Source organism: Arthrobacter sp. 4R501, assembly GCF_002929755.1.
In the GTDB taxonomy this organism is placed as follows: domain Bacteria; phylum Actinomycetota; class Actinomycetes; order Actinomycetales; family Micrococcaceae; genus Arthrobacter.
The window spans coordinates 1-57671 of sequence record NZ_PJIW01000023.1; the positions used below are offsets into that span (position 1 = coordinate 1).

46 protein-coding genes and 6 pseudogenes (1 of these 52 running past the window's edge) are annotated in these 57671 nt (G+C 64.5%); 25 read left to right on the top strand and 27 right to left on the bottom strand.

The features are described 5' to 3' along the window. Positions 1-17: 17 nt before the first annotated feature. The gene (locus CXR02_RS19050; protein ID WP_104063415.1) at positions 18-899 is read right to left on the bottom strand and encodes a universal stress protein; all 882 of its coding nucleotides are present in this window, start codon (positions 897-899) and stop codon (positions 18-20) included. 156 nt (positions 900-1055) lie between these two features. Here CXR02_RS19050 and CXR02_RS19055 point away from each other — a divergent pair, with 156 nt between their 5' ends. Further along, positions 1056-1697 (top strand): NADPH-dependent F420 reductase, encoded by a 642-nt coding sequence (locus tag CXR02_RS19055; protein WP_104063416.1) that lies wholly within the window; start codon positions 1056-1058, stop codon positions 1695-1697. Between the two features lie 34 nt (positions 1698-1731). On the opposite strand, the gene CXR02_RS23235 is transcribed toward CXR02_RS19055, so the two are convergent. Both CXR02_RS23235 and CXR02_RS23305 read right to left on the bottom strand, forming a co-directional pair. Then, positions 1732-2103 carry an MBL fold metallo-hydrolase RNA specificity domain-containing protein gene (locus CXR02_RS23235; RefSeq protein ID WP_146072567.1) on the bottom strand — a complete coding sequence of 124 codons (372 nt, stop codon included), beginning with the start codon at positions 2101-2103 and terminating at the stop codon, positions 1732-1734. A gap of 416 nt (positions 2104-2519) precedes the next feature. Beyond that, the gene (locus CXR02_RS23305) at positions 2520-2840 is read right to left on the bottom strand and encodes an MBL fold metallo-hydrolase (protein ID WP_368784604.1); all 321 of its coding nucleotides are present in this window, start codon (positions 2838-2840) and stop codon (positions 2520-2522) included. A gap of 81 nt (positions 2841-2921) precedes the next feature. Between CXR02_RS23305 and CXR02_RS19065 the strand changes: the two genes are divergently transcribed. Next, entirely contained in the window at positions 2922-3605 is a 684-nt protein-coding gene (locus CXR02_RS19065) for a response regulator transcription factor (protein ID WP_104063417.1), read from the top strand. A 3-nt stretch (positions 3606-3608) separates the two neighbouring features. On the opposite strand, the gene CXR02_RS19070 is transcribed toward CXR02_RS19065, so the two are convergent. Next, positions 3609-5438: a GAF domain-containing protein gene (locus CXR02_RS19070; protein WP_308470703.1), complete on the bottom strand. Its 1830-nt coding sequence runs from the start codon at positions 5436-5438 to the stop codon at positions 3609-3611. A gap of 72 nt (positions 5439-5510) precedes the next feature. Between CXR02_RS19070 and CXR02_RS19075 the strand changes: the two genes are divergently transcribed. The 9 genes from CXR02_RS19075 to CXR02_RS19115 all read left to right on the top strand — a co-directional run bounded on the left by CXR02_RS19075 (position 5511) and on the right by CXR02_RS19115 (position 13532). Continuing rightward, a complete protein-coding gene (locus tag CXR02_RS19075; protein WP_104063419.1) occupies positions 5511-5978 on the top strand; it encodes a pyridoxamine 5'-phosphate oxidase family protein in 468 nt (155 codons plus the stop codon). A 7-nt stretch (positions 5979-5985) separates the two neighbouring features. Further along, a complete protein-coding gene (locus tag CXR02_RS19080) occupies positions 5986-6990 on the top strand; it encodes a zinc-dependent alcohol dehydrogenase family protein (protein ID WP_104063420.1) in 1005 nt (334 codons plus the stop codon). A gap of 76 nt (positions 6991-7066) precedes the next feature. After that, on the top strand, positions 7067-7534 hold the full coding sequence (locus tag CXR02_RS19085; protein WP_104063421.1) for a universal stress protein: 468 nt from the start codon (positions 7067-7069) through the stop codon (positions 7532-7534). Further along, a complete protein-coding gene (locus tag CXR02_RS19090; protein WP_104063422.1) occupies positions 7518-8036 on the top strand; it encodes a universal stress protein in 519 nt (172 codons plus the stop codon). The genes CXR02_RS19085 and CXR02_RS19090 overlap by 17 nt, the downstream gene beginning before the upstream one ends. Beyond that, positions 8023-8898, top strand: a complete 876-nt coding sequence (locus CXR02_RS19095; RefSeq protein WP_104063423.1) for a universal stress protein — start codon at positions 8023-8025, stop codon at positions 8896-8898. The genes CXR02_RS19090 and CXR02_RS19095 overlap by 14 nt, the downstream gene beginning before the upstream one ends. 121 nt (positions 8899-9019) lie before the next feature. Then, complete coding sequence (locus tag CXR02_RS19100) at positions 9020-10075, top strand: zinc-dependent alcohol dehydrogenase family protein (protein WP_104063424.1); 1056 nt, start codon at positions 9020-9022, stop codon at positions 10073-10075. Continuing rightward, positions 10072-10530 (top strand): flavodoxin domain-containing protein, encoded by a 459-nt coding sequence (locus CXR02_RS19105; protein ID WP_104063425.1) that lies wholly within the window; start codon positions 10072-10074, stop codon positions 10528-10530. The genes CXR02_RS19100 and CXR02_RS19105 overlap by 4 nt, the downstream gene beginning before the upstream one ends. After that, positions 10527-11057 carry a flavodoxin domain-containing protein gene (locus CXR02_RS19110; RefSeq protein ID WP_104063426.1) on the top strand — a complete coding sequence of 177 codons (531 nt, stop codon included), beginning with the start codon at positions 10527-10529 and terminating at the stop codon, positions 11055-11057. The genes CXR02_RS19105 and CXR02_RS19110 overlap by 4 nt, the downstream gene beginning before the upstream one ends. After that, positions 11058-13532 (top strand): HAD-IC family P-type ATPase, encoded by a 2475-nt coding sequence (locus CXR02_RS19115; RefSeq protein ID WP_258061126.1) that lies wholly within the window; start codon positions 11058-11060, stop codon positions 13530-13532. Here CXR02_RS19115 and CXR02_RS19120 read toward each other — a convergent pair. Beyond that, complete coding sequence (locus CXR02_RS19120) at positions 13529-13993, bottom strand: pyridoxamine 5'-phosphate oxidase family protein (RefSeq protein ID WP_104063427.1); 465 nt, start codon at positions 13991-13993, stop codon at positions 13529-13531. The two genes, CXR02_RS19115 and CXR02_RS19120, sit on opposite strands and share 4 nt — an antisense overlap. Positions 13994-14159: 166 nt before the next feature. On the opposite strand from CXR02_RS19120, the gene CXR02_RS19125 reads away from it, so the two are divergent. Continuing rightward, on the top strand, positions 14160-14582 hold the full coding sequence (locus CXR02_RS19125) for an Hsp20/alpha crystallin family protein (RefSeq protein WP_104063468.1): 423 nt from the start codon (positions 14160-14162) through the stop codon (positions 14580-14582). A 19-nt stretch (positions 14583-14601) separates the two neighbouring features. Here the strand turns inward: CXR02_RS19125 and CXR02_RS19130 are convergent. The 3 genes and pseudogenes from CXR02_RS19130 to CXR02_RS19140 form a co-directional block, all read right to left on the bottom strand. Further along, positions 14602-15178, bottom strand: a pseudogene (locus CXR02_RS19130) (6-phosphofructokinase). Beyond that, positions 15175-17559 (bottom strand): phosphoenolpyruvate synthase, encoded by a 2385-nt coding sequence (ppsA, locus tag CXR02_RS19135; protein ID WP_104063469.1) that lies wholly within the window; start codon positions 17557-17559, stop codon positions 15175-15177. Before ppsA ends, CXR02_RS19130 begins: the two are co-directional and overlap by 4 nt. Positions 17560-17691: 132 nt before the next feature. Then, a pseudogene (locus tag CXR02_RS19140) lies at positions 17692-20292 on the bottom strand (cation-translocating P-type ATPase); the annotation flags it as partial. A gap of 153 nt (positions 20293-20445) precedes the next feature. Here CXR02_RS19140 and CXR02_RS19145 point away from each other — a divergent pair. Beyond that, on the top strand, positions 20446-20898 hold the full coding sequence (locus tag CXR02_RS19145) for a universal stress protein (protein ID WP_104063428.1): 453 nt from the start codon (positions 20446-20448) through the stop codon (positions 20896-20898). A gap of 48 nt (positions 20899-20946) precedes the next feature. Here the strand turns inward: CXR02_RS19145 and CXR02_RS19150 are convergent, their stop codons facing one another. The 7 genes and pseudogenes from CXR02_RS19150 to CXR02_RS23310 form a co-directional block, all read right to left on the bottom strand. Next, a complete protein-coding gene (locus CXR02_RS19150) occupies positions 20947-24093 on the bottom strand; it encodes an HAD-IA family hydrolase (RefSeq protein WP_104063429.1) in 3147 nt (1048 codons plus the stop codon). Continuing rightward, complete coding sequence (locus CXR02_RS19155; RefSeq protein ID WP_258061127.1) at positions 24090-25262, bottom strand: phenylacetate--CoA ligase family protein; 1173 nt, start codon at positions 25260-25262, stop codon at positions 24090-24092. The genes CXR02_RS19150 and CXR02_RS19155 overlap by 4 nt, the downstream gene beginning before the upstream one ends. 291 nt (positions 25263-25553) lie before the next feature. Further along, a complete protein-coding gene (locus tag CXR02_RS19160) occupies positions 25554-25823 on the bottom strand; it encodes an SHOCT domain-containing protein (protein WP_219816451.1) in 270 nt (89 codons plus the stop codon). 106 nt (positions 25824-25929) lie between these two features. Beyond that, positions 25930-26889: a hypothetical protein gene (locus tag CXR02_RS19165; RefSeq protein ID WP_146072568.1), complete on the bottom strand. Its 960-nt coding sequence runs from the start codon at positions 26887-26889 to the stop codon at positions 25930-25932. Positions 26890-27160: 271 nt separating this feature from the next. Next, positions 27161-28838 (bottom strand): annotated as a pseudogene (istA, locus tag CXR02_RS19170) (IS21 family transposase). A 143-nt stretch (positions 28839-28981) separates the two neighbouring features. Next, positions 28982-29155 carry an aldo/keto reductase gene (locus tag CXR02_RS19175; protein ID WP_146072569.1) on the bottom strand — a complete coding sequence of 58 codons (174 nt, stop codon included), beginning with the start codon at positions 29153-29155 and terminating at the stop codon, positions 28982-28984. 43 nt (positions 29156-29198) lie between these two features. Continuing rightward, positions 29199-29474 (bottom strand): annotated as a pseudogene (locus CXR02_RS23310) (DUF3592 domain-containing protein); the annotation flags it as partial. A gap of 130 nt (positions 29475-29604) precedes the next feature. On the opposite strand from CXR02_RS23310, the gene CXR02_RS19180 reads away from it, so the two are divergent. Beyond that, complete coding sequence (locus tag CXR02_RS19180) at positions 29605-30993, top strand: phosphomannomutase/phosphoglucomutase (RefSeq protein ID WP_104063432.1); 1389 nt, start codon at positions 29605-29607, stop codon at positions 30991-30993. Here the strand turns inward: CXR02_RS19180 and CXR02_RS19185 are convergent. From CXR02_RS19185 to CXR02_RS19195, 3 genes and pseudogenes are all read right to left on the bottom strand, one after another. Beyond that, positions 30990-31909, bottom strand: a pseudogene (locus CXR02_RS19185) (2-hydroxyacid dehydrogenase). The gene CXR02_RS19180 and the pseudogene CXR02_RS19185 sit on opposite strands and share 4 nt — an antisense overlap. Continuing rightward, positions 31906-32688: a DeoR/GlpR family DNA-binding transcription regulator gene (locus CXR02_RS19190; RefSeq protein ID WP_104063433.1), complete on the bottom strand. Its 783-nt coding sequence runs from the start codon at positions 32686-32688 to the stop codon at positions 31906-31908. Before CXR02_RS19190 ends, CXR02_RS19185 begins: the two are co-directional and overlap by 4 nt. A 72-nt stretch (positions 32689-32760) precedes the next feature. Continuing rightward, positions 32761-33903, bottom strand: a complete 1143-nt coding sequence (locus CXR02_RS19195) for a Gfo/Idh/MocA family protein (protein WP_104063434.1) — start codon at positions 33901-33903, stop codon at positions 32761-32763. Between the two features lie 136 nt (positions 33904-34039). Between CXR02_RS19195 and CXR02_RS19200 the strand changes: the two genes are divergently transcribed. The 8 genes from CXR02_RS19200 to CXR02_RS19240 all read left to right on the top strand — a co-directional run bounded on the left by CXR02_RS19200 (position 34040) and on the right by CXR02_RS19240 (position 42769). Further along, positions 34040-34954, top strand: a complete 915-nt coding sequence (locus CXR02_RS19200; RefSeq protein ID WP_104063435.1) for a PfkB family carbohydrate kinase — start codon at positions 34040-34042, stop codon at positions 34952-34954. A 16-nt stretch (positions 34955-34970) separates the two neighbouring features. Continuing rightward, complete coding sequence (locus tag CXR02_RS19205; RefSeq protein ID WP_104063436.1) at positions 34971-35855, top strand: aldolase; 885 nt, start codon at positions 34971-34973, stop codon at positions 35853-35855. Between the two features lie 90 nt (positions 35856-35945). Continuing rightward, complete coding sequence (locus tag CXR02_RS19210; protein ID WP_104063437.1) at positions 35946-37232, top strand: ABC transporter substrate-binding protein; 1287 nt, start codon at positions 35946-35948, stop codon at positions 37230-37232. Continuing rightward, a complete protein-coding gene (locus CXR02_RS19215) occupies positions 37229-38191 on the top strand; it encodes a carbohydrate ABC transporter permease (protein WP_104063438.1) in 963 nt (320 codons plus the stop codon). The genes CXR02_RS19210 and CXR02_RS19215 overlap by 4 nt, the downstream gene beginning before the upstream one ends. Positions 38192-38195: 4 nt before the next feature. After that, a complete protein-coding gene (locus CXR02_RS19220) occupies positions 38196-39011 on the top strand; it encodes a carbohydrate ABC transporter permease (protein ID WP_104063439.1) in 816 nt (271 codons plus the stop codon). 40 nt (positions 39012-39051) lie between these two features. Beyond that, the gene (locus CXR02_RS19225; protein ID WP_104063440.1) at positions 39052-40491 is read left to right on the top strand and encodes an NAD-dependent succinate-semialdehyde dehydrogenase; all 1440 of its coding nucleotides are present in this window, start codon (positions 39052-39054) and stop codon (positions 40489-40491) included. Beyond that, positions 40492-41235, top strand: a complete 744-nt coding sequence (locus tag CXR02_RS19230; protein ID WP_104063441.1) for a sulfite exporter TauE/SafE family protein — start codon at positions 40492-40494, stop codon at positions 41233-41235. Between the two features lie 283 nt (positions 41236-41518). Further along, on the top strand, positions 41519-42769 hold the full coding sequence (locus CXR02_RS19240; RefSeq protein WP_104063443.1) for an AGE family epimerase/isomerase: 1251 nt from the start codon (positions 41519-41521) through the stop codon (positions 42767-42769). 244 nt (positions 42770-43013) lie between these two features. Here the strand turns inward: CXR02_RS19240 and CXR02_RS19245 are convergent. The 4 genes and pseudogenes from CXR02_RS19245 to CXR02_RS19260 all read right to left on the bottom strand — a co-directional run bounded on the left by CXR02_RS19245 (position 43014) and on the right by CXR02_RS19260 (position 47763). Beyond that, a pseudogene (locus CXR02_RS19245) lies at positions 43014-44149 on the bottom strand (IS701 family transposase). 85 nt (positions 44150-44234) lie between these two features. After that, the gene (locus tag CXR02_RS19250; protein ID WP_104063444.1) at positions 44235-44933 is read right to left on the bottom strand and encodes a maleylpyruvate isomerase family mycothiol-dependent enzyme; all 699 of its coding nucleotides are present in this window, start codon (positions 44931-44933) and stop codon (positions 44235-44237) included. 180 nt (positions 44934-45113) lie between these two features. After that, the gene (locus CXR02_RS19255) at positions 45114-46589 is read right to left on the bottom strand and encodes an aldehyde dehydrogenase family protein (RefSeq protein WP_104063445.1); all 1476 of its coding nucleotides are present in this window, start codon (positions 46587-46589) and stop codon (positions 45114-45116) included. Positions 46590-46662: 73 nt separating this feature from the next. Next, on the bottom strand, positions 46663-47763 hold the full coding sequence (locus tag CXR02_RS19260; protein WP_104063446.1) for an NAD(P)-dependent alcohol dehydrogenase: 1101 nt from the start codon (positions 47761-47763) through the stop codon (positions 46663-46665). Positions 47764-48354: 591 nt separating this feature from the next. Here CXR02_RS19260 and CXR02_RS19270 point away from each other — a divergent pair. The 3 genes from CXR02_RS19270 to CXR02_RS19280 all read left to right on the top strand — a co-directional run bounded on the left by CXR02_RS19270 (position 48355) and on the right by CXR02_RS19280 (position 51561). Further along, positions 48355-48798: a helix-turn-helix transcriptional regulator gene (locus CXR02_RS19270; RefSeq protein WP_104063448.1), complete on the top strand. Its 444-nt coding sequence runs from the start codon at positions 48355-48357 to the stop codon at positions 48796-48798. Between the two features lie 238 nt (positions 48799-49036). After that, positions 49037-50431 (top strand): aromatic acid/H+ symport family MFS transporter, encoded by a 1395-nt coding sequence (locus CXR02_RS19275; protein ID WP_104063449.1) that lies wholly within the window; start codon positions 49037-49039, stop codon positions 50429-50431. A 218-nt stretch (positions 50432-50649) separates the two neighbouring features. Beyond that, positions 50650-51561, top strand: a complete 912-nt coding sequence (locus CXR02_RS19280; protein ID WP_104063450.1) for a LysR substrate-binding domain-containing protein — start codon at positions 50650-50652, stop codon at positions 51559-51561. 38 nt (positions 51562-51599) lie between these two features. Here the strand turns inward: CXR02_RS19280 and CXR02_RS19285 are convergent, their stop codons facing one another. The 5 genes from CXR02_RS19285 to benA all read right to left on the bottom strand — a co-directional run. After that, entirely contained in the window at positions 51600-54539 is a 2940-nt protein-coding gene (locus tag CXR02_RS19285) for an AAA family ATPase (RefSeq protein WP_258061128.1), read from the bottom strand. Further along, positions 54493-55317, bottom strand: a complete 825-nt coding sequence (gene benD, locus CXR02_RS19290) for a benzoate diol dehydrogenase BenD (RefSeq protein WP_104063451.1) — start codon at positions 55315-55317, stop codon at positions 54493-54495. The genes CXR02_RS19285 and benD overlap by 47 nt, the downstream gene beginning before the upstream one ends. Positions 55318-55319: 2 nt before the next feature. Next, positions 55320-56894: a benzoate 1,2-dioxygenase electron transfer component BenC gene (gene benC, locus CXR02_RS19295; protein WP_104063452.1), complete on the bottom strand. Its 1575-nt coding sequence runs from the start codon at positions 56892-56894 to the stop codon at positions 55320-55322. An 89-nt stretch (positions 56895-56983) separates the two neighbouring features. After that, positions 56984-57520 carry a benzoate 1,2-dioxygenase small subunit gene (benB, locus tag CXR02_RS19300; protein WP_104063453.1) on the bottom strand — a complete coding sequence of 179 codons (537 nt, stop codon included), beginning with the start codon at positions 57518-57520 and terminating at the stop codon, positions 56984-56986. Between the two features lie 38 nt (positions 57521-57558). Further along, on the bottom strand, positions 57559-57671 hold the 3' portion of the coding sequence (gene benA / locus CXR02_RS19305) for a benzoate 1,2-dioxygenase large subunit (protein WP_104063454.1). It continues 1270 nt past the right edge of the window; 113 of the gene's 1383 nt are visible here — the last part of the coding sequence; the start codon falls outside the window, past its right edge; the stop codon is at positions 57559-57561.

Below are 57671 nucleotides of genomic sequence, written 5' to 3' on the forward strand. Positions count from 1 at the left end.
TTGACCGGTGGCTGATATCAGGAGGCGTGTCCAGATGCAGGACGGGTGATGATGGTGGGACAAGGCAACCGCATCAGAACCTTTTCGGCGATGGATCCGATGGGCTTCCGAAGTCCGCCCCGTCCCCAGCAGCCAATCACCAACAGGCTTGCCTGTCTTGCGGCACGAATGAGCACGTCGGCGGGAGAGTCGTCCGATTCCAGCGCCTCGTAAACAGTCAGCGCCGGAAATTTCTCCCGCACGCTGCCGGCGGCTTCGGAGATAAGCGCCTGGGGATCAGGCTCACGGCGGTGATCGGATCCCATCCTGCCTACCGCGTCAGCTGAGGTCAGCGTTTTTGGCACCGCATGCAGCACTGTCAGTTCCTCCCCCGCCCGGTTTGCCTCCTCCGCCGCCATCTTCAGGGCAAGCTCGGAGTCAGCCGACCCGTCGATGCCAACCACCACCCCGATTCGGCCCACCACCCTGGGAGCGGGAATGACAGCGACAGGACTTCGACACATGATTGCCGTCTGAAAGCTGACCGACCCAAATCCCTCCCCCCGCCTGTCTGCTGAACGGTCCGAACCGAGAACCACGATCTCGGCGCCAACGGACAACAGGCTTAGTACGTGTTCCGGCTCGCCGGGCTGCCAGCTGGTAACGATCTGCAGCGTGGGATGCCGCTCGGCCACCCGGTCACGCTCCAGGTCCAGCAGCGCCTCCGCCTCGACCACGGCCTCCCCGTACCGCGCCGGCACCCTGTAGTACGAAGGTTCCGGTACCACCCGCACCAAATGCAGGCGAAGCCCTCGTCCATTCGCTCTGTGCGCAGCCCAGTCCGCAGCCTCTTGGCCCGTCCTGGAGCCATCGGCCCCTACCAGGACTTCGTCCGCTTTCAAGTCCTGCCCCCTTTTCATCACTTCCCCTCACCCAGTGTCTCCCTGAGTCACGGCACGGCTAGTGCCTTAAGCCCCCACCCCGTCTGGTTCCGGGGCTTCGTCCCTGTTGCCCTACCTGGTAACTGTGTTTACTGGATCTACATGCAGAGCACAGCCGCCCGTCTAAGGAAGACCATGACCAACATCACCATTCTCGGCAGCGGGCACATGGCCCGCGCACTCGCCCTGACAATGCTGCGAGGTAACAACCCGGTACAGGTTCTTGGCCGAGACGGCTCCAAGACCCGGGACTTGGTCGAAAGCCTAGGACCCGGCGCGACGGGAGGCCTGACCGGGGCGCCCATCACAGGAGCGATAGTCTTCCTGGCCATCCCGCACAAGGAGGTGCACAACGCCATCGTGGAAACCGGTGATCTTCTTGACGGACGTGTCGTGGTGGATATCAGCAACACGGTGGACGTCACAAACTTCGATCGGCTGACCACGGAGCCTGGCACGTCCGCAGCCGAAGAAACAGCCCGCCTGTTGAATGGACGCGCAGATGTGGTGAAAGCGTTCAACACCACGTTCCCTGCCACCTTAGAGGCTGGAAAGGTCGCGGGACAACATCTGGACGTGTTCATCGCGGGCGACTCGGAGCACGCTAAAGAGAAAGTCAGCGCGGTGGCAGCGGCCGCAGGACTGAGGCCCATCGACGTTGGACCGCTTCGGCGTTCGCGCGAACTTGAAGCCTTCATGCTGGTTGTCACGGGCCTGCAGGTCAGCCCTGAGCATGGGCACTTCAACTGGGACACCGCGCTCAGGATATTTCCTTAGGGATCGGAGCCTGACGATCCCTCCAGGGGGCCTGTCAGCCGGCATGTTTCAGCGATACGGCTTCAAGCTGCTCAGGAACCCGGACATTCCAGCCCAATTCACGTCTGGCGCGAACCCGCAAAGCGTCAGACTCTTCCGGCTCACCGTGGGTGATATACGTCATGCGGGGGAGCTTGTGTGCTGCGCGAATCCACTCGACGATTTCATTGGAATCCGCATGCGCCGAAAGGCTGTCCATCATAATGACTTCGGCCTTGGTGGGAACGTCCTGGCCGAAGATCCGTAACTGCCTCGCCCCGCTCGACTCGGGGGCACCACCCGTACCCGCGGCCCGGTATCCGTTGAGCGCCACCACGTTTCTTGGGTCGGGTCCGTAGGACTGCGGATGGTGCAGGATCCCGCCCATGTGAGCATGCCGCTCGCCGAAGTGATCACCGTGGGGCCTCCGCGCAGGTTCAGCAGTTTGGAACCATCCACGCTCCGGGTCGCGGTGGCCACCCGATACATCTCTGTGTACTCGCGTTCCTGCAAGCCGGTGTTCGTCGGAGTACCTTTGGTATTCCCGGCGCGTCGATAGCCATCGGGCCGTTGAGATAAATGGGGATGTCCGGGATCGTGCATCAGTGGAGGATGGGCCCTGCAGGCACAAAAGTGGCCTAAATGCCCCCAACAAGATCGAGGGGTGCGTCAAAATCGTGCGGCTCGGAGCTGTTCAAGGACCGCACGGCATCCGCGGCTGTGTAACCCGGGACGGCGGGGTGATGGGATGAATATTCGTGCAGGTCCGCGTAGCGTGCTTCCTCCTCCTGGAGGTGTCCGCTGTCAGGCAGGAGGAGCGTGCACAGTTCCGTAGTGGCCCGCAGTAGCGTGGACTCGCCCCCGGAAGCCGTTCCTGACCAGTGCTGGCACGTAGCCTGTGTGGTCCAGGTGGGCGTGGGTCAGCAGAGCTGCGTCAATGGATGCCGGGGGTACGGGAAAGGTGCCCAGTTGCGGACACGGATGCGTTTGGATCCCTGGAACAACCCACAGTCGATATGAATCCGCTGTCCACCCGAATCCACGAGGTCCCGGGACCTCGTCACGGTGTCGGTAGCCCCCAGGAAGCGGGCGCCAGCGGTTCGGGTCATTGGACCCTTGTGGCATCTTGGCTGTTCCTAAAGAATGAGTCAGACGCAGGCAGGGCACCCTCGTTGCCCGTGGAACTGCGGTACGGAAGGGATAGGAATGAACGCCACTACAGCATCAGAGCACGGGGTTGCCTCGCCCAACACCGGCATTAGGGTCTTCATCCTTGATGATCATGAACTGGTCCGCCGGGGACTCCAGGACCTTCTGGAGAGCGAGGGATTCGTCGTCGTCGGCATGTCCGGCTCCGCCGCCGAAGCGGCACGCCGCATTCCGGCACTGCACCCGGACGTGGCAATTCTTGACGCCCGGTTGCCGGACGGGACGGGCATTGAGGTCTGCCGCGATGTGCATTCAGTGGACGAAACGATCAATTGCCTGATCCTTACAAGCTACGACGACGAGCAGGCCCTCCGGGGCGCGGTCCTAGCCGGGGCCTCAGGGTACGTTCTCAAGGAAATAGGTGGTTCGGACCTGATCGGTGCCCTGCGTCGCGCTGCCAGGGGTGAGTCTCTGTTTGATGCCGACCTGAAAGCCATGATCATTCAGGGACTGGCAGAACCTAAGCGCGTGGACCCAAGGGTCGCGTCGTTGACCCGGCAGGAGCGCAGGGTGCTGGAACTGGTCGGTGAAGGCCTGACGAACCGCCAGATCGGCGAACGCATGCTGCTGGCGGAAAAGACGGTGAAGAATTACGTCTCGTCCCTGCTTGCGAAGCTGGGTTTCGAGCGGCGGACTCAGGCCGCGGTCCACATGGCGCACCATTCCTCCCCTGACCAGTAGCCGTCAAAAAACCGGAGCCCTCCAGGTCAATGCCGTTCCCGTCTCGGGGGAGCCGGACACCTCGAAAGTACCGCCCAGCGTCCGGGCCCTGTGTTCCATGTTCGACAGTCCGTTGCCATGCGAAGGCGACAGTCCGTTGCCGTTGCCATGCGAAGGCACCGTCAATCCTGTGCCGTTGTCCTGGATTACGACGCAGACGAATCCGTCCTCCACGGAAACCGAAACGCGGATCGTGTCTGCTCCCGAGTGGCGAACAGCGTTGCTCAGCCCTTCGGTGATGACAGCCAAAATGTTCAGGGCAGTTTCCTCGTCCCGGATCGCGTCGATTGCCCCCGTCAGCGTCAGGAGCGGAACGAAAGGCAGCGACTGCGTGCCGGTGCGAACGGCTTGAAGGACACGGCTACTGAGAAGTTCCTTCCCGGTCTCGGAGTCGCTCAGTGAGTAGATGGTGTTCCGAAGCTCCCGGATGGTCTCGTCCAGTTCCGCAGTCACAGTCCGGATCGTCCTGGCGGCCGAGTCACTGGTCATGTAACGCCGGAGGCTTTGGATGCTGAGCCCCGCCGCGAACAGGCGCTGAATGACGAGGTCGTGGAGGTCGCGGGCGATCCGGTCCCTGTCGCTGAAAACGGCGATCTGTTCCCGCATACGGTGCGCCCGGGCCAGTTCAAGGGCAAGAGCCACATGCGAACCGAACACGGTGCCCATTTCCATGTCCGTATGGCTGAACGTCCCGGCAACATGTTCACGCTGGAGAACCAAGAGCCCGTAGTGGGTACCGCGGGCGCTGAGGTCTATGACCAACAGCCTGCCCTCAACCAGCCTCTCCGCGCCACCGAGAGCGGACGAAGCGTCTTCAATCACAGCTGCCTTGCCCGTAGCCAGGACGGAGTCTATTCCGACAGAGTCAAACGACAGAAGCCGTCCAACCCACTGCGGAGCGAGGTTTCCCGCGCCTCCCGCGATGCGGTACAAGTTGGAAGTCTCCTCCTGGACCAGGACGAGGGCAAGGTCGGAACTGGACTCCCGGAGTGCCCTGGCCGCGATCAGGTCCAGTCCCCCGTCCTGGTCCTCCGGCGATTCCCCGTCGCCCATCATCTTGCTGGTCACATCCATGCACGCCTGCAGCCATGCGGTTCTTCGCCGGGCATCGTCATAGAGCCTGGCGTTTTCAATGGCGACGCCGGCGGCTGCAGCAAGTGCCTCGGCCAGCTCCTCGTCTTCGTCCGTGAAATCGTCGCCGCCCCTCTTTTGGGTCAGGTAAAGGTTGCCGAAAACAACGTCCCTCACACGGACAGGCACGCCGAGGAAAGATTTCATCGGCGGATGATTCCTGGGAAACCCGTAGGCATCCGGATGCTGGCTAAGATCGTGCAGCCGCAGCGGCTTCGGATCGCGGATCAACAGACCCAGAACGCCATGTCCCGTAGGGAGGGGGCCGATCTTACGCGCGACTTCCTCGTCTATTCCCACAGTGATGAAATGACTCAGGGCACGGTCGCTTCCAATCACACCCAAGGCTCCATATTCAGCCTGGAGGAGGTGGCAAGCTGAGCTGACCACCCTATGCAGCACAGCCTCCAGACTCAGGTCCTCAGCCAGGGCAACAACGGCACTCAGAAGCCCCTGCATCCGCTCTTGGGCACTTACCAGCTCCCCGGCATGGTCAACAAAGTCGCTAAGAAGTTCGTCGGTCCGCGAGCCGGCAACAGGTAGCCGGGAACCCGTCCCGGTCGGTTGAGTGGGCTGGTTCAATGAAACCGCTTTGTTCGATGGAGACATCCATGTGGCCCGGTCTGCCGGTGCACAAAGACTACTCCCCCATGGAAGGATCATCCATGCTCGTGGGATTGAGAAGGGGTCTTTGTGCCCTATTTAGGGGGCCAACTGCTCCGTATGATCTTGGCCATGACCACAGATGCATCGATACCGGAGACCGCCGTGCTGCCAGCTGAGGAGTGCTGGCGGTTGCTTCGAGGCGATTCGGTAGGCCGCCTTGCCGTGTGGGTGAGCGACCACCCCGAGATCTTTCCCATCAACTACAAGGTCCACCATGAATCGCTGGTCTTCCGGACGGGTGCGGGCACCAAGCTTGCATCCGCCCTGGGCCAGCAGGTGGCCCTTGAAGCAGACGGTGCCGACACCGACGGCGGCGTGGCCTGGAGCGTACTCGTGAAAGGTCCGGCTACAGCACTTGAAAGGACCCCCGAAGTCCTGGACTCCATCGGACACTTACTGTTCCCTTGGGAAACGGGCCGCAAAGACCATTTCCTCCGTATTGTCCCGGAGAGTGTCAGTGGACGGCGGTTCACGATTTCCGCGCCGCTGACCTGGGGCGGACCCCTGGATGAGGCCACCCGCGCCGGACTGGAATAGCCGGTTCATGCGGGCATGGTGGGTTGAGAATCCCGGTCCGATCGCGACAGGCCCTTTGCGGATGGGCGATCGCCCCGATCCGTCACCGGGGCCGGGCGAGGTCTTGCTCTCGGTACTTGCATGTGGCGTATGCCGCACAGATCTCCACCTTGCTGAAGGAGACCTGCGGCCCCACGGGTTCCGGCGGATCCCCGGACATGAAGTGGTTGGCGAGGTGACGGGGTCAGGAGCTGGCAGCTCCAGGTTCCGCCTCGGCGACCGTGTGGGCGCAGCCTGGCTGGCCCGTACCTGCGGCTCCTGCCGTTTCTGCCATCGCGGGTCCGAAAACCTCTGCCTGGCCCCGACATTCAACGGCTGGGACACCGACGGCGGCTACGCGGAGCTGATGACCGTCCACGAGGACTACGCGTACCGGATACCCGAGGTATTTACCAACGAGCATGCGGCGCCCTTGCTGTGCGCAGGAATCATCGGCTACCGGGCGCTCCGTTCATCCGGCCTCCCGCAGGGAGGCAAACTCGGCATTTATGGCTTTGGCGGGTCTGCCCACCTCACAGCGCAAATGGCAATCTACGAAGGTGCCAGCGTCTATGTCATGACACGGTCGGTGGCGGCACAGAGGCTCGCCCTGGAGCTGGGGGCACAGTTCGCCGGGGCCGCTGACGCCCAGCCGCCGGAGCTGTTGGACGCCGCCATCCTCTTCGCTCCTGCGGGCGGACTGGTGCCGGTTGCGCTTCGGTCCCTGGACCGCGGCGCAACCCTCGCCGTCGCCGGCATCCACTTAAGCGACATCCCCGTTTTGGACTATCAAAAGGACCTTTTTCAGGAGCGCCGCTTGCGCAGTGTCACGGCCAACACCAGAGCCGACGGCCGGGAATTCCTGGCGCTGGCCGAAAAGATTCCCCTTCGCCCGTCGACTGTCTCCTACCCGTGGGCGAAGGCCGACGAGGCGTTGCTGGACCTGTCACGGGACCGTTTCACGGGCGCCGCAGTGCTGCTGGGACCGGCCTGAGGCGCCGTCGGAAGGTGTGTGCTTTCAGTGACCTTCGGCCCTAGGCTACTGCCAGAACCTGGAGGAAGGTACTGCCATGAGTGATAACGATCGCATCCTTGTCGGAATCGACGGTTCCGAATATTCCACCGCGGCGCTGCGTCTCGCCGGGCGCTTGGCGTCCGCGCTGAACGCACCATTGCACGTCGTGACCTGTCTGGGCTTCTCAGATTTCTACCTGCCCGCGCACCTGCCGCCTGGAGAGATCGATAGCACTGCTGAACTCGAGGCCGTTGCCAAACGCCTCATGGCACAGGCCATTGACAGGGCCTACGGCGCGGAGCGCCCAGAACATCTCACCACAGCCGTGAAATCGGGATCGCCGGCGAAAGTGCTGGTGGACGAAAGCCGGAACGCCCAACTGCTCGTGGTGGGGCGGCGTGGCCACGGCGGGCTCCTTGGCCAACTGCTGGGCTCCGTCAGCGCAGCGTGTACAGCCCATGCACACTGCCCTGTGCTGGTGGTCAGCCAGGATGCCGAAGAAGACCATGGACGAAACCGCTGACCTGCCAGCAGCAGTAGTAGTGGGAGTGGACGGAAGCGCCCCGTCCATACTGGCTCTCCGCTGGGCAGGCGCGTTGGCCCCACTGCTCAAGGCCCACATCCGAGCCGTAACCTGCTGGCAGTTCCAGATCGCAGTCGGCACCTTCACCCCGCTTCTTTGGAGCCCCGAGGAGGAAGCAAAGAAAATCTGTGCCGCTGCTGTGGACGAAGCATTCGGCGGTGCCCCTCCAGCCGGACTGGAAATGGTCACCTCCCAGGGCCAGACAGCAAAGGTGCTGGTTCATGAAAGCCAGACTGCGCAAATCGTTGTGGTGGGCAGCCGTGGCCATGGCGGATTTGAAGGGCTACTGCTGGGGGCAGTGAGCGCAACGGTGGCTCAGCATGCAAAGTGCCCCGTCCTGGTCGCGCACGGCACAGACCTGCCGGCAGGGCTTTTGGTTGCTCCCGGGCAGTCTTCCGTGGCAGGGGGCGGCCAAGCCGGGTCCAGTCATGCCGGCGCCTGACCGGATAGTTGTTGGGTACGACGGGTCGGCTGAGGCAGCCCTGGCTGTGCGGTGGGCGGCCCGGCACGCAGCCCTCCTGGAGCGGGAGTTGGAGGTGATTCATTGCTCGCTATGGCCGCTGCTTACCCACGATCTCGGACCCGTACAAGGCATAGCCGGAAGCGGCCTGCAACATCAGGCCCAGGCCATCCTGGATGAAGGGAAAGCCGCGGCCGCGGCCGTGGCGCCCCGGGTAAGGATCCGCGGCAGCCTCCTGTACGGACTTCCCGCAGCCCATCTCCGCCGGATCGCGGAGGATGCGCGGATGCTGGTTCTTGGCAGCCGAGGGATCGGAGGCTTTATGGGGCTCCTCGTCGGATCAGTAAGCCTTGAACTCGCGGCGACCGCTTCCTGTCCCGTTGCGGTCATCCGGTTCGATAACAACAAAGAAGGGCGCATCGTGGTGGGAATTGACTCATCCGGGTCGGAAAGCGCCCTGGCCCTTGCCTGTGCACTTGCCCGGGCTACGGGAGCGGACCTGACGATCATCCACGTCATCCGGCCCAACGACGGCGCTGCAACTAAGACCGGAAATACCCAAGGAGCGGCCCGTCGTCTCCTCATGACAGCTCTTGACAGCGCTCGGACCCAGGCTCCGGATGTGACCGCCAGCCATTACGTTGCACAGGATCCTTCCGTCCCGCGGGCGCTCCTCAATGCCGCCCGCGGTGCCGCCCTCATCGTCGTCGGCAGCAAGGGCCAGGGGATCCTCCGAGGAACCATCGGATCGAATGCCCATGCAGTCCTTCACCACGCCACCACACCTGTCCTAATCTCGCAGCAACGGGAGACCGGCCGGACGTTGGTCGAGCAGACGACCTGAGCCGCCGCCATGCACTTTACGGGACCTTGGTCCCTTACGGCCGAGGCAACGAGACGCCATCGTTGAGGTGGAGTAGCATCGCGCGCCGCGCACCCATGATCAGCAACAGGCAGGAACGGTTATGAAAGCTATCGTCTACGGAGGCCCCGGGAAGAAATCCTGGACAGAAGTGCCTGATCCTGTGATCCGGAATCCATCCGACGCCATCGTCAAGGTTGACACCACCACCATCTGCGGCACGGACTTGCACATCCTCAAGGGCGATGTCCCGGCCGTGACCGAAGGAAGAATTCTGGGCCACGAGGGAGTGGGCACCATCACCGAGGTCGGTTCGTCAGTGACCAGCCTAAAACCGGGCGACCGCGTCATCATCTCCTGCATCAAGTCCTGCGGTCACTGCGCCAACTGCAAGAGCGGCCTCTATTCACACTGCATGGGTGACGAGGGTGCCCCGGGCATAGGCTGGGTCTTCGGCCATCTGATCGACGGCACCCAAGCCGAATACGTGCGCGTCCCCTACGCCGAAAACTCCCTGCACCTGCTGCCGGCCGGGGTTAGCGACGAGCAGGCCGTCATGCTCTCTGACATCCTCCCCACGGGCTTCGAAATCGGAGTGCAGTACGGGCGGGTCAAGCCCGGCGACGCGGTGGCCGTGGTCGGCGCAGGTCCGGTCGGGCTGGCAGCAATCGCCACCGCCGGACTCTACGGAGCGGCGACGATCATCGCCATCGACCTTGATGCCAACCGCCTGGAGAAGTCCCGGGAGTTCGGCGCCACCAACATCGTCCTGTCAGGCGACGCCGGCTGGAAGGAACAGGTGCTGGCCCTGACCGACGGCCAGGGCGTGGACGTGGCGATCGAGGCAGTGGGCATTCCCGCGACGTTCAGCATGTGCACGGAGATCGTCCGGCCGGGCGGGAACGTGGCCAATGTTGGTGTGCACGGCAAGTCAGTGGAACTCCATGTGGAGAACCTCTGGATCCAGAACATCAACATCAGCATGGGACTCGTGAACGCCAACACCACCCCGATGCTGCTGAAGCTTGTCGCACAAAACAAGCTGCCGGCAGAAAAGTTCGCGACACACCGCTTCCGTTTTGACCAGTTCATGGACGCCTACGACACCTTCGCCCGGGCCGCGGAGACGCACGCCCTGAAAGTCGTGATCACCGCATGAAAGGCTACGTTGTTTACGACTCCGCCTACGGGAACACCAAGGCAGTTGCGGAAGCCGTCGTAGAAGGCCTCAAACCTCTCGGCGCTGCAGCGGTTTCCGTGACGGACTTCAACCCACAGAATCTCGAAGAAGACGATCTTCTTGTGGTTGGCTCCCCCATCAACGGCTGGCGTCCGACACCGAAAATTACGGAACTGCTGGCCCAACTGGGCGGTGACAAGCTCAAGGGCATCAACGCCGCAGCATTCGACACGCGCGTCCGCTTCTTTATCCACGGCGACGCGGCCAAGAAGATCACCAAACTGCTCAGGGAGGGTGGCGCCAACATCATTTCTGATCCCACCCCGTTCTACGTCCAGGGCACAGAAGGGCCCCTCCGGAGCGGGGAACTTGAAAAAGCAGCCAGTTGGGCGAAGAAGCTCGCCACGGCACTGGAGCGGAAGGCAACACCATGAAGGCAGCCATCGTGTACGAATCCCTGTACGGCAACACACACGCCATCGCCGATGCCATAGCCCAAGGGCTGGAAGGGGTGGCCGAACCGCACGTGATGTCCGTCGAGGAGGCCGGCAAGACCCAGCCCACGGCCACGGACCTCCTGGTGGTGGGCGGTCCGACGCACATCCACGGCATGAGCAGGAAGCCGATGTGGGAACTGGCAGTCAAAGACGCCCTTGAACACCCGGAGAAGGGATTGGTTCCGGACGCCGCGGCGGGAGGGCCGGGCTTGCGGTCCTGGTTCGATGCCTTGGACAAGACGACAGGGAAAGCGGCCGCTTTCGACACGCGGCTGGAGGGCAATGAACTGCTGACCGGTCACGCGTCCAAGGGAATCGCGAAACGGCTCAGGCAACATGGCTTTGAGCTCGTCGCCAAGCCTGCGAGCTTCCTCGTCGATAACACCAACCAGCTTTTGCCAGGTGAACTGGACCGGGCGCGCGAATGGGGAAAGACGCTCGGCGCGGCCCTGGCGTCACCCTGAGTGAGCCGCGTGGGCTCGGCAGCGGCACCCTATCCGCCCGGGGCTGATGCTCCCGCAGGATCCGGTCTCTCCGCGGGGGATGTAACAGAACGAGCGCTGGCGGGGCTGGCCAACGGTGTCCCGGACAACTCGAGCAGAACCCTCCGGCAGATTGTCCGGGCCAACGTGCTGACCCTGTTCAACGGGATCGTCGGCGGCTGCTTCCTGCTGTTGCTGCTGCTCGGGCAGTGGCAGGACGCGCTCTTTGGCTTCGCCGCACTGAGCAACGCAGTCATCGGCGTGGTCCAGGAGTTCAGGGCCAAGAGGCTGCTTGACCGGCTGGCTGTCATGGATGCCCCCGCCGCCCGGGTGCTCCGCGATGGCCGGGTCCAGGAAATTGCCGTCGCGGACGTGGTCCTGGGTGACATCGCCGTTCTGCAGGCGGGCGACCAGGTGGTGGCGGACGCCGTCATCGTCGACGACACTGGCCTGGAAGTTGACGAGTCCCTCCTCACGGGTGAGTCAGAAGCCGTGGACAAGGACCCGGGCTCGACAGTGCTCTCCGGGTCCACCATCACGGCCGGCCAGGGCAGGGCGCGGGTGGTTGCCGTGGGGGCCGATTCATACGCGAGCCGGCTTACGGCGGAAGCTAAACGTTTCTCCCTGGTCAATTCCGAGATCCGCAACGGGATCGACCGCGTCCTGCACTGGATCAGCTGGGCCCTCCTGCCCGTCGTGGCGATCGTCACCAACGGCCAGATGCAGGCAGCGGGCGGCTGGGAGGCGGCTTTCCGCACCGGGGCGTGGGTGGAAGCGGTCGTTGGCGCCGTGGCCGGGGCCATCGCCATGATCCCCCTGGGCCTGGTACTGATGACCAGCGTTGCCTTCGCCGTCGGGGGTGTGCGGCTGGCCCGCCAGAACGTGCTGGTACAGGAGCTCGCGGCCGTGGAGGGGCTTGCCCGTGTAGACGTGCTGTGCATCGACAAGACCGGAACGCTCACCGAGGGTACGGTGGTTTTCGACGGCGTCCACCCGGCCGGGCAGACCCCTGCCCGAGGCTGGAGGGAGGCATTGGGCTGGTTCGGCGCAGACCCACATGCCAACGCCACAGCCCGCTGCCTGGCGGGCAGCTTCGCCTTTGACGGCAACCGGGCCCCGGCCGCCGTCGTGCCTTTCTCCTCCGCCAGGAAGTGGAGCGCTGCGGGTTTTCAGCCGCCTCACCCTGCCGCGGGAACGTGGGTGTTTGGTGCACCCGAGATGGTGCTGCAGGAGAACAGCGGAGCCACCAGTGACGTCCTGGCAAAGTCCCGCCGTCTCGCCTCGGCGGGTTTGCGCACGCTGGTATTGGCTTACTCGCAGGACGTTGTGCCCACAGGGGATCCAGACGACGTGCAGCTGCCAGCGGGGCTTACAGCAACCATGCTCGTGACGTTCCGGGAAAAGGTCCGCCCGGATGCGGCCCAGACCCTGTCCTATTTCCGCCGGCAGGGCGTTGCCGTGAAGATCCTCTCCGGCGATGACCACCGGACGGTCACGTCGGTGGCCCGTGAGGTGGGGGTCGACGTCGGCGAGGGCTACGACGCACGGCACCTGCCCTCAGACCCTCACCTGATGGAGGAAACGCTGGATCACTTTTCCGTGTTCGGCCGCGTCACGCCCGAACAGAAGAAGGACATGGTTTTGGCGCTGCAGAGAATGGGCCACACCGTCGCCATGACGGGCGATGGCGTCAATGACGCGCTGGCGTTGAAGGAAGCGGATATCGGCATCGCCATGGACACGGCGGCGCCGGCCACTAAAGCGGTGGCCCGCATCGTGCTGTTGGACGGGCGCTTCGACCGGCTTCCGGCCGTCCTCGCGGAGGGCCGGCAGGTCATCGCCAATATTGAGCGGGTCTCGGTGCTGTTCCTGAGCAAAACGATGTACGCCGTGGCCCTGTCCGTGGCGTTCGGAGCGCTGATGTGGAGTTTTCCGTTCCTGCCCCGGCAGCTCTCAGCCACCGACGGGCTCACGATCGGCATCCCTGCGTTCTTTTTGGCCCTGATGAGTAACCCCCGCCGCTACCGGCCCGGATTCTTGAAACGGTCACTGACCATGGCGGTCCCAGCCGGAATCATCGTCACGACGGCGCTCCTGGTTGTGCAGGTGTATTCCGCGGCGGCGGGCGGCTTCAGCGCTGAAGCGAACCGCACAGCCTCGGTAATGACGCTGTCCCTGGTTGCCCTGAGTGTGCTGGCGGCTGTCAGCCGTCCCGTCAGCACCCTGCGCCTGGCCATCATCGCTGCTATGTGCCTCGGTCTGGTCCTGCTGATGACCGTTCCCTTCCTGCAGGATTTCTTTATGCTCGAATGGCCTCCGACGGAGCTCTCAGCTGTCGCCATTGGCTCCGCCGCCGTCGGTATCCTTGGGGTCCTGGCGCTGAGCAGATACCACACACGGCGGTACCGCGTCGATGGACCGGAGAAGGTGACGCGGCCCTCAGCTGCGCGGCCCTAGAGCCAGTCCGCTGCAAAGTCCTGCGGCGGCCACCAGCGCGTGCGCGGCGAAACCGCAAACCTTCGCCCGGAGACCTCCGCGGGGACAATCTGGATGAGATGCTCTTTGAGCCCGGGCTGCCAGGGTTCGCGGTCAGGACCGGCGTCGTGGAGGGTCGCCAAATCTCCGTCAAACGGCCCCGGCATTCCCTTGACCACAACGCTCCAGACTTCAGTGGCGTAGGCGTTCATCCCGTCCGCCTCAAAGGCCACGGCGGCGCCGGTGAGGAGGGCACGGAGTTTCGTGCCCGGCGCCGTGCGGAAAACCACCGCTTCTCCGATAATCATGAAGTTCAAGGGAAAGATCTCGGGGACCGCACCGTTGAGCAGGGCCAGCCGCCCAATATAGGAGGATTTCAGGTACTTCCAGCAGTCAGCCGGGGCGAGGACTTCCGTGTGGGATTCCGAAGGGGAGCTGCTCATGCACCTGATCCTAGCCCTCCCGTCCCAGCTCTCCTCGAAGCGCACCATCAGCGCAGCCTTGCCGGGCAATCAGGACCAAAGCCTCTGGGTCCTCCCGGCCCTTTGCCCGACTCTTAAGGAGTCGGGCGCATCATGCCCCGACAGTCATCTGAGCAAGGAGGCAGACATGGCTGATCTGATGAAATGGTTTGATACCCGGCGCTCCCCCGTCGAGATGATTGAAAGACTTTTCGAAGGTGACACCGCGGCGTCGGGGATCCGCGTCGAAGAATCGGTTGACGGCAATACCCTGGTGGTCCGGGCCGAACTGCCTGGGATCGATCCGGACAAGGACGTCAGCGTGACGATCGTTGACGGCGCCCTTGAGATCAAGGCCGAGCGCAGGGAGAAGTCCGAGCAGAAAGACGCGGACAGCTACCGTTCGGAGTTCCGTTATGGTTCATTCGTCCGGAGGCTCGCTTTGCCCGATGGCGTTCAACAGGAGGACATCACTGCTTCCTACAAGGACGGGGTACTCGAGGTGCGGACACCGGTGCCGACGGCCGCACCGCAGCCCCCTTCGAGGAAGATCGAGATAACGCGCGGCTAACTGCAGGGCCGGCCACCGATCAGCCGAAGAGGACCGCTGCTTCCCGGTAACGGTCCTCTGGAACGGTTTTGAGCCGGCCCAGCGCAGCGTCAAATCCGACGTTAACGATGTTGGTACCGCGCAGGGAGACCATGGTCCCCCAACGACCGGCGGCCGCTGAATCCACCGCTGCCATCCCCAGTCGGGTAGCCAGCACCCGGTCAAAGGCAATGCGGGCGCCACCCCGCTGGAACTCCCACAGCGTTGATTCCTTGGTTTGACAGTTCCTGCGCCGCCGCCAGGGTTCCCTCTCCGCCGATGGCGACCAGTCCATCGATGCCAAGTCGGCGTCGGCTTTCGCGCACCGGTTCCACTCCGCCTGCCATGAGCGGATTGGTCCGTGACGTGCCAAGGACTGTGCCACCGAGATGGGCAATTCCCCGTACGGCATGCCTGGGCAAAGGCAGCACATCCCCTTCCAGTACCCCTCTCCACCCGTCCCGGAACCCAACGAAGTCATACCCGTGGGAAATGAAGCCGCTCAGCACGGCTCCGCGGATCACGGCATTTAGTCCGGGGCAGTCCCCGCCGCTGGTCAGGATGCCAAGCCTGGTCATCTTTGCTGGTTCTCGGCCGCGGCGATCACCGGAACCGTCTTGAGGTAGGTGTCGGGGTTCAGCGAAATGGAGTCGATGCCCTCCTTCACCAGGAACTCCGCGAAGTCCGGGTGGTTGCTCGGGCCCTGGCCGCAGATACCGATTTTGATCCCGGCTGCATGCGCCTTGCCGATGACCTGGGCGATCATCGACCTCACTGCTTCGTCCCTCTCGTCAAAAAGACCCACCAGCTGTTCGGAGTCGCGGTCAACCCCCAGGACAAGCTGTGTTAGGTCATTGGAACCGATGGAGAAGCCGTCGAAGCGCCGGGCGAATTCCGACGCGAGGATGACGTTCGAGGGGATCTCGCACATCATGTAGATCTGTAGTCCCTCCTCACCACGTACCAGGCCGTTTTCTGCCATGGCGTTGATCACCAGGTCTGCCTCGTGGAGGGTGCGGCAGAACGGAACCATGACAATGACGTTGGAGAATCCGATTTCCTCGCGCACCCTTTTTAGTGCCCGGCATTCCAGGGCGAATCCTTCCCGGTAGCGTTGGTCGTAGTAGCGTGAAGCCCCGCGGAAGCCCAACATGGGATTTTCTTCGGCGACTTCGAAGGAGCCACCTCCGATCAGGTGTGCGTATTCGTTGCTTTTGAAGTCGCTGAGCCTGACGATCACCGGGTGCGGGTGATAAGGCGCCGCGATCTTAGCGATGCCCGTGGCGAGGACGTCAACGAAGTACTCCCGCAGGTCGCTGTAGCCGTGTGTGAGCTCCCTGATGCGTGCAGCCTCGCCGAAGTCTGTGACCCGTTCAGGATGTACCAGCGCCATGGGATGGATCCGGATGAGGTTGCTGATGATGAATTCCATCCGGGCCAGGCCCACGCCTGCTGCGGGCAGGCGCCACCACTGGAAGGCGGCTGAAGGGCTCGCGATGTTGACCATGACAGCTGTCCGGGTCTCCGGCAGCGTGCCGAGGTCAACCTCTTCGACGTCGAAAGCGAGGGTGCCGTCGTAGACCTCCCCGTCTTCACCGCCCGCGCAGGACAGCGTGATGGGCATTCCCTCCTCAAGGACGGACGTGCCGTTTCCTGTCCCCACCACCGCGGGCACGCCTAGTTCCCTGCTCACGATGGCTGCATGGCTCGTGGGGCCGCCGTGGTCGGTGACGATGCCAGCGGCGCGCTGCATGATGGGAACCCAGTCGGGGTCGGTCATTTGGGTTACCAGGATGGCGCCGTCCCGGAATTTGTCGATGTCCCGGGCGTCCCGGACCACACAGGCGGAGCCGTGTGTGATCGATTCACCGATCGCGGCACCGGAAGCAAGCCGGGGGCCTGATTCGCGGAGGTGGTAGATGCGGAAAACGGACCCGCTGCGCCGCGCCTGAACCGTCTCCGGCCTAGCCTGGACCATAAAGAGTTCGCCGGTGGACCCGTCTTTGGCCCACTCCATGTCCATAGGACAGCCGTAGTGGTCCTCCACCGCCACAGCCCAGCGCGCGAGGACCAGAATCTCGGAATCCCTGAGAACAAAGGAGCGCCGCTCCAGTCCTGTTGTGTCGACTGTCCTGGTGCGCGCGTGCCCGCCCCGGCTGTAAATCATCTTCCGTTCTTTCGAACCGATCGTTTTCTCGATGATGGGTATAAATTGTGCGCTGGACAGCAGCGGCTTGAAAACCTGGTACTTGTCGGGGTTGATCGTACCTTGGACCACCGTTTCCCCCAGCCCCCACGCGGCGCTGATCAGGACGCTGCGCGGGAAACCCGACTCTGTGTCGATGGAAAACATGACTCCGGATGCCCCAAGGTCTGAACGCACCATCCTCTGCACGCCGATGGACAGCGCCACGTCCAGATGGTCGAACCCCTTGATTTCCCGGTAGCTGATGGCCCGGTCGGTGAACAGGGAGGCATAGCACCGCCTGCAGGCATCCATCAGCTCGCGCTCGCCGGCGACGTTAAGGAAGGTCTCCTGTTGGCCAGCGAAGCTCGCGTCCGGAAGGTCCTCTGCCGTGGCGCTGCTGCGCACGGCGACCGAAGCCCGGTCCTGCCCTCTCCGCTGTGACAGGGCCCGGTAGTGTTCCCTGATGTCGGCGGCGATGTCAGGCGGAAACTGTCCTTCAAGGATGAGCTCCCGGATGGTTTCGCCGGCTTCCCGCAGGCTGGTCCGGCCCGCCCGGTAGTCATCGATTGAAGCACGGATCCCGGGTTCGATGGCGTTCGCTGCGATGAACGCCCGGTAGGCGGAGGCTGTGGTGGCGAAGCCCTCCGGTACCCGGACGCCCGAACTCAGCAGGGAGCGGCTCAGCTCGCCCAGCGATGCGTTCTTACCTCCCACACTGGGCACATCGCCCATTCCTACGTCTTCCAGCCACACCACGTGAACGTCAGTCATCGTTGTTCTTGCCTTCATGGCTCGATCCTCCCGGGTGAGTAACGGCAGCAGCAGAGGCTTTGGTCCTGCGGACTCCGGCACGGGAGGGGTGCCGACCGGCTTAATTCCCCGCCGTCGTAGCTTCTTGTAACCCCAGTCCGTTGCCAGCACCGCCGGAACAGCCAAAGCGGCAACGCCGAATCCCAGGAGCGGCGGCGGGAGGTGTCCAAGTACGGCGGAAACAGGAACCACGTACAGGCACACCGTCAAAGCGGCGATTTCCGCCAGTACGGCCCACAGCAGCAGGCGATTGGTGAGCCAGCCCTGCTTCCAGGGCGGCAGGGTGGCGCTGCGGCAGGCGAAGGCATTGGCCAGCTGGCCAAGCACGACGGCGGTGAAGGCGGCGCCGGACGCCGCCATCACCAGATCGGAGCTTTGCGGGTCTCTGCGTACCCACCCGCCGCCGAACAGCACCACGGAAAAAGCAGTCATTTCCATGAGGGCTTCCACAGGGCCCAGCACGCAGAAGACCCGGAACATCAGTCGCCGGTCCATCAGGTGCCGTCTTTCGGGTGGCCGTTTCAGCACGCCCTTTCCTGGCGGCTCACCGCCAAGGGCGAGCGCGGGAAGCAGATCCGTGCCGATATCGAGGGCGAGGATCTGAAGGACGCCGAGGGCGAGGGGAAACTGGCCGCCGGACAAAGCCCAGATGACGAACGGTGTCAGTTCGGCAACGTTGTCCGTCAGGTGGTAGGTCAGGAACCGGTGAATATTGGAGTACGTGGCCCGGCCCTGTTCGATGGCCGCGACGATCGTAGCGAAGTGGTCGTCCAGGAGCACCAGATCGGCAGCTTCACGGGCAACGTCGGTTCCGCTGCGTCCCATCGCCACCCCGATGTCGGCTTCCTGCAGCGCGGGACCGTCGTTGACGCCATCACCTGTCATGGCGACCACGTGGCCGCGGCTTTGCAGCGCCTTGGCCACACGCAGCTTCTGTTCCGGGGAGACTCGGCTCACCACAATGCCGTCCCGGTCGAGCAAAGCGCCCAAGATCTGTTCGTCCTCAGGAAACTGCGATCCTTCTAGAACCAGTTCAGGTGATCCCATCAGGCCGATTTCCCGGGCTATGGCAGCCGCGGTGGCGGGATGGTCGCCCGTGATCATCCCGACCTTGATTCCTGCTTCGCGCGCTGTCCGGATCACCTCGGCCACATCCGGCCTGGGCGGATCGTGGAGGGCTATCAGCCCCAGCAAGGTAAGGTTCACTTCGGTCTCCTCGGGAGGGCGGGCCAGCCAGTCCTGCACTGGACCTGGCAGTTCCCGGACAGCGACTGCTATGACCCGCAGCCCCCGCGAAGCCATCGCTTCAACTTCTTCGGCCGAGGCACCTGCTGATCCTCCGCAGAGCGGCAGAACCGATTCCGGCGCCCCTTTCACGAAGAGGGTCGCGCCCATAATGGCCGACTCCCGGCGACGGCGTGGATCAAAAGCGAACCGTCGCGCAGGTTTCGCATCTTCCGGAGCGGACCCGGTCAGGCGGCGCGCCAGGACATCGATGGCAGCTTCCATCGGATCCCCTTCGGTCCTCCACTCAGTTCCGTGGAGGACAGCCCTGCCCTGCGAGGCTGCCCGGGCCGCGAGCGCAGTTCTAGTGGCCGCGGTGACCGCGGTTCCCTCGATGTCGGCATGCGGCTGGTAACCCTCCCCCGTCACCTTCACACGGCCGTCGGCGGTAAAGACTTCGACGGCATTCATCCGGTTCTGCGTCAGGGTTCCTGTCTTGTCGGTGCAGATGAAAGTGGTGGACCCCAGGGTTTCCACGGCCTCCAGGTTGCGTACCAACGCGTTCCGGGCCGCCATCCGTTGGGCCCCCATCGCCAGCGAAAGCGTGACGGTGGGCAGGAGCCCCTCAGGGACCAGGGCAACGGCAACGCCGATGGCGAAGAGGAAAGCGTCGCGCCAGGGGATACCCACCAGCAAAGACACTAGGAAGAAGAACCCTGCGACGGCCAATGCCACGGCTGCTATGAGCCGGACGATGCGGCGCAGTTCACGGGCCAGCGGGGTGGGCGGCGAGACGGTCCCGCTGGTCAGTGCGGCGATTCCGGCAAGCCTCGTGTCCCCGCCTGTGTGGGACACCACGGCGTCTGCTTCCCCGTTGACCAGGAACGTTCCGCCCCAGGCGCTGTCCCCGCTGGCCTTGGGAACGGCTTCACTTTCGCCTGTCAGCATGGACTCATCCACGGCACAGCCGGAGGCAGCAGCCAGGACGACGTCTGCCGGCACCCTGTCGCCCGCCGTGAGGACGACGGCGTCCCCCGGCACCAGTTCACTGGTGTGGACCCTTAGGAGGTGTCCATCCCGGCGGACGGAAACATCAGCGGGAAGCAGCCCCTGCAGTTTTGCGGCGGCGTGCTGGGCACGTTCCTGCTGGACGTGGGCGAAGATCCCGTTGACGACGATCACCACGATGATGGCGACGCCAAGCTGCGGCAGCCCTCCGACGAACGCGAGGGCGGCGGCGCACCAGAGCATCAGTGCAAAAAAATGCGTCAACTCGCCCAGGAGCTTCCGCCATTGTGGCACTGGCTTCGCGGGCGGGAGAACGTTGGGGCCGGACTCCCTCAGCAACGCTGCGGCCCGGTCAGAACTCAGACCTGTTGCGTCCAGCCCGGACCGCGGCGGATCCCCTCGTTGCGGCATGGATACTCCAAATTCGCGTAAAGCCTGGTTCGTTGACAGGCTTTCCCACATGGGGGGCCCCGTCTAGGGCCAAAGGTCATGGTGCGGATCCGGGACGGTCGTGGGGCCCGTGCCCGGCGTCGTGACCTTGGACCCTGTTCGCCCTCACCCGCCGGGACCATGCTTTGAGGAAGCCCGGCACGCACGGCATTCGAGGAGTGGATCATGGCCAAGGCCACTGAGGAGAAGATCATCGTCGGCGTTGACGGTTCTGACGCATCCATCGAAGCGCTGAGCCTGGGGTTCCGCTTGGCGCAGGCCCTGGGGACCCGTCTGGAAGCGTGGGGATGCTGGGAGTATCCGGTGGGTTATGAAGGGTACCTGACCATGGGAGTGGAAGGGTTCGCACACGAGGCTGAGGAGCATCTGGAGCAGGCACTCGCGAAAGCCTTTGGCCCCGAACGTCCACGCAATGTCAGTGCCAGGCTCGTCCACGGATCGGCACGCACGTCGTTGGTTGAGGGAAGCAGGGGCGCGTCCCTGCTGGTAGTGGGACGCCGCGGGCATGGCGGTTTCGCCGGCCTGCTGCTCGGATCAGTCAGCGCCGCCTGCGTTTCCCACGCGCACTGTCCTGTCCTCGTGGTGCACCCGCCCCGGCTGGAAGAACCCGGCACGTAGGTGAGTCCGGTCCGTTGGTGAGCCCCGCCGTCGTCCCTTGTCTTTTCTTCAGCCTGAAGCAAGCGGAAATTGCCGTGTCTCGCCCGGGCCCAGAAAGACACGTTCGGGGCCGACCTGCAGGCAGATGGCGGGGGCGTCACCGGGAGCTGCAGAGACGGTCAGCTTCCCGTGCTCGAGGCTGATTGCGAGCAAATGGTCCCGGTAGCGGACATGGAAACTGACCGTTCTTATTCCCTTGGGCATCTTCGGAGCGAAAAGGAGCGCGTCACTGGTAATCCTGAGGCCGGCGAAGCTCCGCTGCACCACGTCGATGGTTCCCGCCATGGCACCAAGGTGGATGCCTGCCCGTGTGGTGCCTCCCTGCGTGTCGTCAAGATCGGCACTGAGCGCTTCACGGAAGGTACTCCACGCCCGGTCCGGATCCCTTGCCGCCAGCACTGAGGCGTGGGCCACCCGGCTAAGGGTGGAGCCGTGCGCCGTGCGTGCCAGGTAGTAGTCGACCGTCTTTTCAAGCTGCGTGGCGGACACGTCATAGCCCAGGCCGGCCAGGAAGAGCGTCAGTTCCTTCTCGCCCAGGACGTAGAGCAGCATCAGCACGTCAGCCTGCTTGGCCAGCCTGTACCGGTTTGTGCTGTCTCCCTCGGCCTCGAGGATGAGGTCCAGGCGTTCGATGTTGGTGTAGGCGTTCCGGTAGTGCTCCCAGTCCAGTTCCTGCAGGTCTTCGTAGCCGGCGAACTGGCTGATGATGCCGTCGTGGAACGGCACGAACATCCGTTTGCTGACGTGCAGCCACTCCGCGATTTCCGAGCGGTCCAGCATGAGGCGTGCCTGGAGGTCCTCAAGGTCGTGACCGTGGAGCAGGGACATGATCCCGCAGGCCTGTGCGCAAACCCATGCGGCCATGACGTTTGTGTACGCGTTATCGCTGAGCCCTGCGCCGAGGTCCGGGTAGCCGGTGTGATACTCATCCGGACCCATGATTCCCCGGAGATGGAACCGGTCCGTTTCCTGGTCGTATTCCGCCATGGACGCGACGAGCCGCGCCACTTCGAGAATCAGTTCGGCGCCGTGGCGCAGGAGCCATTCCCTGTCCTGGGTGGCCAGGTAATACTGCCACGCGTTGAACGCGACAGCGAGGCCCGCGTGCCGCTGCAGATGCGAATAATCAGGTACCCACCGGCCGGAACGCCGGTTGAAGAGCCAGTGGGGAGTCTCCTCCCTCCCGTCACTTCCGCTCTGCCAGGGGAAAAGCGCTCCGCGGAGTCCAGCTGCTGCGGCGGCCTCCCTGGCCGCCGGGAGCCTGCGCCACCGGTAGTTGATGACGGAGCGCGCCACGGAGGGCATCCTGGAGGTGAGCAGGGGCAGTACAAAGAGCTCGTCCCAGAAGATGTGGCCACGGTAGCCCTCGCCGTGCAGCCCGCGCGCGGGCACGCCCGCGTCCAGTTCAGCGGTGTGCGGGCTGAGCGTCTGGAGCAGATGGAAAACATGGAGGTTCAGGATCAGCTGCACCTGCGGGCCGCCGTCGATATCGATGGCGAACAGGCCCAGCAGCCTTCGCCAGGCGTCCTCGTGCTCGGAGAGCAATTGCTCAAAGTTGTGGCTGGCGGTCCTGAGGACGTTCCCCGCCGCCAGTGCCGGCGAGGAAACTGCCCGGTCGCGGGAGGTGAACATGGCCGCAGTCCTGGTGACCACCACCGGCTCGGCGTCGGCCAGCCGCAATTCCCAGGTTCTGTAACTGACCCCCTCCTCCTCACCGGGATCGCCGTTGCCGGTCTGTCCGGAGATTTCCGTGCGCAACGCGGTGGCGATCCTGATGTGGCTTTGGCTGGTTTCCACTTCAACTATCGGGATCGGTTCAGCAGGGTGCGGTACTTCCAGCCTGACCAGATGTTGGTGGGCCAGCAGCGCGTCCTCCGGTACGTTCTCGTTGGTGATGCCGCAGTCCACTCCACTGCGGATCACTGCGGACCCGCTCCAGCCCAGAGCCGTCAAAGTTGTTTCCAGCACCATCAGGTGTGGTTGGGCCATGGACACGAGCCTGCGTTGGCCCACTGACATTCGCCGCCCGTCGGGCGCCTCCAGCATCACATCCCTTTCAAGGGTGGCCCTGCGCATGTCGAGCACCCGCCGTTCCCGGTGAATTTTCAGGCCGCCCCGGGACCACCAGTCCGTTCCGTCCAGCCGGAGGTCCAGCACCAGAGCGTTGGGCGCGTTCACCATGTGCTCGTCCTCGACATCCTGGTCCTGCACCCTGCTCACCAGGCGGTTGTAGACACCGGCAAGGTACGTTCCCGGATAGTGGACCTCGCTTTTTGTGCTCTCGGGAGCTGCGCCGCGGACGGCCAGATAGCCGTTTCCGAGCGTCGTCAGCGACTCCCTATGGCCTTCGTGGGCGGGATCGTAGCCTTCATAGATGAGACGCCACGGGTCGGTGAGGACACGGCCGAGATCCAATTGGCTCACATCAGTCAGTACGACGTCGGCACCTGCCGCCTCCAGTTCGACTCTCCGGTCCGCCCGGTCGATGCCCACGACCAGGCCGAAGCCGCCGCGGCGCGCCGCTTCCACACCGGCTATGGCATCTTCGATCACCACCGCGCGGGCTGGTGCGACTCCTAAACGGTGGACGATATCGAGAAACACCGCGGGGTCGGGTTTACCTGGAAGTCCCAGCTCCCCGGCGATGACGCCGTTCATGACGAGGTCGAATGAGCCCGAGAGGCCTGCCGCCGCCAGGACGGCGGATGCATTGCGGCTTGACGTGGCCACAGCCACGGGGATCCGTTCCGAGCGCAGTCTTTCTATGAGCGCAACCGTTCCCGGAAAGGACCTGACGCCGTCGCGTTCCAGCCGCTCTTTGAACAGCTGGTCCTTGTGTTTGGCCAGGCCGTGAACTGACCAGCTTCCAGCCGCGTCCGCACGGTTGCCCGCGGGCAGGGTGACGCCCCGGGACGCCAGGAAGGATGTCACGCCGTCTTCCCGGGGCCTGCCATCCACGTAATTCAGGTAATCACCGCCGGTGAAAGAGTCCTTTCTGGCTTCCGACGGAATCCGCGGATCGCCCAGGACCTCGTCGAAGAGCTGCTTCCACGCCGCCTCATGGACAGACGCTGTGTCCGTCACGACGCCGTCCAGGTCAAAGATGACTGCGTCAAAACGGGACAGTGCCGCGGAAGCGGTGGGTGACGTGGTCATCTCCGGTCCTTGCCTTCCACCAAGGCGCGCACGAACGGTGCCTTGCCCAGCGGTGTCCGTTCCAGCTGTTCAACTACCCCCACCTCAAGCGGAATAGGGGCAGCGCCCGCGGCGGTGAGTGCGCCTTCCACGTCTGCCCGGATGCTCTCAGTGGTGCTCCCCGGAGTGACTCCGGCGAGCAGAATCCGCAACCGGGCAGGTTCCTGGATAACCTGCCATCCGGAGGGGGCGGCCTGATCCAGGACATGATGGAACACATTGGGGTGGATGTTGACCGTGCCCTGCCTGCCGGGCAAGTGCAAGATGTCCTCAAGCCGCCCTTCAATACCTTCCAGCAGGGTGAAGGACCGTCCGCAGGGGCAGCCGCGGCCGCCCAGGCTGATGGAATCGGACATCTCATAACGGATCAGGGGCAGGGTCCGGGAGAACAGGACGCTGACCAGGATCCTGGCTCCGGTGGTTCCGGGCGGCACGGCAGCGCCGGCCTGGTCTACGGCTTCGACGATGAGCAGGTCCTCGTAGACGTGGCGGTTCCGGTACCGGCAGGGGGAAGCGATTCCAGCCGTTTCGGTCGCGGCATAGACATCGAAGGGGGCCGTTCCCCACGCCGCTTCAAGTTCCGCGGCCGCCTGCGGGGTCAGCACCTCAGAGGCGGACATCACCCCTTGGGGGGAGATGCGGAGGCGGCCGGCGAGCTGTTCGGCGGCGAGGGGCAACAGGCCCGAGGCGTAGCCGACGAGCACACGGGGCTGGAAGCCCTTTAACGCCGCCACGGTCTCCTGCATCGTGGCGGTGACGTCGAGGCGGAGCGTGGGGACCAGTGCGGAACGGAGCGACGCGCCGACTACCGCGGACTGGTGGGTGGGCACGAGGGAACTGACCAGAGCCACTTTCAGGGGCCGGCTGAGGCCCGCAGGGATTCCGGCCCAGTCATAGGCCCGGGCATAGGAGGCGAGGACGGTGGCCCACTCAGAGCGGCCCCAAAGGAAGGTTCCGCGCCGCCCGGTGGTTCCGGCTGTCGCTGCCGCCCACCAGCGTCCCTTCGACGGTATCCCGGGGTCTCCCCCATCCTGCGTCAGCGACCGCAGATGATCCTCAAGCAGTGCAAGTCTGAGTCCAGGGACGGTGACGGCGTCGTCAAAGTTCTCCATCAGGTCCGCTTTGGTCACCGGCGGCAGCTGATCCAGAGGTGTATCAAAAAGTCCGGCGTGGTGGCGGCGATAGAACGCCGATCTTTTATATGCAGCGTTCCGCAGTTCCCTAAGGGCCCGCTGCTGGTGATCCCCGATGCGGGCGGTATCCCAGTGGTCCCGCGGCCGCCATGCGGCCCGAAGGAAGAGTACCCGGGACACGAGGCGAAGGTCCATGTCACGGTCACCGGGCAGCTGCCGGCCGGCACGGGCGGCCGCGGGACCGGCGTCCCGGCAGGCCAGGCGATTTGGGGTGGGAAACGCTACGCCTCATCTGTTGGGTCCGCGTCGGAGAACGGAGAGCCTGGAGGTGTATTCAGTCTCGTCGATTTCTCCGCGGGCAAACCTTTCGGCCAGCAGATCCTCGGCATGGCCAGGGCCTGAGCCGGGGGTGGCTTCAGTGTCGCGGCCCCGGTTGCCTGGTCCGAGGGCACGGGCCAGGAGAACGACGGCGGCGATGACAGCGCCCCAGAACAACACAAAACTGATAACCATAAGGAAGTAGCCCCAGCCGCCCATATTCCCGTTCCAAAACATCATTTCGAGTCCTCCGGTGCAGGCCGGGGAGCAATCGCACCGGCTCTGGGTTCACTGTCACCCGGACCGCGTTGCCAAGCCAGAGGCTTTGGTCCCGGTGCCGCTGGCGTCAAGACCAACGCAGGACCCGTAGGCACCGGAGGGTGGCAACGCGGCTCGGTCCGGGCGGTTCAAGGGAGAACCACTGCTTGCCGGGATATGGCGGGTAACGCTTCCATCGGCCGTCCTGACCCCGGGCTATGCGGACCTTCTCCACAGCGTCTGCGAGGCGGGGATCGGGCGGGGAGCCGCTCGCCCTGAAGTACTCAAGTCCGCGGAGAATGTCGACATGCCAGTGTGGGGGGAACGGGAACCGGGTGAATTCACTCCTGGCAATCCGGCCAGTTGTGTGTGAGCGGTACAGGTGATGGAGGAGGAAGAACGCCCGTCCCTTTTCGGATGCTTCCTGCACATCAATCGATCCGCCTGCAAGACCATAGGCAAGAAGCGCCTCGAGAACGGTGATGCTGGTGTGGAAGGAGCCGTGCCGGGAACCCGTCCTGATGGCCCGGCAGTTCCAGCCGCCGTCGGCGAGCTGCTCCTGCAGCAACCAGGTCACCGCGGTGTCTACACGCGGGTCCTCGTATCGGAAATGGGAGGCCAGCGCTACAAGCATGCCTGTGATGCACGTTTCCGGCGTACTGGATCCGAAAGTAAGTCCTCCATTGGTGTACATGGCGCCTTCCCAGAGGCATCGGCAGCCGCGATTGGCCCTTGTGTCCCCGGCCGGAAGGCCCAGCCAGCGAAGGAGGAGGAGGGTGTATGTCGTGGACGTCCACTTGGGCAAGTAGAATCCGTGCGCCCACGTACCGCCATCATCCTGGGCAGCCAGCAGCTGGGCGCCCCACCCCTCCGTTGCCACGCGTGCCCGTTCAGCGGCCACCGCGTCCGGGGGCGCGCCCACGAGGTCCTGAAGCACCTGCCATCTCACGGCCGGATCGCCCTCAAGCAACCACTCGGTAACCTCCTGTGTCGGGGAACTGGGAGGCGCCGTTCCTGCCGGGTCTTGCGGGACTGGGGGCTCAGTCATGGGAGCAACCCTGACCGCGGCTCCTGATGCATCGCTTCTCCCACGTCCTGGGCCGGGAGCTCGTTGGCCAATGGCCTCCGGGCCTCGAAACTCCTGGCCCCTCAACTTTACGTCTCCAGCAGCGTCCGGGTAGGTCTTCCGCGCGGATTCCGTGACTTTCGGCTCTGATCCAGGCCGGGCGCAAGTTTAGGAGATAGGGGAAACACGTCGGTGGGCCGACCCTTAAGCCGGCGCAGGGTCGGTGTGATGGTGGTGGCCGGTGCGGTGGGACTCATGAGATGTTCTCCTTCGACGCTGGTCCTGCGGGGTGTTCGGTGCGTTTGGCCAGTAGCTCGTCATAAGCACTGACCGATGGCAGGGGACGGGCGTCCGGCGGCAGCCCGGCTATGACCGCGGCGGGATCCATAAGCCTGCGCTGAGTGAGGCTGACAACCAGTTGCACATTCACGTCATCGTGAGCACCGGGGTGACGGTCCGAACCGGACCCACCCGCTGTCATGCCAGCAGCGTGTCTGCGGGCTTCGACCGCGACGACGTCGGCACTGACAGCGCCCACCCCGAGCGCCGAGGTGATTCCTGCAATGACATCGGAGGCGTCCATTGAGCGGTGGAGCAGGAGCACGTCGATGAGTTCACGGGTCCCGTCGGCATCACCGTTGACCCTCCTGGAGGAAGCCCAGAAGGCCTCATGGGCGCTGGTGAACGCACCGGCCTCCCGCGCCCGGGCCAAGGCAGTGGAACCTGGCAGTGCGCCGGGTTTGGTCTTGAGGACCTCGAGGTAGTGGTCCAGTTGGACCGACTGCCCGTGTTTGGCCACGATCCGCTGATGTCTGGCGGCCACGGCCCGGCCTTCGAACACCACGACCTCGGGTGCCCGTAAGGACACCCGGAGTCTGCGTCCGATGAACCGTGCTGGGACGGAGTACCTCATCATCCGCACAGTGATCATCGAGGACCGGTCCACCCTGGGTGTCAGCACCAGGCCCGGGTCGAAGACCTCTGCGGGCAGCGGCGCCAGGAAGGGCTGTTCGGCGGCGAAGTCCTGGCCGATCGTGCGGTTCCGGTCATTGATCCGCCGCCGGTCGTCCTAGGCTTCCCAGACCCGGATCCTGTCGTTGAGCTCATCCAGGGATTCAGTGACTGGCATGGGTGAGAGCCGGTTGCGGCGGAACCAGCCCACCTCGCCCTCGACCCCGCCTTTTTCGTGCGCCCCAGCGATGCCGGGCTGGCAGTAGAAAGGGTCGAAGCCGTAGTGCGAGCGGAACAGCACCCATCGGTCATTTTTCCTGCCGCTGCCTGCCCTGACCGAACACCACCGCGGTAACAGCACTGGTGAGGTTGTCATACCTGATGTGCTTGGTCGGGACGCCGCCCAATGCATTGAATGCTTCAACGTGGCCTTCCAGGAAAGCCTCCTGGGCCTGCGTCGGATAGATCCGGTGGATGGCCCTACCCGAGTGAGAGAGCCGGAGGATGAACATGTGGCACTTCGTTTTCACGCCGTTCAGCACGACCCAGACTTCACCGAAGTCCACTTCGGCCTCCGCGCCCGGCGCGTGTTCCTGAGGGACGAACGCTTCAATCCGACGGCCGGCCTCAACATCGATCTGGGCCCGGCGAACCCTCACGTAGTCACGCACGGTCGAATACGACAACTCCTCCGCGCCGTGCTCCTCAATGAGCCGGGCCAGGACCCTTCGGGCGGTATGGCGCTGCTTCCGCGGCGCCTTCGTATCCTCGATGAGCATCGCGTCGATCGCCGCCTTGAACGGCTCCAGCCGCCAGGCCACCCCCTGCCGCGGTTTGCGTTCCGGAGGGGCAGCTGATTCCAGAGCCTGCCTCACCGTTCTTCGATGAACCCCGTGCCGGACCGCCAGCGCCCGGACCGACAGGCCCTCGACCCGGGCGTCCCTTCGAATCTGCGCGAACAACTCCACTCTCGACTCCATCCAGACCAGCCTTCCGCCGCATCCATCCACTGATGAATCCAAGGTTGAAGGCGGGGCCACATATAACCGTCACAAATGCCCGGCGAGTCACGAAGTGGGGCCAGAGATAACCGTCCTACCGGGGCCATCCAAACCTGTCACAGTCACAGCTCGTCGCGGGCGATGCCGCTGTTGCTGATCGCACGGCCCACCGTTTCCTCGTTCTGGTACGCGGCTGCGGTGTTCAGCGAACGGCACCCGGCGGCGAGCGCTTCGCTGACGGCCTGCTCGGTCTGGTCCTCGGGGATCTGGTAGACGCCGACGCCAAGGATCGGCATTTCGACTCGGCGTCTCCGGGGTCCGACTCCCGGTACGCACCGTGACTTCCTCGCCAACCGCCCGGTGCTGCTGGGAGTTCACCGTGGCCCAGGTGGAGTGGACGGATGCGTCGTCCGACTGGAACTGCACCCTCATCTTGCGCTGCGAGGCCTGGGACTCGTCGTTGAACTGCGTGATGACTCCAACGGCACGCTGCCCAGTCGGGACAAGTTCGGCGTCGGCGTTGATCTGGTAATTGCCAACCATGAGGACTGGCCCGAGGAGAATGACCAGCGCCGCCGTGACGCCGGAACGCTCCGGCGTGCCCGTGCCTTCCAGCGACCCGGGGGCCCACGGCTAAGCCGATTCCGTGGGACATGGCCTTCGCCTGCTAATGTGGTGTTGACATTTCAACACTTCATGTTCGCATAGCTACTAATGCGCATGGCCACGACTTCCCGGGAGCAATATGGACCTGTCACCGTCCTTCAAGGCCTACGACGTGAGGGGCCTCGTCGGCGTCTCCATCACCGCGGAAAGCGCCGAAGCGGTGGGCGCCGCGTTTGTGGACGTGCTGGGACTGTCCGGCCAGACCATCGCCTGCGGCGGGGACATGCGCCCCTCCTCCCCCGACTTCAGCAGCGCTTTCGCGGCGGGTGCCGCCCATCGCGGCGCTGACGTGAAATCGCTCGGCCTCATCTCCACCGACGAGCTCTACTTCGTGTGCGGCTCCCTGGACATGGCGGGGGCCATTTTCACTGCGAGCCACAACCCCGCGGAATACAACGGGATCAAGATGGCCAAGGCCGGTGCCGTGCCCGTGTCGTCAGAAACCGGGCTCAATGCCATCCGGGACCTGGCCCAGCAGTATGTCGACCGCGGGATCCCCGCAGCCGCGGCCAAGGGCACCGTGTCCACGCTTGACGTGCTCGCGGGTTACGCCGAAAAGCTCCGCTCGCTGGTGCCCCTGGATACCGTCCGGCCGCTGAAGGTGGTGGTGGATGCCGGCAACGGCATGGCTGGCCTGACCGTTCCCGCGGTCCTTGGGGACCAGTTCCACCCTGCGTTGCCGCTCACTGTTGTGCCGCTGTACTTCGAGCTCGACGGGACGTTCCCCAACCATCCTGCCAACCCCCTTGAGCCGGAGAACCTCCGCGACCTGCAGGCCGCCGTCATCGCCCACGGCGCCGACATTGGCCTGGCCTTCGACGGCGACGCCGACCGCTGCTTCGTGGTCGACGAGAACGGAAGGCCAGTGACGCCGTCGGCCGTTACGGCATTGATTGCCGTCCGGGAGATCCGCCGCGCCCAGGCCGCCGGGGAAGCCGAGCCGGTGATCATCCACAACCTGATCACCTCGCGCGCGGTGCCGGAAATTGTTGCCGCGACGGGCGGACGGCCGGTCCGGACCCGGGTGGGGCATTCCTTTATCAAGGCTCGGATGGCCGAGGAGGGCGCGGTGTTCGGCGGCGAACACTCGGCCCACTACTACTTCCGCGACTTCTACAACGCGGACACCGGCATGCTTGCCGCCATGCACGTCCTGGCCGCCCTCGGCGAGCAGGAGCGGCCCTTGTCCGAACTGGCCCGCGAGTTCGACCCGTACGCGGCCAGCGGCGAAATCAACTCATCCGTGGACGGCGTCGATGGCAAGGTGGCGGACGTGCGGGCCAGCTACGCGAACGGTGCCGTATTCGATGAACTCGACGGGCTCAGCGTCAGCAGCGACGCCGGGGACTGGTGGTTCAACCTGCGGGCCTCCAACACGGAGGAACTGCTGCGGCTGAACGTCGAAGCGGCCGACGCCGCCACCATGGCACAGGTGCGCGACGCCGTCCTGCAGCAGATCCGTGCCTAGCGGCCCAGCACCACGTTCACCGGCTCCGCGCCCGCCAGCAGCAACGAGATCTGCTGTCTGACCAGCCGGACCATCCGCGGGAACATCGCCGAGCTCGCTCCGCCCACGTGCGGGGTGATGAGCACACCGGGAGTGGTCCACAGCGGGTGGCCGGCCGGCAGCGGCTCGGGGTCGGTGACGTCCAGCGCGGCACGCAGCCGTCCGGTCGACGTCTCAGCCAACAGGGCATCCGTGTCCGCCACCGGGCCGCGGGCCACGCTCACCAGCAGCGCCCCGTCCGGCATCGCAGCCAGGAACTTTTGGTCCACCAGCCGGTGTGTGTGCTCACCCAGGGGCACACTCACCACCACGATGTCGTGCAGCGGCAACTTCTCGTACAGCGCGTCGATCCCGTGGATCCGGCCCCGCTCGTCGTCCCGTTCCCTGCTTGCCATCCGCGTCACGCGCGTTTCGAACGGCAGCAGCCTGGCCTCGATGGCCTTGCCCACTCCCCCGTAACCGACCAGCAGCACGCGCCGGTCCGCCAGGCTGGGACGCTGGCGGTTGTCCCAGGTCCCCGTCGCCTGGTTCCGCACGAAGTCGGGCATCCCGCGCTGGCTGGCGATCATTATGCCCAGGGCGAGTTCCGCCGTCGAGGTCTCGTGGACCCCCGCCGCGTTGGCGAAAAAGCAGCCCGCGGGTAAAACGGCCGCTACGCCGTCGTACCCGATCGACTGGCTCTGCACCAACCCCACCTCAACGCGTCCAGCGCGCCCAGCGCCGCGGGCTTGCCCATGTAGGGCGGCACCAGCAGGTCGAACCGGCCCGACGGCGGCGGCCCGGTGAGGTCCCACAGGACAAAGTCGACGCCGGCAATCGGCTCGAGCGCGTCCAGCATCTTCCGGTCGGGCAGGGCCACCCGCAGCGGCGCGCTCACGCGGCCACCACGATCTTGACGTTGGCGGCACGCAGCGCGTCCTCGATCTCCCGGGGCGGCGGCGCGTCCGTGACCAGCACATCCACCGCGTCGAACGCGGCGAGCCGGGCCAGCGCGTACCGCAACATTTTCTGGTGGGTTGCCACCACCACCACCTGTTCAGCTGAGTCCATAAGGGCGATCTTAGTGGCGCGCTCCACGTCCCGTTCGATGTAGAACGCCTCGTCGTGGAGCCCGCTGACGCCGATAAACGCCGTTTTGGCCCGGAGGCCAGCGGCGGCGGTGACCGTCATGGGCCCGTTGAAGGCCTGGCTGTCCAGGAGCAGCTCACCGCCCAAGCAGATGGTCCGCGCGGCCGTCAGCTGCAGGCAGCGCTGGATGGCGGGGGCCGAGTGCGTGATGATGGTGCCCGCAAACGACGCCGGCAATTCCTGGGCGATCTGGTACGTGGTGGTTCCGGCGTCCAGGATGATGGCGTCCCGATCGCTGATCATCGACACACAGGCCCGCGCCACCCGCTGCTTCGCGTCGGAGTCCTCCCGGACCCTGGCCGCGAAGTCCGCGTTCTGCCCGCTGGCGTTGACCGCACTGACGCCGCCGTGCACCACCCGCACCAGACCCTTCTGGGACAGCACGCGGGTGTCCCGCCGGACTGTCATGTCCGAGACCGCGAACGTTTCGGCGAGGTCCATCGTGGAGATGAATCCCCGCCGCTCGAGCTGGTCCAGGATGGTGCGCTGGCGGGGCGTCAGCGGCGCCTCTTCATGTGAGCTGCTCATATCCCCTTCTCCTGCTTCCCTTAGCCGGATGCGCTAACCTGGCAGCGTGTTGCACTTCCAACACAAACCTACTTAACGCCTGGCTCCCGCGCCCGCATTCACCAGTTCCACGGGGCGTCCTTCGATGATGGAGCGCTCGGCCGCGAGGCCCATGCGGACGGACTGCAGGCCGTCGGCGACGGTGACTTCCACCGGGCCCTCGCCCAGGATGGCCTTCCGGTAGCCAAGGTGCTCGTAGTACGTGGAACCGTGGTGGGCGCCCGCCGCGAGCACAGCTTCATCAACCGGAACCTCGTGCAGTTCCGGACCCAGCGGCGACCGGGGGCTGAATTCCACCGTGGCCTCGGCTTCGTCGCCCTCGATCCAGTGGGTGGCCGCTACCGGAATGAGGGTTTCGATCTTGGCGGCATCGCCCACGATGGAGATGCGTTCCTGGAACTTGGAGCCTTCGGCGAACATGGACAGTTCCAGCATGGCCCGGCGGCCGCCCTTGAAGTCCACAATCACGTAGGCGTTGTCGACCATGTCGGAGACCCTGCCGTCGTAGACCTCGTCCAGGTGGTTGACGTCGTGGCCGCCGCTTGCGTAGACGCGGACCGGCTCGTCCTGCAGGATCAGCCGCATCAGGTCAAAGAAGTGGCAGCACTTCTCCACCAGCGTGCCGCCGGTCCGCTCGGCAAAGCGGTTCCAGGCGTCCACCTTGTGCAGGAAGGGGAACCGGTGCTCCACGATGGACAGCATGTAGATGTTGCCCAGTTTGCCGCCGTGGGCTGCCTGGATGATCTCCTGGACCGGCGGCATGTACCGGTATTCCATGGCGACCCAGACCGGGGCAGGATAGCCGGCGGCGAGGGATTCAAGTTCGTCGGCCTGCTCCGCCGAGGTGCACACCGGCTTCTCCACCAGCACGGGCAGGTTGGTGCCGCTGGCGAAGATGTCCTTAAGGATGGCCAGGTGGGTGTCATTGGGGCTGGCGATGACCAGCGCATCCACCAGGCCGGACGCGAGCAGATCCTGGTGGCGGGAGAAGGTCTCTACCTCGTAGCCGATTTCCGCGACGGCTTCCGCCAGCGACGACGCCTGGGGGTCGGAAACCGCAGTGATCAGGCTTCCCGGGATCAGGGCGAGGTTGCGGACATGTTCGCGGGCCATGTGGCCGGCCCCGATAAGTCCGTAACGAATGGTACGGACCGATTCCGCAGTAGGCAATGACATGAGCTGCTCCGTTTCTCTACGTTGAGTATGGGACCGCGGCGTTGCATCCCAAAACAGAACTATACAGAAAGTGTTGTTATTCCAACATAGCGTGTGTATATTTCTTCAGTACAAGCCGACTACAACGAGGTGGAACGTGTCCCAACCGTCAACCGGAACCCTGCTTTTTATTGGCTCCGCCACTCTTGACTCCATTGCACTCGTCCAGGATTACCCTGCCGCTGACAGCCGCACTGTCGCCACAGACTTCGCCACCGCTGGCGGCGGACCCGCGGCAACCGCCGCCGTTGCCGCAGCCCGGGCCGGCGCAAACACAGCGTTCGCCGGAGTCCTGGGAACGGACGAGGAAGGCGACCGCATCATCAGCGGACTGCAGGCCGAAGGCGTGGACACCTCAGCGGTGGTCCGCGACCCCGCCGTCAAAACAGGCGCCAGCGTGATTGTGGTGAGCACGGCCTCCGAAAGCCGGGCCATCGTCACCCGCCCGGTGCCGCCGGTCAGCTTCCCTGCGGAAGGCCGCTTCCGCGAACTGCTGGACTCTGCCGCCTGGGTCCACGTGGACCACCTGGGCTGGAACGCCGTCGCCGGCATGCCCGGGCTAAATCCCAGCGACCTGAACATCAGCGTGGACGCCGGAAACCCCATCTCTTCCTTCAGCCCGCGCGGCGTGGCCCTCTATGTGCCCACCATCGAGCGGCTCCGCGCCGAGTATGGCGGGCAGCTGGCCGTTGAGGAACTGCTCCAGAAAGCCATCGACGACGGCGCCTCCGCAGTCGTCGCGACGGCCGGCGCCGAGGGCGCCTGGGTAAAATCCGGCAGTGGACCTGCGATCCATGTTCCGGCCACGCCGGCCACCATCCTGTCCACGCTCGGCGCCGGCGACGTCTACCACGGCGCCCTCCTTGCCGCTGTTGCCGCCGGCCTCCCGCTGGTGGACGCCGCCGCTTTCGCCGGCCGCACCGCCTCCGCCTCCTGCGAAGGACTGGATGGCCGCTCCAAAATCCCGCACCAGACCATCACTCCTGTCCTAGCCACCAACCACACCGCCTAGCTGAAAGAAGCAGCACATGACCTCCACAGACCTCTCACCACTCCAGCGCCCGTCCGGCGCGTTCGCGATGCTCGCAGTGGACCAGCGCGAGGCGATGCGCAACATGATCGCCGAACACCAGGAAGCCCCCGTCACGGACCAGGACCTCCAGGACTTCAAGCTGCAGGCGGCCAAAATCCTCACCCCCTACGCCTCCGGCGTCCTGATCGACCGGCAGTTCGCCCTGGACCAGGCCATCGAGGACGGCGTGGTGGACCCCGGCTGCGGGCTCATCGCCTCGGCCGACCATTTCGAATCCGCGCACGGCGAACTGGTGGGCGAAGTGACCATCGACCGCCTCGTGGACCCGCACAAATACGCCGCCCTGGGCGTCAAGGCCCTTAAGCTCCTGGTGCTGTACCGTCCGGACGAGCCGGCCGACGGGCGCGTGGCCATGGTCCGTGAATTCGTCGAAATCTGTAAGTCCGCCGGGCTCATCAGCATCATCGAGCCCGTGTCCCGCAAGCCGCTCTCCGGCGACGACTTCGACTGGAACGCCGGCATCCTCGCGGCCGCGCAGGAACTGGGCAGCTTGGGCGCGGACCTCTACAAGGCCGAGGTCCCCTTCAAGGGCCAGGCACCCGAAGCCGATGTCCGCGCCGCCTGCTCCGAACTCACCAACGCCATCGATGGCCCCTGGGTGGTGCTGTCCTCCGGCGTCCCCGAGGATGTTTTCCCCGACGCCGTCGCGTGGGCCTGCCTCGAAGGTGCCAGCGGCTTCCTCTCCGGACGCGCCGTCTGGGCGTCCTGCATCGGCGCTCCCGACGTCGTCGAATCCCTCTCAACGGACGCCGTCCGGCGTCTGCAGCGCCTCTGCGCAGTAGTGGACGACATCGTCTCCTCGCAGCGGGCCAGCGCATGAGCCGTCCCGAAGCGCCAGAGCGCTCCCTGGTGACAGCCACTCCGTAGGTAACAAGCAAGGCACAGCAAAACACTCAACGAGGAGAAAATTGTGAGTCAGATTTCACGCAGGCAGGCCATCGCGATTCTCGGAGCCCTCGGCTTCGGAGCCACTGCAGCAGCATGCGCCGGACCGGGCGGCTCCACGGCGCCCGGCGGTGCCACCGGCCCGGCCGCACCCGCCACCGGCGCCGTCACGGGCAAGGTCTCCTTCGCCCACTGGCGTGGTGAGGACAAGGTGGTGTTCGACGAGCTCATCAAGAAGTTCGCGGCACTGCACGACGGCGTGGAGGTGCTCCAGGACATCTCCACCTCCAACGACTACAACGCCCAGGGCCTGCAGAAGGTCCGCGGTGCAGCCATCGGCGACGCGTTTGCCACGTTCCGCGGCGCCCAGTTCAAGAACTTCACCGAAGCGGGAATCTACACAGATCTCAAGGACAGCAAGGCCGCGGCGAACTATAAGGCAGGCCTGCTCACCGCCGGGCAGTCCGGGGAGAACCAGCTGGGGCTGCCCTACCAAGTGGTGTTCCCCATGCCGATGGCCAACGCGGACCTGTTCGATAAGGCAGGCGCCGAGATCGCGCCGAAGAATTGGGACGCCTTCCTGGCGATGTGCGAAAAGCTGGCGGCCTCCGGGGTCACTCCCATCTCCTGGCCGGGCGGCGACGTCGGAAACGGCGGCCAGCTCTTCAACTGCATGATCGCCAACAACGCCCCGGTGGATGACATGTGCGTCCAGATCGAGCAGGGCAAGCTCAAGTGCACCGACGACTGGTTCCTGAAGATGCTCGGACAGTACAAGGAGCTGATCCCGTTCCTGCAGCCCAACGCCACCGGCACCGCGGTGGAGCCGGCGCAGAACCTCTTCTCGCAGGGTAAGGCCGCCATGCTGGCCACCGGTTCGTACCACATCGCCGCGGTCCGCGGACTGGGCGCCCAGTTCCCCATCGAACTGGTCTTCCCCAACACTTCCGACGGCAGCGGCAAGTTCGAGGGGGCTTACAACGCCACGTTCATCCTGGGCGTCAACTCCGCCAGCAAGAACCAGGCAGCAGCGGCCGCGTGGATCGATTTCCTGTCCGAGCCGGAGAACGCCGGCTACTACGCCAACAAGACAGCCCAGCACGTGTCCGTCAGCAACGTGGAATACACCAACGCCGACCTGAAGCGGCTCAGCCCCTGGCTGGAAAAGAAGACGGCCCTCGCCGCCAGGTTCCAGTTCCAGAACCTCGATGTCCGCAACGCCGTCGAGGCCAGCGCCACCGCCGTCATCGCAGGCACCAGCCCCGAGCAGGCAGCCGAGGCCGCGCAGAAGATCGTTGACGAACGGCTATGAGCACCCCTACCGGGACCGCCGCCCCGCGAAAGGCCGCGGACAGCCGCACCGCGCCCAAGGAACCCAAAGTACGCCGCCGCTCCCCCACCCGGGTGAACCCCGCGCTGTACCTCTTCCCGTTGCCCGCCGTCGCCGTCATCGCGTTCTTCCTGGTGATGCCCACCCTGCAGGCGTTCCAGTACGCCGTCACGGACTGGAACGGCTACTCGGCGGCGTTCAACTACGTGGGGCTGGACAACTTCGTCCGTGCCTTCACCAAGGACTCACTCTTCACCAACGCGCTGACGAACAACCTGAAGTTCGTGCTGATGGTGGTGATCGCGCAAACAGTATTCTCGCTGGTGCTGGCCCTGCTCCTGACGAAGAACTCGCGGGGAAGCATCCTGCTCCGCGCACTGTTCTTCTTCCCCACCATCCTGTCCTCCGTTTCGGTGGCCTTCATCTGGAAGTTCATCTACGACCCCAACTTCGGCTTGGCCAACGCGGTCCTCGGCGGCGTCGGCCTGGAAGCCCTCCAAGGCTCCTACCTCGGCAACAACGCCCAGGCCCTGTACTGGGTGGCCGTGACGCAGGTCTGGTTCCACGCCGGACAGATGATGGTGGTCTACATCGCGGGCCTGCAGGCCATTCCGCGGGAACTCTACGAAGCCGCCGAAATGGATGGCGCCGGCAAATGGCAGCAGTTCAAGTCCATCACCTGGCCGTTCGTGGCCCCGGCAACATCGATCGTTGTCGCTTACAGCACGGTCCAGTCGTTCAAGGCCTTCGACCTGATCCTCGGCATCGCCGGCAACCCGCCCAAGCAATCCCTGGACATCCTCTCCACCCGCATCTACAGCACCTTTGCCAACTCGGAGTTCGGCTACGCCGCTGCCCAGTCGATCATCTTCATGGCGATGATCGCCTTGGTCACGTGGCTGCAGCGCCGGCTGCTCCGCCTCACCCCGAAGGGGGAATGACAGCATGCTCGCGTCAATGACCCGCCGCGGAATCCTTGGGATCTACGCGGTCATCATCATCGTCCCGCTGACCGTGGTGGGGTTCGGCAGCTTCAAGTCCACGCAGGAACTGTTCGCCGGGCCGTTCAGCCTGCCGCAGTCCCTCTCCCCCGGCAACTACGCGGAAGTCATTGGCGGGCAGGACCTGGGTTCGTCGTTCATGAACAGCGTCATTGTCACCGCCATCTCCGTGCCGCTCACGCTGCTGCTGGCCAGCCTGGCCGGCTACGCCGTGTCCCGCCTCAAGGGGTTTATGGCGTGGGCCATCTTCGGCTTCCTGGTCCTGGGCATGGCCATCCCGGCGCAGGCCAATATGGTGCCGCTGTACGTCCTGTTCGGCCGGCTCGGCCTGCTCGACAGCCTGGCAGGCCTGGTGCTGGCCAACGTGGTGTCCACCCTGCCCATCGCCGTGTTCATCCTCGGCGGGTTTATGCGGACCCTGCCCAAGGAGCTATACGAGGCATCCTCCATTGACGGCACCGGCCCGTGGCGGACGTACGTGTCCATCGCGCTGCCGCTCTCGGCCCCGTCCGTTGCGGCCGCGGCGATCTTCCTGTTCGTGATCCACTGGAACGAACTGCTCTACCCGCTGCTGTTCATCCAGTCCCCGGGCAACAGGACCCTGCCGCTGGCGCTGCTGAGCTTCCAGGGCGAGTTCCAGACCAACTACCCACTGCTCTTCGCGGGCGTCATCCTGGCCTCCCTGCCCGTGGTGGTGGCGTACGTCTTCCTGCAGCGGTACTTCGTTGCCGGCATCACCGCCGGAGCAAGCAAGGGATGAGGCACCCGGACCTCCACCAGCCCAACGAAAGGCAACACACGTGAACCTGAAATCAGCCCAACACCTGGTGAACGGAACCTGGCACTCCGCCGGCACCGCCAAAGACGTGACCGACCCCGGAAACGGCAGCACCGTCGGCGAAGTGGCCTGGGGTACGGCGGACGACGCCACTGCGGCCGCAGACGCCGCGGCCGTCGCCTTCGGTTCCTGGTCCCGCACCACGGCCCGCAACCGGGCCGACCTGCTCCGGAACGCCGCGGACCTGCTGGCCGAACGCCGCGACGAACTGGCCCACACCCTGGCCCTGGAAGCCGGAAAACGGCTCCCCGAGGCCCAGGGTGAGGTGGACTTCTCTGTGGAATACTTCCGCTGGTTCGCGGAGGAAGTCCGCCGCTCCACCGGCACCGTCAGCCCACCCGAACTCCACGGCCGGCGCCACCTCAGCCTCCGCAAACCCATCGGCGTGGCACTCAGCCTCACCCCGTGGAACTTTCCCGTATCCATCCAGGCCCGCAAACTCGCCGCAATGCTGGCCGCAGGCTGCACCGTGGTGGGCCGGGTCTCCGAAAAGGCGCCGCTCGCCGCCACCGGCCTGTTCGAGGTCCTGCACGACGCCGGGTTCCCCGCCGGCGTCGTCAACCTGGTCCACGGACCCTCGCGCGAAATCACCGCCGCACTGCTCCAGCACCCCGCCGTGCGGGCCGTCAGCTTCACCGGATCCACCGGCGTGGGCCGCCAGATCATGGCCTCCGCCGCGGAACGCGTGGTCCGCCCGCTGCTTGAACTGGGCGGCAACGCACCGTTCATCGTCTTCGAGGACGCGGACCTGGACGCCGCGGTCGACGGCGCTGTCCTGGGCCGGCTCCGCAACACCGGCCAGTCGTGCGTGGCAGCTAACCGCTTCCTGGTCCAGGACAGCATCGCCGACGAGTTCACCCGGAAGCTGGGCGCGCGCTTCGATGCGATGAGCATCGGGCATGGCGTCCCCGACGGCGGCGCACCGGTCCCGGACCTTGGCCCCATGATCGACGCCGAGCGGGTGTCCGCCGTGCAGGCCCTCGTGGATGACGCCCTGAACCGCGGCGCCCGGCGCGTCACACAGCGGACCGATGTTCCGGCGCACGGCGCGTTCATGGCACCGACCCTCCTGGCCGACGTGCCGGACGACGCGCCGCTGGTGGCTGAGGAAGTATTTGGCCCGGCGGCCGGCGTGGTGACCTTCTCGTCCGAGGAGGACGCCATCCGGAAGGCAAATGCCACCGAAATGGGCCTTGCCGCCTACCTCTGGAGCGGGAACCCCAAGCGCGGGTGGGACATCCCGGAGCAACTCGAAGCCGGCATCGTGGGGGTCAACGATCCCCTCCCCTCCGTGGCCTTCGCCCCCATGGGCGGCGCCAAGCAGTCCGGCCTGGGCCGCGAAGGATCAAGCCTTGGCCGTGAGGAGTTCGAGGAGGTCCAGTACGTGGCCTGGAGGCCGTAAGTGCTGACCACCGGGCTGGTGCTGGGCGCCGTCGTCATGGGAGCCGGGATGCAGCGCATCACCGGCATGGGCTTCGCGCTGGTGGCTGCTCCCTTCCTGGTCCTGCTCCTTGGTCCTGTGGAGGGTGTGGTGCTGGTGAACGTCTGCGGCGCCGTGACGGCAGGGGCCATCATCTTCCGGGTGGTGCGGGACATCGACTGGAAACGGTACGCGGCATTGGCGGCGTCGGCGCTGCTGGGGATCGTCCCGGCGGCCTTCCTGGTCCGGATCATTCCGCCGGCGGTGCTGGAGATCTCCATCGGGGTGCTCCTCGCCGTCGGGCTCACCGTTTTGCTTGGCCTCAAGTCCGCCACGCTGCCTCCACGCCGACGCTACCTTTTCACGGCCGGTGGCCTGAGCGGGTTTATGAACACCGCGGCCGGGGTGGGCGGGCCTGCCGTCAGCATGTACTCCATCGCCACCCGGTGGCAGCACAAAGCCTTCGCTGCCACCATGCAACCGTACTTTTTCACCATCGGGGTGTTCTCCCTGATCTCCAAGGCCCTCACTGCCCCGGCGACGTTCCCCGCGCTGCCATGGGGAATGTGGGTGGCGGTCGCTGTGGCCTGCCTCGCAGGGCTGGTGCTGGGCGACGTCGCTGCCCGGTTCGTCCCGGCCCGGGCAGCCCAGGTCCTGCTGATCGTCCTGGCCTACCTGGGAGCGGCTGCCACCGTCATCCGCGGCGTGCTCGATTTCGTGGGCTAACAGTCGCTGCCGCACCATCCCATCCACCGAACCACTAACGAAAGGGCGGCTATGACAGTCGTTGCCCCACAAGAAAACCTCCTGCGCGTGTCCACCAAAAAGGGCGAGACCGTCTCCCTGACGATTGATACGGGCGTTCCGGTGACCATTCAGCTCGAAGTAGGAGACCAATGCAACTGCGGGGGCGCTGCCCGTGGCGCAGGCGCATACACAGATTCCGACTTCGGCACTCACTAATTAGGCATCATTCTCAGTTACACCCGCACCATGGAGAGGAAATAACATGACGTGGCTGAACAGTGCCGCTCACGCACGATGGCTCGAGGCCGAAACCGATCGGCTGATCAATTTCGCCGCTGGTTCAAAGGTGCCCACAGGATTCGGCTGGCTCGACAACAACGGCGCGGTGTTCGCCGACAAGCCGACCCACCTCTGGATTACTGCGCGCATGATCCATAGTTTCGCCGTCGCTGCCCTGATGGGACGACCAGGTGCTGCGACACTCGTCGATCACGGCATCGCTGCGCTCAACGGGGTCTTCCACGATGATGAGTTCGGCGGTTGGTATGCCGAGGTAGACGGGAACGGACCGGTAAACGACACCAAGTCCGGCTACCAGCACTCCTTTGTGCTCCTCGCTGCTGCCAGCGCCGTCGCGGCCAAGCGCCCGGGCGCCCGGGAATTGCTCGACGAGGCGCTGCGCATCGCTGACACGAGGTTCTGGGACCACGACGCCGGCATGTGCTTCGACTCCTGGAACCGGGAGTTCACAGAAACCGAAGCCTACCGTGGTGGGAACGCGAGCATGCACTCCGTCGAGGCGTACCTCATCGTCGCCGATGTGACCGGGGAGAACCGATGGCTCGAACGGGCCCTCCACATCGCCGAGGTGCTCATCCACGAATTTGCGCGCAACAACAACTACCGGGTTTTCGAGCACTTCGACCCGGAGTGGAACCCCATGCCGGAGTACAACACCGATGACCGGGCCAGCCAGTTCCGCGCGTACGGCGGCACCCCCGGCCACTGGGTGGAGTGGGCACGCCTGCTCCTGCACGTCCGCGCCGGGCTCGAAGCCCGCGGCATGGAGGTCCCCGCCTGGCTGCTGGACGACGCGCGGGGCCTGTTCGACGCCGCCATCCGCGACGCCTGGGAGCCGGATGGTCATCCGGGATTTGTTTACACGGTCGACTGGGAAGGCAAGCCGGTCGTCACCACCCGCATTCGCTGGGTTCCGGCCGAGGCAATCGGGGGTGCGGCAGCCCTCTACATCGCCACCGGCGAGAAGCAGTATGCGGACTGGTACGAACGAATCTGGGACCACGCCCGCGACTGGTTCATCGACTACGAGCACGGCTCCTGGAAGCAGGAACTGGACGAGAACGGGGATGTCAGCTCGACCGTGTGGTCCGGCAAAGCGGACATTTACCACCTCTGGCACTGTCTGGTGGTCCCGCGCCTTCCGCTGGCGCCCGGGCTTGCTCCAGCAGTCGCGGCGGGCCTGCTGGACGCACGGCTTACTGCGTCCAGGTAACACGGGAAACCTGCGGCCCCTGATTTCCTTGGTCCGGGAATGACCCGGGTTTTGTTGACACCTTCACCTAGAAGAACAGCCGCGTTTATGGGGTGTGACCGCGGGCCTTCTAGTGCCGATGCCGGGCGCGGTGTTGGTGTTTTCGTCGCCAGGGTGAGTGTTCCAGGACGTGTTTTGGGGCTGGTGGTTCTGTGCCAGACGAGCCGGACGAGCAGCCGTCTGATCTCGGGTAGCGAGAGCCGGATCAGTTCCGCGTCTCCGGTAGTTGCGCCCCTTTTTTGGAGCGGATCACGGCCAGGAAGGCCTGGGCGAACATGGAGAGGGTGATGTGCCGGTACCAGCCGGTGTATTGGCGGACCTAGTAGTGGTCCAGTCCGGTTTCGCCATTGGAGGTTTGGAAAGTTTCTTCGATCGCCCAGCGGGCGCCGGCGATCCGGACCAGCTCGGCCAGCGAGACCCGGTTGGGGCCATGGCAGATGTAGTACGCCAGATCGGTCGGGTCTTTCAGGGAGCCGCGGGCAAGCAGCCAGTGTTCCCCGGTTTCTGCGGGACCGCTGATCCGGGTCCGCGCCCAGGAGTAAAGGCAGTCGCCCTTGGTTCCGGCCCCGGCGGTGCGGGTCCGCCAGGAGTTTGCGCGCAGGGAGGCGATGAGTTTATCGGCGCGCCATTGTTCGCCGATCCCGGCGGTGGGGGCGATAATGTTTTGGTTCATCGGCACGGCCAGCACATAGTGCAGGCCCGCCTTTTCCAGGCGGCGGCGCAACCCCGGGTGCTGGCCTTAGACCGCGTCGCCGGTGGCCCAACGGACCGGGATCCCGGCAGCCAGGGCCCGTCGATCATGTCTGCGGCCAGCGCCGGCTTGGTGGCGAATTCCCGGTCGTTGGGAACCCCTGCCCGGGTGCACCGTTCCCGGTCGTCGGTCCAGGTTTTGGGTAGGTAGAGTTCTCTGTCCAGCAGGCTCCGCCCGGCCGGAGTGGAGTGCGTCAGAAACACCCCGATCTGGCAGTTCTCGACCCGACCGGCCGTACCCGAATACTGGCGTCCGACCCCGGCTGAAGCGGTGCCTTTCTTGAGGAATCCGGTCTCGTAAATGATCAGCACGCCGTCGGGATCGCCCAGGTGGCGGTTGACGTAGCTGAACAGGTCATCCCGCACCGCATCCGGATCCCAGCCGGTCGTCGAGAGCAGTCGCTGCATGCCGTCCGGAGTGCCGTGCCCGGCCCGCTCGGACAGCGTCCAGGAGTTCTTCCGCTCCTCATCTGACAGCAGGCCAGGCACGTACCCCACAGCGTTGTTGCGGGGTTCGGAACGGACAAACCGGCACCCGATCAGTTCACCAATTTCCTCCAGACCTTCAGCCCATTTTTCTACATCCGCCATACAAATATCATCACTCACCACCAACGATTAACAGGTTCCCTGGCGAAAGCTGGCGAGCTGAAGATGGGCCCGCAGGAGAGGGCGCTTACCAGGACGGCAGTATCGGCAGCGGGCCGTCAGCCTCGACGTTGTCGCTTACACCGCGGGCCAGCCATTCGAGCAATCCCTCGCGGTCGGACGAGACGCGCAGGGCGCCGTCGCCGATCACCCACTCGTCGCGTTCCTCCGTCACGAGCGTCATCCCCGGCGCCCCTTGGGCGCGCATCGTGCGCACGGCGGCTTCCAAGGCGTTGAGTACCGAGTCCGGGTCCGCTTCCTCTATGGTCCAGGCGGTGTCGAGGTCGTGATGGTGCACCACGACCTCGGCGATACGCAACGCCACAATGGACGTTGCGGGAATCTGCTTGCCGTGCAAATGCACCTCCTCGACAGCGATCTCCCCGCCCAGCCGAAGGGCCTGTTCCGCGAAATGGGTGGAGGACTGGCGGACTTTGCCCAGCAGTTCCTGGCGGGGCAGGCTTGCCAGCTCGGCTATCTCCTGGGCGCGGGCCTCCTGCGAGGCATAAAGTTCTTGCTCTTCGCCGGAGGTTGCCCAGTCAATGAGCTTGACCAAGGCCTTGCCGTTTGAGGCGATGTGGGCGATGACATCTGCCCGGGTCCAATCCCTGCACAAGGACGGAGCTGTCATTTCGTCGTCGGACAGAGACTCTACGGTGGCCATGAACATGTCGGTCTCCCGGCCGAGGCGAGACAGGTCCGAGTGCAGGCGTGCGGGATTGATCATGAATTCACCTTATCCATTGGCCTGGATGCCGGCTGGCAATCCGGGCCGCTGATTCATACTGAAATCGTACCGATCCAGACGGTTCGTGATGGCTGGTGGCTGATGGCTGATGGCGGCACGATGGAAACGGAAGTGCCCCGCCGAGGCACGTATAAGCGTAAATCGGCGGGGCAACCTGCGTTAGAGGCGCTTGACTCCGACCGTGTGGTCGGTGGTGAATTCAGCAATGGCCCAGTCGCCGTTGAACCGGCCCAGTCCGGAGTTACCTTCGCCGCCGAAAGGTACGTGCGATTCGTCGTGGACCGGCATCTCATTGATATGCGTCATGCCGGCCTTGATGCCGAGGCCGAACTGCACGCCGCGATCGAGGTCCTGGGTGAACACGGAACTGGAAAGTCCGAATTCGGTGGCGTTGGCCAATTCCAGTGCGTGGGCTTCGTCGTTGGCCTTGATGATGCCCACCAAAGGTCCAAAGATCTCCTCGCGGGCAATCTCCATGTCGGGACTGACGTCGGCGAACACGTGCGGCGGCACGACCCGGCCTGTGATTTCGCCTTCAAGGACGGTGCGGGCGCCCTCAGCCTTGGCTGTTGCGATTTTCGTTTTCAGCCCTTCAAGCTGGCTGTCGTTAACGACCGGGCCAACCAGGGTCTGCGGTGAAGAGGGGTCGCCGAAGGGGACGCCCGAGGCCGCGGCGGTGAAGCGCGCCACGAATTCATCGTAAAGCGGGGCCTCGACAATGATGCGGTTGACGGCCATGCAGATCTGTCCCTGGTGCAGGAACTTGCCCAACACGGCAGCTTCGACCGCAGCTTCCAGGTTCGCATCGGCAAGGACCACCAGGGGCGCGTTGCCGCCGAGTTCCAAGGCTACCTGCTTGAGGTGCTCTCCACCGGCGGCAAGTTTGCCAACGTTCTGCCCGATCGGCGTCGACCCCGTGAAGGAGATCAGCCCGGGGACGGGATGCGTGACGAAGTCGTCGCCGATCTCGGATCCGGCGCCCACCACCACGTTCAGCACGCCGGGTGGCAGTCCCGCTTCCTCAAATACTCTCGCGAAGATAAGCCCGCCTGTAACTGGTGTGTCACTGGCCGGTTTAATGACTACGGCATTGCCCGAGGCCAGGGCCGGAGCTACTGAACGCTCAGAGAGGTGGAGCGGAAAATTCCACGGGCTGATGACGCCGACTACGCCGATGGGGCGGCGGTAGACGCGCAACTCTTTGCCGGGCGTGTTGGACTCAACAATGCGGCCGTGAACCCGGGTGGGGAAGGAGGACGCCTCCAGGGTAATCCCGGCGGCCAGGGAGACCTCTACCTGGGCCTTGCCCACTGTGGAGCCGGACTCTTTGATGAGCCAATCCACTATTTCCTCGCGACGCTCCTCCAGGATCTGGGCTGCCCGAAGGATTACCTGGCGTCGGGCGGCCGGAGGCTGGGCGGCCCACTCCTTTTGTGCCGCTTCGGCAGCCCTGTAGGCCTCGTCCATGTCCTGCTTGTTGGCCTGGCGGATTGAAGCCAGCACCGAGTCGTCGTACGGGTTGGTGACTGTCAGAGTCTTCTCGGACCTGCCCTCACGCCACGTTCCGCCGATGAACTGCTGGGTGACGGGCAGGCCGGCAAACGTCGCCGTGATTTCCAAGGTGGTTGTTGTCATGGTTTTGCTCCTGGGAGGGTCGTAGTTGGGAGAAATGGCATCGGAGCGGTCCCCGGTTTGGGTCCGCCGCTGGTCAGAAGACCAGGACAGGCTTGATGACTTCGCCGGATTCGGAAGCGTCGAAAGCGTCGTTGATGTCGGCAAACGCAAAGGTTTTGGTCAACTTTTCCAGCGGGAACTTTCCTTGCTGCCAGAGTCGGATGAGCCGGGGGATTAAGACCTGGGGCACGGAATCTCCTTCGATAATGGTGCGGAAGTGCCACCCTTTGAGTAACGAAGCACCAACTTCGAAGGACACCTCTGTGCCTGGGGCCGGCGCCCCGACGAGAGCCACCGTTCCACCGGTCCCCAGGATGTCGGCAGCCTGCCGCAGGACGGCGGGAATACCCGTGGTGTCCAGGGCATAGTCGACGCCGCGCCCACCGGCGATCTGCGCTATCTCTGCTGCCACGTCCGTGAAGCGGCTGTTGATGGCGTGGGTGGCCCCCAGGTCCTTTGCTGTGGCCAGCCGGGACTCGACGATGTCGACCGCAACAATGGTTGTCGCACCCACAGCCGCGGCGGCCATGATTGCCGCGCAGCCAACGGCGCCGGTGCCGAGGACAACAATGCTGGAACCCGGGCGTACGTCCAATGAGTTGATTACCGCACCGGCCCCTGTCTGGAGGCCGCAGCCGAGGGGGCCGAGTAACTCCAGCGGAAGGTTCCCGTCTACCTTCACGACGCTGCGGACAGCAACGTTGACGTGCGTCGCGAAAGACGATTGGCCGAAAAAGTGTGAGGAGCCTGCGGAATCGCCGTCGGTCAGGGCCGTGGAACCGTCGGGGCGGGAACCGGAAAAGTTGCGGCCGAAAAATTCGCTGCAGTACGCGGGCCGTCCTGTCAGGCACTGCCCGCATACTCCACAGGAATTGGCGGAAAGAACCACAGAGTCCCCGACGGCGACAGAGGTCACCAGGGAGCCGACCGCCTCGACTATTCCTGCTCCCTCATGCCCGAGAACCGCCGGCAAGGGCGTGGGGTATACCTGGTCGCGGACGATCGCGTCGGTGTGACAGACGCCGGTTGCGACGAGCTTCACCCTGACCTCGTCGGGGCGGGGCTCATCCAGGGAGAGTTGGACGATCTCGAAAGGGGCTTTGGGCGCGGTAGCGAGGGCAGCAGTGACCTTCATTGGAATGGCTCCTCAGGGTAAGGCTTGAATTGGCGGAAGCTGACACTTGCGGCACACGGTATGGGGTCCACGGCGGTGAGCGGCTTTCGGGGCCAAGGACCCAACGCTGGGCCTTGCAGTCGTCAAGCGTTCGTTGCCGCGGAGAGACCGTGCATCCGGACCGGTGCCTATACTGTGACACCTAGCACAACGGGCGGGGTTGTCCCCAGGCGACATGCAGGTTGTCGGTTGACGCCATCCTCGCCGCACACAAGGAGGTGCCGTGCATGACGGTGGGTTTGATAGCTGACGCGTGGTATCACGACATGGAGTCGACGTTCGGCGGGCTTGAGGTAGTGGCTCTTGGGAATTCCGCTGGGCAGGTTTCCGGTGCGCTGGCGGCGAAGGAGCTGGGCCAGGTCGGAATATATGGAGTCTCGGGCACCCCACAGCAACTCGTCCGATCACCCCGTGCAGTACGCCAGTCGCCGGCGGAGTTACTCAAGGTGTGCGCAATGCGCCGCGGGCGCTGCATCATCGAGCAGTCCGGACGTGAGCTGACCGTCGCGCCCGGGGACGGTGCTGGCACAGTTCATCAGCGCCTGCATTTCCATGACTGTCCCCGCGCCGGCAGCTTGGAACCACCTGGCCACCGCCGGTGAAGCACTGCTGGCCAGTGTGGTTCTGCAGGCTTATAAACCCTCCACCGGGGACATGGCCGAGTTCCTCCGGCATGAAATCGAGTCTTATGTCGATCGAAACCTGCAGGACCCGAACCTAGGCCTGAAGCAGATCGCTTCCTCGCACCACGTCTCCGTGCGGACGGTCCAGCGGCTGTTGGCAGGAAGCGGCACGGGTCTGACCGGGCTGATCCGCAAGAGTCGCCTGCAGTCCGTCCGTCGCGACCTTGCTGACCACCGCACTGCCCATCTCACCATCGCCGAAGTAGCAGCGAGATGGTGCATCCATGACGCCCAGTGGCTCGCCAAAGCTTTCAAGTCCGAGTTTGGCATGGGGCCGTCGGAGTTCCGCAAATCCTCTGCAACGGAAACCTAACCCACTCACGCATCCTCGCTGTAGGCGGATTCCTTCACAGGCACTAGCTCCTACTTATTTCAAGATGCGCATAGTCGCGTCTGATTGATATCTTAAATGTATGGATTGCCCCCCGGCCTAATCCCGGGTATTTGCCGCATATGGCGGGCGTCACACCTCTGGAACACTGGAGCAAAGCCAAGGGACGCAGATTCACCCCACGGCATTACTTCCATGCTCCGTCAGAGAGGACAGGCATATGGCTACGCTCCACACCGTCATCGCCGAAGACCCGCGCAAAGAGGCGCGCACCGCAAACTGGGTGGCCTTCGTCATCTGCACCGCATTGTTGTTCGATGGCTACGACCTTGTTGTGTACGGCACCGTCCTTCCGGGACTGCTCGCCGACCCGAGCCAGATTGGCGCCTTCGATGCCGCTACCGCCGGCCTCTTGGGCTCGTGGGCGCTCGTTGGCGTGTTGGTCGGATCATTGATCTGCGGCGCGGTCGGCGACTTCTTCGGCCGCCGCCGTCTCATGCTCCTGGGCATCGCCTGGTTCTCGGTGGGGATGTTCGTCACGGCGCTGACCACATCCGTGGCGTCTTTCGGCGCTTTGCGTTTCATCACGGGCGTGGGCCTCGGTGTCGTCATTGCCACCGCAGGCGCGACGATGGCAGAGTTCGCGCCGGCCGGCCGGCGACAGTTCTACAACGCGATCGTCTATTCCGGCGTCCCGGCTGGCGGTGTGTTCGCCTCCGTCATGGGCATACTGCTCCTTAATAACATTGGCTGGCGCGGACTCTTCATGATCGGAGCCCTCCCCCTCGTCCTGCTCGTGCCCATCGCATGGTTCAAGCTACCGGAGTCCCCCCGCTGGCTGCTGGCTCGAGGCCGTGAGGATGAGGCCCTGGCTGCTTCGCAGCGGACCGGCGTTTCGCTCATTGAAGAACAGGTCATTCGGCAGATAGGCGCAGCCCCGCAGAAGACCGGTTTCGCGGCCGTCTTTTCCAAACAGTTCGCGGTGGCGTCCGTACTTCTGGGCTTGATGTCATTCTCCGGCCTGCTGCTGACCTACGGCTTGAACACGTGGCTGCCGAAAATCATGGAGGGATACGGCTACGGGCGGACATACGCACTGTTCTTCCCCTTGGCGTTGAACCTCGGCGCGGTGGCGGGAGGTCTGCTGCTCTCGCGCTACGCTGACAAGGCTGGTCCCCAGCGGGTCATCGCGAGCACCTTTGTACTGGCCACTATCTCACTGGTGCTGATGACCTTCGGCTTCCCCCTGCCGATGTTGTTCCTGTGCATCGCCATCGCCGGAGTGGGCACCCTCGGCACCCAGGTGCTGGTTTACGGTTTCCAGTCCAACTACTTCACCACCAACGCCAGGGCAGCCGGTGTGGCCTGGTGTGCCAGCGTGGGCCGCCTGGGCGGCATTCTCGGACCAATCATCGGCGGCTGGCTGGCGGCTGCGGGAATCGGCGGCGCCACCGCGTTTTACATCTACGGCGGCGTCGCCCTGCTGGGTGCAATCGTCACGGTCTTGGTCCCCCGTCAGCGGAAGCTGGAAGAAGCTGGGCACAGGGCCGAGGAAATCGTTGAGCACTCCGTGGAAGAGGACCTCAGCGTCACCACTCCCCCGGTCCGCCTCTGATCCTGCGCAGCCGGCCACTGCCATAAACGGGTCGAAATCCACGGAGAGGGTGCCCAGGCCATGCCTGGGCACCCTCTCCGCTGCTGTTGTGCTGGGCAGGCGTACCTCGCATGCCATTATGTCAAATGAACACAAGAGTGGTCGGCTTTATACTTGATTAGGGAATCAATAGGGTGGGCGCCTAACCTGAGGCGCCTCACGGAGGGATGGCTTAACCAATGGAGATCAGGCAGCTCAACTACTTTATTGCCGTTGCGGAGGAGCGCCACTTCGGCCGTGCGGCCAAACGCCTGCATATGGCCCAGCCACCTTTGTCCCAGCAAATCCGGCAGCTGGAAGAGCAATTGGGTGTGCGCTTGCTGAACCGCACCACCCGCAGGGTGGAACTTACGGCCGCCGGGCAGGCGCTGCTGGACCGGGGACGGCAGATCGTTAATGCGGTCGGAACACTCCGGGCAGATGTATATCAGGTCGGGCAAGGCGCATCCGGCGTTCTGCGCGTGGGCTTCTCCGGCTCAGCGACCTACGGTGTTATGCCCCCGATCGTACGACGCGCCAAGCAGGCACTCCCTGGGCTGTCGCTGAATCTGCACGGCGAGATGCTCACCCCGGCCATGGAGGCCGGCCTGAGGGATGGCACGTTGGATGCGGCCCTGTTGCGCCCACCTATTGCCTCCCAGGAGATCGAATACCGCATCGTGACGCGGGAGCCGCTGATCGTGGCGTTGCCGTCCTTCAGCGCCCTGGCCATGGACCGGCCAGTGGCCGTACACGAACTCCAGGACCAGGAATTCATCTCCTACCCGCCGGAGTCCGCGCTCTACCGGACCACAGCAGCTCTCTGCCGCAAGGCAGGTTTCCAGCCTCGTATCACCCAAGTAATCAGTGAGACGTCCACAATGCTCTCCTTTGTGGCAGCCGGAACTGGCGTTGCCGTCATTCCAGCGAGCGTGCGTGCCTTGCAGCTCGAGGGGGTCGTTTACCGTGACATCGAACAGGCCCCCGAGGTGGAGCTGGCCGTAGCCTGGCGGCGTGAGGACCGGTCATCACTGCTCCAGAGCTTTCTGGATGTCGTGGGCACGGCCACCAAGAACTTGCCCAACCGTACTCCCAGCCCTCCCGGATCCTGATAGGGGAGGGGCCGGTTCGATGCCATGTGGCCTGCGCCTCAGTCCGTGGGGCGGAAACGTGCGGCCAGTTCGCTGCGGGAGCGGATCCCGAACTTCCCATAGATGCGGGTCAGGTGGTACTGGACAGTCTTGTCGGCCAGGAACAGTGCACGGGCAGCCTCTTTGTTGGTGGCCCCGGCCGCCACGAGTTCCGCCACTGCCTGCTCCTGGGCCGTGAGCTGGACCTGCGGTCCTGTCACGGCTACGAGCACGGCGTCAGATGGATCGGGCATGTTGCCGACGTCAAGGCCTGTCGCCTTCAGCTCCCGATCGCATCTGTCGACGTACGTGGCAGCGCCCAGGGAATCATAGAGATCCCTGGCTACGCGCAGCACGGAGGATGCAAGGCGCCTTTTTCCGGCGCGTCGCATGCTTTGCCCGAAGGCAAAGCTCACCCGGGCCCGCAGATATGGCCGGTTGTGCCCTCGCAGATGCCCCAGCGCCGTCTCGAAATGCTCCCGGGCTATGTCTGGATCCCCCTGCGCGGCAACGAGCCGGCCCCGCGCCCACGCCATTCTTGCCAGATCTGACGGCACGGCCCGCTCCCGCGGCACCTTCTCGAAGGCGGTAAGGAAAGCGTCGGCCACATCCAACTGGTCGGTCATGACCAGGGCGTTAACGTAGGAGTCCTGCCACGGCCAAAACGACACCCTGTTCTCTGTCCAGGGGTCCAGCTCCGTCAGTGGCTGCAGCACAGCCAATGCGCTTTCGTAGTCCGCCCGTGCCTCATGGAAGCGTGCCCGGGCCAGGCTGGCAGGGACCTGCATGGCGCGATAGGTGCCCGGCTGCACCGCCGCTTGGGACACGTAGTACCGTGCACGGTCCCAATCCCCACGCATGGACCACAGTTCGGCGGCGGTCCAATACAGTAAGGGGCGGATCAGCGGCATCCGGGAGGTCTCGAGCCGCACCGAGGCGCGTGCAACCGTGGCTGCGGCCGCGTCCCAGTTGCCGAGCACAAGCTGGGTGCGGGCCAACCACGCCTCTGCCCACAGCGAAATCCGCAACGAGCCGCCGCGGAATTCAGTCGGGGCAGCGGCTTCGAAATTTACAAGCGCTGTCTCTGCGTCATCCAGTCGCAGGGCCAGCCATCCGGCACCCATCTGAACGCGTTGCTTTTGGGCGTTCTCGGACGCATGTTCGAAAGCCCGGCGATAGGAGGCCTCGGCTTCAGACAGCCTGCCTTGGGCGTAAAGTCCCAGTCCGTAGATGGCTTCAGATTCGATGTGGGCAGGCGTACCTGCCTGTGTCAGTGACATGGCCTGCTCCGCCCAACGGGTGATGACAGGGCCATCCCAGGAGGCCACCCCGTGCAGGACCAAGCGTTGGGCCACCTGCGCGGCGGCCGTCGGGTCCCGTTGCGGGTTGCTTGTTCGCCAGGCCATTTCCAACTGGGTTTGGGCGCTGTGGTTCTGTCCGGACGCAGTGGACAGGTAGCCAAGAACGGAGGAACGCAGCGGCGAAGGCGCCATGGCGTCGACGGCGGCGGCCCACATCTGTGCCTGGGCAATGTTGCCGGACCCCACGAGGGCATCTACAGCTCTCAGTTGGCGATCGTTGCCGACGCGGATGTCACCCGAGAGCCGGGACGCAGAAAACAGTGCGGTCGAGACATCGTGCCAGGCACCTACGAGGGCCTGTTGCCGGGCGTACTCCTCAAGCTCCGCGGCCAGAGCCTCGTCCGGTCCCGGGGTAGCCGCCACCCGGTGACCCAGGCGGTCGCCCTCATTCTGCACCGAGTCCGCAGCCGCGCGGTGCAGGCGAATGCGCCGGCTGGGTGCAATCTGCTCGTAGACGGACTCGGTCGTTCCCGTTTCGAAGAATTTCACCAGCGAGTGGGCCTGGTCCACAGACAGGCCCAGCAGTCCGGCCCGGTGGCCCTCGTCGAGGGCATCCATCACGGATTCGACCCCACTGACACGGGCAACCTCAGCCACCCCGGCATTGCGGCCGAGCACGGACGTGGCCTCAGCCACAGCTACCAGGTCGGGGGACGCGGCTTCGAGGAGACTGCGCACCTGGGCTCTCACACGTGAACTCGGAGGCAGGGACGAGAACCATGTCTGCCAGGTTTCCGGAGGAAGCTCGCCCAGAAGTTCGACAACTGGCTGGGGCCAGCCTCCGGTATGCCGCACGATCTCGTGGGCGGCCGTCGCGTTCAGGTCGATGCCAAACCACCGTCGTGCGAGCTCCTGGACCCGGTGCGGTGACAGGGGATCCAGTGGAAGACGGGAAACCTGATGCCCAGTGAGGAAGGCCAATACACCGGCTGGCACCAGCCGGGCCTGAGCGGGATCCAGGGTGACCAGGAACAGGACTCTTTTGCTGCGCAGCCGGCGCATGACGAAGACGAGGACGTGGAGAGTTTCTGCGTCCAGATGCTGAACGTCGTCAACGGCAACCACCACGCTCCCGTGCAATTGAAGCCCGTCGAGGTGTGCACCCAGAGTGGACGCATAGTTGGCGGCCTGGGCGGGGTTGAGTATGCCGCCCAGGTCCGCGGAACGGCCGTTTCCTCTGCCAGGGTCCTTTGCCGAGCGCAGCGGCGGGGTGACCATGAGCTGGGAGTAGCCGGCGAGCGGGAGCTGCGCTTCCCATTCATCGCCCGTGGCGGACAGCACCCGCACGCCACGCGCGACGCCACGGCAGTGCTCCAGGAAAAGGTCCAACACCGCTGTCTTCCCGGATCCCCGGGGGCCGCTGAGTACCACCGTACGCACGTTGCCTTTACGCACAGCGCGGAGGCTTTCCAGTAACTCCTCGAAGACCTCGGCATGGCCGAGCAGCGCCAGGCCCTCCTCGGGGTTGCCGTGGTGGTGGCCCGGAATCATGCTGGCAAGCTTACTCGACCGCGCGTCGCGGCCACGCCAGCGGGTTTCAGTCACAGCAGGCTCAGCCCAGGTCTCCGCCTGCCACCGGAAGGATGCTGCCAGTGACATAGGATGCTTCGTCGGAGGCTAGGAATACGATCGGCGCAGCCTGTTCGTCCAGTGTGCCGTACCGCTTCAAAAACGATGATTCAACGGTCTGGTCCACAATGGTCTGGTACCACGCCTTTTCGGTAGTTGACTCGGCTTCCGGTCCGCGCTTGACCTTTCGTGGCGGAGCTTCGGTGCCGCCCGGGGCGGTAGCAACTACGCGGATGCCGCGCCCGGCAACCTCCATGGCCAGGGACTGGGTCAGGGCGTTGACACCGCCCTTCGCTGCGGCGTAGGGGACGCGGTGCATTCCGCGGGTGGCCACTGAGGAGACGTTGACGATGGTGCCCGATTCCTGGGCGAGCATCGCAGGGAGGACTGCGCGGCAGGACCACAGGGTGGGGAACAGCGAACGGCGGATCTCCCGCTCAATCTTCTCCTCGTCGTATTCTTCGAAAGGGCGGGCCCAAATGGTTCCTCCCACGTTATTGACGAGCACGTCAACCCTTCCGTGGAGGGCCAAGGCCGCGTTCACTGCCTGTGCTGCTCCGGCGAAGCTTTCCAGGTCCGCCGTGACGGAGCTGGCTGACCCGCCGCAGCCAGACTCCTGGGCGGCCTCCTGGATTCCCTTGGCAACGTCCTGCACAATGTTGGCGCGGTCAACCAGGACCACCGAGCCTCCTTCAGCCCCGATCCTCTCCGCGACCTTCTGCCCGATTCCCTGGGCCGCGCCGGTGACCAGTGCCACTTTGCCGGCGAAGCGGCCGGGCGTGATGAACTGTCCTGAGTACGCCGCCACCGTCAGAAGCCCTTGACCGTGGCGTCGATCGCTTCGGCCATGGTGCCCTTTGCATCGCGGGCGTGAGCCATGATCACTTCCCGGGCCCGCTCCTTATCGCCGCGCTCAAACGCGCCAACGACATCCAGGTGGTCCTGGGCGACCCGGTCAAAGATATGCGTGCCCTCTGCAAAAGTGGCTGCCATTTGGGCGTGGACGTCGAGCCGACGGTAGGACTCCAGCAGCATGGGGTTGTCGGAGATCATGAAAAGGTACTCGTGGAACTCTTCATTGGTCCTGACATACTCTTCCGGGTCGAGAACCCTTCCGGCGTCCACCGCCCGGGTAGTCGCTTCGGCAAGACGACGGAACTGGTGCAACTGCTCTTTGCTAAGGCGGCCCAACATCAGCTCGGTCACGGCAAGTTCAAGGCCCATGCGGGCGTCCAGGTGCGCGAAACTGTCTTCCTTACGGAACTCGAGCCGGCCGGTCTCCATGGATGAAATGGCTTCCACGCGGCTAATAGTGTCGCCTGCGGTCTCCACCTTCTCCGCGGAGGCGGGCGCGCCCGTCTCGGCGTCCCCGCCGGTGGTTTCCTTGGGGGCGAACCGTTCAAAGTAGAAGTTGGCTGGCTGCATGCCCTCGGTGTCCAGCCACTTGGAGACGGCATTGACCATGGGCGGCGGTCCGCAAAGGTAGACATCGACGTCGCCATCGTTGAGGTGGGACGGCTGGATGATCTGCGTGACGTATCCCGTGTGCGGGGCAGAGGTATCCGCCTCGGAGGCAATGTAATCCCAGGTGAAGGTCGGCAACTTCGCTTCGTAGGTGTGTAGCCAATCGAGTCCCACGATGTCGGCTTCACGGGAGACGCCATAAATCAGGTGGACCGGCGTGGCCGGGGGGTTCTCGGATAACTTCTCCAGAATGGACAGGAGCGGGGCCAGGCCGGTGCCGCCTGCCAGCAGGAGCAGGGGGCGCTTGGGCTCGCGAAGGAAGAAGGAGCCGTAAGGGCCTGTGAACTCGATGGTGTCACCTACTGCCGCGCGGTCACGCAGGTACTCGGACATCGCGCCCTGCGGGGTGATGCGCACCATGAAGGACGCATCCATCCCTTCGGGGCCGTTGCTGAACGAGTACGAGCGCTCCGCGTCGGTGCCCGGGACCCTGATGTTGACGTACTGGCCGGGCAGGAAAGCCAGTGCTTCCCGGTTCTGCATCTCCAGAGCGAAGGAGATGGTGGACTCCGAGTGCTTGTCGAGTACCTTCAGCGTGGAAGTAAAAGTGGCAGCTGAGGTTTTCGCGGATTCGGAAGTGGCCGGGATCTGGATGGCGAGGTCCGATTCCGGAACGGCCTGGCAGGTAAGGAGGTAGCCCTTCTCAAGCTCCTCTTCGGTCATGGCGTCGTCGATATAGTCCCCGGGGTCGAAAGAGCCGGAGTCGCAAAACGCCTTGCACGTGCCGCAAGCGCCATCCCGACAGTCTGAGGGGATGTTGATGCGTGCCTTGTAGGCCGCGTCCATGACGGTCTCGTAGTCGCCGACTTTGATGACTTTGGTGACGCCATCTTCGAAACTGAGGGCTACCTGATGGCCCATGATTCCTCCTGGTTGGGGGTCGCATCCTCGCAACCCCCGGAAAGTTAGTGCGGTTATCTCTTACGAGCAGATTTGGCGGCGGGCTGCCGTCAGATCATGTAGACATCCACCACGTGGTGGATGTAGTCGTTCTTCAGTACAACCTTCTTTTTCAGGATCACCGGCTGCTCGCCGGAGAGGTCGATGGTGTAGAAGCTCGTGCCGAAATACGTGTCGGTGGTGTTGTACCGGAAGTACAGGGTGAACCAGTTGAAGCGGACCTTGACCTGGCCGCCGTCGTGCTCCAGGACTTCAACGTCCGTGATGTTGTGACCGGTGCGCGGCTCAGGGAGGGATGTAGCGGAGGAGCGGTCCGTCTTGATCCGGAATACCCGGTCCTCGATGCCGCCACGGTTGTCGTAATAGATGAGCGAGATCTCATTCTGGGGGTCGACCGTGAGCCGGTCATCGACGTCCCACGCCGGCATCCAGTACTCGGAGTCCGGGTGATAGCACTGGAGCCACTCGTCGAACTGGCGGTCGTCCAGTAGCCGGGCTTCCCGGTAAAGGAAAGCGCGAACAGTCTCGAGGGTCGCGATTTCGTCGGCGCTCTTGAGCGCGGTTAAGGGGTTAATGAGGTTGGCCATTGTTTTTCAGCACTCTCTGTATGGATTGAAAGTCTCAATCACGCCGTGACCGGGACGGATTCCTGGGCAACGGATTCCGCGTCGGCGAGGGCCTTATCCATTACTTCCTTCCAGTACCCGTGCTGGATCGGGTAGAGCCCCTCGTCTTCGG

Coding starts and splice junctions, on each gene's coding strand:
- CXR02_RS19215 (WP_104063438.1), top strand. CDS start 37,229: ATGAGCACCCCTACCGGGACCGCCGCCCCGCGAAAGGCCGCGGACAGC.
- CXR02_RS19255 (WP_104063445.1), bottom strand. CDS start 46,589: ATGACAACAACCACCTTGGAAATCACGGCGACGTTTGCCGGCCTGCCC.
- CXR02_RS19220 (WP_104063439.1), top strand. CDS start 38,196: ATGCTCGCGTCAATGACCCGCCGCGGAATCCTTGGGATCTACGCGGTC.
- CXR02_RS19080 (WP_104063420.1), top strand. CDS start 5,986: ATGCGGGCATGGTGGGTTGAGAATCCCGGTCCGATCGCGACAGGCCCT.
- CXR02_RS19190 (WP_104063433.1), bottom strand. CDS start 32,688: ATGAGCAGCTCACATGAAGAGGCGCCGCTGACGCCCCGCCAGCGCACC.
- benB (WP_104063453.1), bottom strand. CDS start 57,520: ATGGCCAACCTCATTAACCCCTTAACCGCGCTCAAGAGCGCCGACGAA.
- CXR02_RS19270 (WP_104063448.1), top strand. CDS start 48,355: ATGACTGTCCCCGCGCCGGCAGCTTGGAACCACCTGGCCACCGCCGGT.
- CXR02_RS23305 (WP_368784604.1), bottom strand. CDS start 2,840: ATGCCACAAGGGTCCAATGACCCGAACCGCTGGCGCCCGCTTCCTGGG.
- CXR02_RS19165 (WP_146072568.1), bottom strand. CDS start 26,889: ATGACTGAGCCCCCAGTCCCGCAAGACCCGGCAGGAACGGCGCCTCCC.
- CXR02_RS19065 (WP_104063417.1), top strand. CDS start 2,922: ATGAACGCCACTACAGCATCAGAGCACGGGGTTGCCTCGCCCAACACC.
- CXR02_RS19110 (WP_104063426.1), top strand. CDS start 10,527: ATGAAGGCAGCCATCGTGTACGAATCCCTGTACGGCAACACACACGCC.
- CXR02_RS19120 (WP_104063427.1), bottom strand. CDS start 13,993: ATGAGCAGCTCCCCTTCGGAATCCCACACGGAAGTCCTCGCCCCGGCT.
- CXR02_RS19105 (WP_104063425.1), top strand. CDS start 10,072: ATGAAAGGCTACGTTGTTTACGACTCCGCCTACGGGAACACCAAGGCA.
- CXR02_RS19150 (WP_104063429.1), bottom strand. CDS start 24,093: ATGACCACGTCACCCACCGCTTCCGCGGCACTGTCCCGTTTTGACGCA.
- CXR02_RS19260 (WP_104063446.1), bottom strand. CDS start 47,763: ATGAAGGTCACTGCTGCCCTCGCTACCGCGCCCAAAGCCCCTTTCGAG.
- benC (WP_104063452.1), bottom strand. CDS start 56,894: ATGGGCCATCAGGTAGCCCTCAGTTTCGAAGATGGCGTCACCAAAGTC.
- CXR02_RS19205 (WP_104063436.1), top strand. CDS start 34,971: ATGACCTCCACAGACCTCTCACCACTCCAGCGCCCGTCCGGCGCGTTC.
- CXR02_RS19085 (WP_104063421.1), top strand. CDS start 7,067: ATGAGTGATAACGATCGCATCCTTGTCGGAATCGACGGTTCCGAATAT.
- CXR02_RS19075 (WP_104063419.1), top strand. CDS start 5,511: ATGACCACAGATGCATCGATACCGGAGACCGCCGTGCTGCCAGCTGAG.
- CXR02_RS19100 (WP_104063424.1), top strand. CDS start 9,020: ATGAAAGCTATCGTCTACGGAGGCCCCGGGAAGAAATCCTGGACAGAA.
- CXR02_RS19250 (WP_104063444.1), bottom strand. CDS start 44,933: ATGATCAATCCCGCACGCCTGCACTCGGACCTGTCTCGCCTCGGCCGG.
- CXR02_RS19195 (WP_104063434.1), bottom strand. CDS start 33,903: ATGTCATTGCCTACTGCGGAATCGGTCCGTACCATTCGTTACGGACTT.
- CXR02_RS19070 (WP_308470703.1), bottom strand. CDS start 5,438: ATGATCCTTCCATGGGGGAGTAGTCTTTGTGCACCGGCAGACCGGGCC.
- CXR02_RS19240 (WP_104063443.1), top strand. CDS start 41,519: ATGACGTGGCTGAACAGTGCCGCTCACGCACGATGGCTCGAGGCCGAA.
- CXR02_RS19160 (WP_219816451.1), bottom strand. CDS start 25,823: ATGATGTTTTGGAACGGGAATATGGGCGGCTGGGGCTACTTCCTTATG.
- CXR02_RS19180 (WP_104063432.1), top strand. CDS start 29,605: ATGGACCTGTCACCGTCCTTCAAGGCCTACGACGTGAGGGGCCTCGTC.
- CXR02_RS19090 (WP_104063422.1), top strand. CDS start 7,518: ATGGACGAAACCGCTGACCTGCCAGCAGCAGTAGTAGTGGGAGTGGAC.
- CXR02_RS19055 (WP_104063416.1), top strand. CDS start 1,056: ATGACCAACATCACCATTCTCGGCAGCGGGCACATGGCCCGCGCACTC.
- ppsA (WP_104063469.1), bottom strand. CDS start 17,559: ATGACTGACGTTCACGTGGTGTGGCTGGAAGACGTAGGAATGGGCGAT.
- CXR02_RS19050 (WP_104063415.1), bottom strand. CDS start 899: ATGAAAAGGGGGCAGGACTTGAAAGCGGACGAAGTCCTGGTAGGGGCC.
- CXR02_RS19175 (WP_146072569.1), bottom strand. CDS start 29,155: ATGCCGATCCTTGGCGTCGGCGTCTACCAGATCCCCGAGGACCAGACC.
- CXR02_RS19125 (WP_104063468.1), top strand. CDS start 14,160: ATGGCTGATCTGATGAAATGGTTTGATACCCGGCGCTCCCCCGTCGAG.
- CXR02_RS19280 (WP_104063450.1), top strand. CDS start 50,650: ATGGAGATCAGGCAGCTCAACTACTTTATTGCCGTTGCGGAGGAGCGC.
- CXR02_RS23235 (WP_146072567.1), bottom strand. CDS start 2,103: ATGGGCGGGATCCTGCACCATCCGCAGTCCTACGGACCCGACCCAAGA.
- CXR02_RS19095 (WP_104063423.1), top strand. CDS start 8,023: ATGCCGGCGCCTGACCGGATAGTTGTTGGGTACGACGGGTCGGCTGAG.
- CXR02_RS19285 (WP_258061128.1), bottom strand. CDS start 54,539: ATGTCACTGGCAGCATCCTTCCGGTGGCAGGCGGAGACCTGGGCTGAG.
- CXR02_RS19275 (WP_104063449.1), top strand. CDS start 49,037: ATGGCTACGCTCCACACCGTCATCGCCGAAGACCCGCGCAAAGAGGCG.
- CXR02_RS19145 (WP_104063428.1), top strand. CDS start 20,446: ATGGCCAAGGCCACTGAGGAGAAGATCATCGTCGGCGTTGACGGTTCT.